Origin of the sequence: Pseudomonas sp. GL-RE-29 (assembly GCF_019947275.1) — a bacterium.
Classification (GTDB): Bacteria; Pseudomonadota; Gammaproteobacteria; order Pseudomonadales; family Pseudomonadaceae; genus Aquipseudomonas; species Aquipseudomonas fluorescens_A.
Map to the genome: position 1 here is coordinate 1 of NZ_JAGYGD010000042.1, position 52,641 is coordinate 52,641.

Annotated in this window: 53 protein-coding genes and 4 tRNA genes; 47 read left to right on the forward strand and 10 right to left on the reverse strand. The window is 59.2% G+C overall.

Annotated features, from left to right (window positions below; genetic code table 11):
- Positions 1–235: 235 nt before the first annotated feature.
- Complete coding sequence (locus tag KGB21_RS25850; RefSeq protein WP_223507129.1) at positions 236–994, reverse strand: hypothetical protein; 759 nt, start codon at positions 992–994, stop codon at positions 236–238.
- Positions 995–1,381: 387 nt separating this feature from the next.
- On the opposite strand from KGB21_RS25850, the gene KGB21_RS25855 reads away from it, so the two are divergent.
- The 4 genes from KGB21_RS25855 (at position 1,382) to KGB21_RS25870 (ending at position 1,794) form a co-directional block, all read left to right on the forward strand.
- Positions 1,382–1,457 (forward strand) — tRNA-Glu (locus KGB21_RS25855).
- 2 nt (positions 1,458–1,459) lie between these two features.
- Positions 1,460–1,535, forward strand: a tRNA-Gly gene (locus KGB21_RS25860).
- Positions 1,536–1,639: 104 nt separating this feature from the next.
- Positions 1,640–1,715 (forward strand) — tRNA-Glu (locus KGB21_RS25865).
- 3 nt (positions 1,716–1,718) lie between these two features.
- Positions 1,719–1,794, forward strand: a tRNA-Gly gene (locus KGB21_RS25870).
- Positions 1,795–1,876: 82 nt separating this feature from the next.
- Here KGB21_RS25870 and cqsA read toward each other — a convergent pair.
- From cqsA to KGB21_RS25885, 3 genes are all read right to left on the reverse strand, one after another.
- Positions 1,877–3,097 carry an alpha-hydroxyketone-type quorum-sensing autoinducer synthase gene (gene cqsA / locus KGB21_RS25875; protein WP_223507130.1) on the reverse strand — a complete coding sequence of 407 codons (1,221 nt, stop codon included), beginning with the start codon at positions 3,095–3,097 and terminating at the stop codon, positions 1,877–1,879.
- Between the two features lie 185 nt (positions 3,098–3,282).
- Positions 3,283–3,921: a LysE family translocator gene (locus tag KGB21_RS25880; RefSeq protein WP_223507131.1), complete on the reverse strand. Its 639-nt coding sequence runs from the start codon at positions 3,919–3,921 to the stop codon at positions 3,283–3,285.
- A 90-nt stretch (positions 3,922–4,011) separates the two neighbouring features.
- On the reverse strand, positions 4,012–4,638 hold the full coding sequence (locus tag KGB21_RS25885; protein ID WP_223507132.1) for an alanyl-tRNA editing protein: 627 nt from the start codon (positions 4,636–4,638) through the stop codon (positions 4,012–4,014).
- Positions 4,639–4,729: 91 nt separating this feature from the next.
- Between KGB21_RS25885 and KGB21_RS25890 the strand changes: the two genes are divergently transcribed.
- Positions 4,730–5,728: a LysR family transcriptional regulator gene (locus KGB21_RS25890; protein ID WP_223507133.1), complete on the forward strand. Its 999-nt coding sequence runs from the start codon at positions 4,730–4,732 to the stop codon at positions 5,726–5,728.
- 60 nt (positions 5,729–5,788) lie between these two features.
- On the opposite strand, the gene KGB21_RS25895 is transcribed toward KGB21_RS25890, so the two are convergent.
- Positions 5,789–6,196, reverse strand: a complete 408-nt coding sequence (locus tag KGB21_RS25895; RefSeq protein WP_007972361.1) for a PA2817 family protein — start codon at positions 6,194–6,196, stop codon at positions 5,789–5,791.
- Between the two features lie 81 nt (positions 6,197–6,277).
- The gene (locus KGB21_RS25900; RefSeq protein ID WP_034149982.1) at positions 6,278–8,725 is read right to left on the reverse strand and encodes an acyl-CoA dehydrogenase; all 2,448 of its coding nucleotides are present in this window, start codon (positions 8,723–8,725) and stop codon (positions 6,278–6,280) included.
- A 248-nt stretch (positions 8,726–8,973) separates the two neighbouring features.
- On the opposite strand from KGB21_RS25900, the gene KGB21_RS25905 reads away from it, so the two are divergent.
- The 4 genes from KGB21_RS25905 to KGB21_RS25920 all read left to right on the forward strand — a co-directional run bounded on the left by KGB21_RS25905 (position 8,974) and on the right by KGB21_RS25920 (position 12,143).
- Positions 8,974–9,633, forward strand: coding sequence for a transglutaminase-like domain-containing protein (locus KGB21_RS25905; protein WP_223507134.1), 660 nt, complete (start codon positions 8,974–8,976; stop codon positions 9,631–9,633).
- 44 nt (positions 9,634–9,677) lie between these two features.
- Complete coding sequence (locus tag KGB21_RS25910) at positions 9,678–10,301, forward strand: glutathione S-transferase family protein (RefSeq protein ID WP_034149980.1); 624 nt, start codon at positions 9,678–9,680, stop codon at positions 10,299–10,301.
- A gap of 133 nt (positions 10,302–10,434) precedes the next feature.
- On the forward strand, positions 10,435–11,367 hold the full coding sequence (locus KGB21_RS25915) for an ABC transporter ATP-binding protein (protein WP_034149979.1): 933 nt from the start codon (positions 10,435–10,437) through the stop codon (positions 11,365–11,367).
- Positions 11,364–12,143 carry an ABC transporter permease gene (locus tag KGB21_RS25920; protein WP_034149978.1) on the forward strand — a complete coding sequence of 260 codons (780 nt, stop codon included), beginning with the start codon at positions 11,364–11,366 and terminating at the stop codon, positions 12,141–12,143. Before KGB21_RS25915 ends, KGB21_RS25920 begins: the two co-directional genes overlap by 4 nt.
- A 201-nt stretch (positions 12,144–12,344) precedes the next feature.
- Here KGB21_RS25920 and KGB21_RS25925 read toward each other — a convergent pair whose 3' ends face one another.
- The gene (locus KGB21_RS25925; RefSeq protein WP_034149977.1) at positions 12,345–12,860 is read right to left on the reverse strand and encodes a DUF2062 domain-containing protein; all 516 of its coding nucleotides are present in this window, start codon (positions 12,858–12,860) and stop codon (positions 12,345–12,347) included.
- Between the two features lie 136 nt (positions 12,861–12,996).
- Here KGB21_RS25925 and KGB21_RS25930 point away from each other — a divergent pair, with 136 nt between their 5' ends.
- The 12 genes from KGB21_RS25930 to KGB21_RS25985 all read left to right on the forward strand — a co-directional run bounded on the left by KGB21_RS25930 (position 12,997) and on the right by KGB21_RS25985 (position 24,592).
- Positions 12,997–15,231 (forward strand): DNA internalization-related competence protein ComEC/Rec2, encoded by a 2,235-nt coding sequence (locus KGB21_RS25930; RefSeq protein WP_223507135.1) that lies wholly within the window; start codon positions 12,997–12,999, stop codon positions 15,229–15,231.
- Positions 15,232–15,329: 98 nt separating this feature from the next.
- Positions 15,330–15,965, forward strand: coding sequence for a MotA/TolQ/ExbB proton channel family protein (locus KGB21_RS25935; RefSeq protein ID WP_223507136.1), 636 nt, complete (start codon positions 15,330–15,332; stop codon positions 15,963–15,965).
- On the forward strand, positions 15,962–16,390 hold the full coding sequence (locus tag KGB21_RS25940) for an ExbD/TolR family protein (protein WP_034149974.1): 429 nt from the start codon (positions 15,962–15,964) through the stop codon (positions 16,388–16,390). Before KGB21_RS25935 ends, KGB21_RS25940 begins: the two co-directional genes overlap by 4 nt.
- Positions 16,390–17,400: a tetraacyldisaccharide 4'-kinase gene (lpxK, locus tag KGB21_RS25945; protein ID WP_223507137.1), complete on the forward strand. Its 1,011-nt coding sequence runs from the start codon at positions 16,390–16,392 to the stop codon at positions 17,398–17,400. Before KGB21_RS25940 ends, lpxK begins: the two co-directional genes overlap by 1 nt.
- A 25-nt stretch (positions 17,401–17,425) precedes the next feature.
- On the forward strand, positions 17,426–17,611 hold the full coding sequence (locus tag KGB21_RS25950) for a Trm112 family protein (RefSeq protein ID WP_003179363.1): 186 nt from the start codon (positions 17,426–17,428) through the stop codon (positions 17,609–17,611).
- Positions 17,608–18,372 (forward strand): 3-deoxy-manno-octulosonate cytidylyltransferase, encoded by a 765-nt coding sequence (gene kdsB, locus KGB21_RS25955; protein WP_034149972.1) that lies wholly within the window; start codon positions 17,608–17,610, stop codon positions 18,370–18,372. Before KGB21_RS25950 ends, kdsB begins: the two co-directional genes overlap by 4 nt.
- The gene (locus KGB21_RS25960) at positions 18,372–18,836 is read left to right on the forward strand and encodes a low molecular weight protein-tyrosine-phosphatase (protein ID WP_034149971.1); all 465 of its coding nucleotides are present in this window, start codon (positions 18,372–18,374) and stop codon (positions 18,834–18,836) included. Before kdsB ends, KGB21_RS25960 begins: the two co-directional genes overlap by 1 nt.
- A complete protein-coding gene (murB, locus tag KGB21_RS25965) occupies positions 18,833–19,852 on the forward strand; it encodes a UDP-N-acetylmuramate dehydrogenase (RefSeq protein WP_223507138.1) in 1,020 nt (339 codons plus the stop codon). The genes KGB21_RS25960 and murB overlap by 4 nt, the downstream gene beginning before the upstream one ends.
- Positions 19,853–20,230: 378 nt before the next feature.
- The gene (locus tag KGB21_RS25970; RefSeq protein WP_034149969.1) at positions 20,231–20,701 is read left to right on the forward strand and encodes a (2Fe-2S)-binding protein; all 471 of its coding nucleotides are present in this window, start codon (positions 20,231–20,233) and stop codon (positions 20,699–20,701) included.
- A complete protein-coding gene (locus KGB21_RS25975) occupies positions 20,698–23,016 on the forward strand; it encodes a xanthine dehydrogenase family protein molybdopterin-binding subunit (RefSeq protein WP_223507139.1) in 2,319 nt (772 codons plus the stop codon). The genes KGB21_RS25970 and KGB21_RS25975 overlap by 4 nt, the downstream gene beginning before the upstream one ends.
- Positions 23,016–23,999: an XdhC family protein gene (locus KGB21_RS25980; RefSeq protein WP_223507140.1), complete on the forward strand. Its 984-nt coding sequence runs from the start codon at positions 23,016–23,018 to the stop codon at positions 23,997–23,999. Before KGB21_RS25975 ends, KGB21_RS25980 begins: the two co-directional genes overlap by 1 nt.
- Positions 23,996–24,592, forward strand: coding sequence for an NTP transferase domain-containing protein (locus KGB21_RS25985; protein ID WP_034149966.1), 597 nt, complete (start codon positions 23,996–23,998; stop codon positions 24,590–24,592). The genes KGB21_RS25980 and KGB21_RS25985 overlap by 4 nt, the downstream gene beginning before the upstream one ends.
- A gap of 149 nt (positions 24,593–24,741) precedes the next feature.
- Here the strand turns inward: KGB21_RS25985 and rne are convergent, their stop codons facing one another.
- The gene (gene rne / locus KGB21_RS25990; RefSeq protein ID WP_223507141.1) at positions 24,742–27,981 is read right to left on the reverse strand and encodes a ribonuclease E; all 3,240 of its coding nucleotides are present in this window, start codon (positions 27,979–27,981) and stop codon (positions 24,742–24,744) included.
- A gap of 701 nt (positions 27,982–28,682) precedes the next feature.
- On the opposite strand from rne, the gene rluC reads away from it, so the two are divergent.
- From rluC to KGB21_RS26005, 3 genes are read left to right on the forward strand one after another with little or no spacing between them, the layout of a single operon-like run.
- Complete coding sequence (gene rluC, locus KGB21_RS25995) at positions 28,683–29,645, forward strand: 23S rRNA pseudouridine(955/2504/2580) synthase RluC (RefSeq protein ID WP_034149964.1); 963 nt, start codon at positions 28,683–28,685, stop codon at positions 29,643–29,645.
- A complete protein-coding gene (locus tag KGB21_RS26000) occupies positions 29,632–30,294 on the forward strand; it encodes an HAD-IA family hydrolase (RefSeq protein WP_034149963.1) in 663 nt (220 codons plus the stop codon). The genes rluC and KGB21_RS26000 overlap by 14 nt, the downstream gene beginning before the upstream one ends.
- A gap of 25 nt (positions 30,295–30,319) precedes the next feature.
- Positions 30,320–31,309, forward strand: coding sequence for a S49 family peptidase (locus KGB21_RS26005; RefSeq protein WP_034149962.1), 990 nt, complete (start codon positions 30,320–30,322; stop codon positions 31,307–31,309).
- 111 nt (positions 31,310–31,420) lie between these two features.
- On the opposite strand, the gene KGB21_RS26010 is transcribed toward KGB21_RS26005, so the two are convergent.
- Positions 31,421–31,999: a Maf family protein gene (locus KGB21_RS26010; RefSeq protein WP_223507142.1), complete on the reverse strand. Its 579-nt coding sequence runs from the start codon at positions 31,997–31,999 to the stop codon at positions 31,421–31,423.
- 105 nt (positions 32,000–32,104) lie between these two features.
- On the opposite strand from KGB21_RS26010, the gene KGB21_RS26015 reads away from it, so the two are divergent.
- The 19 genes from KGB21_RS26015 to KGB21_RS26105 all read left to right on the forward strand — a co-directional run bounded on the left by KGB21_RS26015 (position 32,105) and on the right by KGB21_RS26105 (position 47,669).
- Positions 32,105–32,632: a YceD family protein gene (locus tag KGB21_RS26015; protein ID WP_007942001.1), complete on the forward strand. Its 528-nt coding sequence runs from the start codon at positions 32,105–32,107 to the stop codon at positions 32,630–32,632.
- A 13-nt stretch (positions 32,633–32,645) separates the two neighbouring features.
- Positions 32,646–32,828: a 50S ribosomal protein L32 gene (rpmF, locus tag KGB21_RS26020; RefSeq protein ID WP_003179396.1), complete on the forward strand. Its 183-nt coding sequence runs from the start codon at positions 32,646–32,648 to the stop codon at positions 32,826–32,828.
- A 4-nt stretch (positions 32,829–32,832) separates the two neighbouring features.
- The gene (plsX, locus tag KGB21_RS26025; protein WP_080758050.1) at positions 32,833–33,843 is read left to right on the forward strand and encodes a phosphate acyltransferase PlsX; all 1,011 of its coding nucleotides are present in this window, start codon (positions 32,833–32,835) and stop codon (positions 33,841–33,843) included.
- A 125-nt stretch (positions 33,844–33,968) separates the two neighbouring features.
- Entirely contained in the window at positions 33,969–34,907 is a 939-nt protein-coding gene (gene fabD / locus KGB21_RS26030) for an ACP S-malonyltransferase (RefSeq protein WP_034149958.1), read from the forward strand.
- Positions 34,908–34,923: 16 nt separating this feature from the next.
- Positions 34,924–35,664 carry a 3-oxoacyl-ACP reductase FabG gene (gene fabG / locus KGB21_RS26035; RefSeq protein ID WP_223507143.1) on the forward strand — a complete coding sequence of 247 codons (741 nt, stop codon included), beginning with the start codon at positions 34,924–34,926 and terminating at the stop codon, positions 35,662–35,664.
- Positions 35,665–35,860: 196 nt separating this feature from the next.
- Positions 35,861–36,097 carry an acyl carrier protein gene (acpP, locus tag KGB21_RS26040; protein ID WP_003175607.1) on the forward strand — a complete coding sequence of 79 codons (237 nt, stop codon included), beginning with the start codon at positions 35,861–35,863 and terminating at the stop codon, positions 36,095–36,097.
- A 109-nt stretch (positions 36,098–36,206) separates the two neighbouring features.
- Positions 36,207–37,451 carry a beta-ketoacyl-ACP synthase II gene (gene fabF, locus KGB21_RS26045; RefSeq protein ID WP_034149956.1) on the forward strand — a complete coding sequence of 415 codons (1,245 nt, stop codon included), beginning with the start codon at positions 36,207–36,209 and terminating at the stop codon, positions 37,449–37,451.
- Positions 37,451–38,266, forward strand: coding sequence for an aminodeoxychorismate lyase (pabC, locus tag KGB21_RS26050; protein ID WP_034149955.1), 816 nt, complete (start codon positions 37,451–37,453; stop codon positions 38,264–38,266). Before fabF ends, pabC begins: the two co-directional genes overlap by 1 nt.
- A 3-nt stretch (positions 38,267–38,269) precedes the next feature.
- A complete protein-coding gene (gene mltG, locus KGB21_RS26055; RefSeq protein ID WP_223507144.1) occupies positions 38,270–39,505 on the forward strand; it encodes an endolytic transglycosylase MltG in 1,236 nt (411 codons plus the stop codon).
- Positions 39,506–39,524: 19 nt separating this feature from the next.
- Complete coding sequence (tmk, locus tag KGB21_RS26060) at positions 39,525–40,157, forward strand: dTMP kinase (protein WP_223507145.1); 633 nt, start codon at positions 39,525–39,527, stop codon at positions 40,155–40,157.
- Complete coding sequence (locus KGB21_RS26065; RefSeq protein WP_034149952.1) at positions 40,150–41,136, forward strand: DNA polymerase III subunit delta'; 987 nt, start codon at positions 40,150–40,152, stop codon at positions 41,134–41,136. Before tmk ends, KGB21_RS26065 begins: the two co-directional genes overlap by 8 nt.
- 41 nt (positions 41,137–41,177) lie before the next feature.
- Positions 41,178–41,534 (forward strand): PilZ domain-containing protein, encoded by a 357-nt coding sequence (locus KGB21_RS26070; protein ID WP_034149951.1) that lies wholly within the window; start codon positions 41,178–41,180, stop codon positions 41,532–41,534.
- 15 nt (positions 41,535–41,549) lie between these two features.
- Positions 41,550–42,335 (forward strand): TatD family hydrolase, encoded by a 786-nt coding sequence (locus KGB21_RS26075; RefSeq protein ID WP_034149950.1) that lies wholly within the window; start codon positions 41,550–41,552, stop codon positions 42,333–42,335.
- Positions 42,336–42,677: 342 nt separating this feature from the next.
- Positions 42,678–43,316, forward strand: a complete 639-nt coding sequence (locus tag KGB21_RS26080) for a TetR/AcrR family transcriptional regulator (protein ID WP_034149949.1) — start codon at positions 42,678–42,680, stop codon at positions 43,314–43,316.
- 138 nt (positions 43,317–43,454) lie between these two features.
- Positions 43,455–44,423, forward strand: a complete 969-nt coding sequence (locus tag KGB21_RS26085) for a GTP 3',8-cyclase MoaA (protein WP_223507146.1) — start codon at positions 43,455–43,457, stop codon at positions 44,421–44,423.
- 233 nt (positions 44,424–44,656) lie between these two features.
- A complete protein-coding gene (locus KGB21_RS26090) occupies positions 44,657–45,265 on the forward strand; it encodes a DUF4823 domain-containing protein (protein WP_034149947.1) in 609 nt (202 codons plus the stop codon).
- Between the two features lie 15 nt (positions 45,266–45,280).
- Positions 45,281–45,841, forward strand: coding sequence for a DUF1285 domain-containing protein (locus tag KGB21_RS26095; protein WP_034149946.1), 561 nt, complete (start codon positions 45,281–45,283; stop codon positions 45,839–45,841).
- 119 nt (positions 45,842–45,960) lie between these two features.
- The gene (locus tag KGB21_RS26100; RefSeq protein ID WP_034149945.1) at positions 45,961–46,677 is read left to right on the forward strand and encodes a FadR/GntR family transcriptional regulator; all 717 of its coding nucleotides are present in this window, start codon (positions 45,961–45,963) and stop codon (positions 46,675–46,677) included.
- A 116-nt stretch (positions 46,678–46,793) separates the two neighbouring features.
- Positions 46,794–47,669 (forward strand): SMP-30/gluconolactonase/LRE family protein, encoded by an 876-nt coding sequence (locus KGB21_RS26105; RefSeq protein WP_223507147.1) that lies wholly within the window; start codon positions 46,794–46,796, stop codon positions 47,667–47,669.
- Between the two features lie 88 nt (positions 47,670–47,757).
- Here KGB21_RS26105 and KGB21_RS26110 read toward each other — a convergent pair whose 3' ends face one another.
- Positions 47,758–47,949 carry a hypothetical protein gene (locus KGB21_RS26110; protein ID WP_223507148.1) on the reverse strand — a complete coding sequence of 64 codons (192 nt, stop codon included), beginning with the start codon at positions 47,947–47,949 and terminating at the stop codon, positions 47,758–47,760.
- Here KGB21_RS26110 and KGB21_RS26115 point away from each other — a divergent pair.
- The 4 genes from KGB21_RS26115 (at position 47,948) to araH (ending at position 52,485) form a co-directional block, all read left to right on the forward strand.
- Positions 47,948–48,766 (forward strand): SDR family oxidoreductase, encoded by an 819-nt coding sequence (locus KGB21_RS26115; RefSeq protein ID WP_034149943.1) that lies wholly within the window; start codon positions 47,948–47,950, stop codon positions 48,764–48,766. The genes KGB21_RS26110 and KGB21_RS26115 overlap by 2 nt on opposite strands.
- A gap of 123 nt (positions 48,767–48,889) precedes the next feature.
- Positions 48,890–49,894 carry a substrate-binding domain-containing protein gene (locus KGB21_RS26120; protein WP_223507149.1) on the forward strand — a complete coding sequence of 335 codons (1,005 nt, stop codon included), beginning with the start codon at positions 48,890–48,892 and terminating at the stop codon, positions 49,892–49,894.
- Positions 49,895–49,959: 65 nt separating this feature from the next.
- Entirely contained in the window at positions 49,960–51,504 is a 1,545-nt protein-coding gene (gene araG, locus KGB21_RS26125; RefSeq protein ID WP_034149941.1) for an L-arabinose ABC transporter ATP-binding protein AraG, read from the forward strand.
- Between the two features lie 12 nt (positions 51,505–51,516).
- Positions 51,517–52,485: an L-arabinose ABC transporter permease AraH gene (gene araH / locus KGB21_RS26130; RefSeq protein WP_034150127.1), complete on the forward strand. Its 969-nt coding sequence runs from the start codon at positions 51,517–51,519 to the stop codon at positions 52,483–52,485.
- Positions 52,486–52,641: the final 156 nt, after the last annotated feature.

Sequence of the window (52,641 nt, forward strand, 5' to 3'; positions counted from 1 at the left end):
GAGTTGAAGGGGATGGTGGGGCATTTCAGGCTTTGATTGCGGCCTGATAGAAATGCGTACTTGTGTAGGAGCCGGCTTGCTGGCGATGGTCGTTAACGATTACACGCAGTGACGGGTTGAACGCGGTGTACCAATCGCCAGCAAGCTGGCTCCTACAGGTCATCTTTGTTCCCCGAGATTCCGTGAGCCCAAAGAAAAGCCACCTTCCGGTGGCTTTTCTGTATTCGCTCAATGATCAGTCGTAGATCACTTTCTTCTTCCAGTCCGCATCCGCCTCGACGTCCTTGAGGCCTTCGGTCAACTGGTTGACTTCACCTTCTACCGGGGCAATGCGGTCCATGACTTGCGCGTTGGCGCGGGCCAGGAGTTTTTCCAGGTATTCCAGCTGTTCGGCGTAGACCTGTGGTTCCTGTTGTTTGCGCAGGTATTGCACGCCACGTTCGAACGCCAGGCGTGCCTGACCCGGCTGGTTCTGTTGCAGGGAATGCTGGCCGAGATTGTTGAAGAATTCGATGTGCAGCAGCACCAGGATATGGCGAACCTCACGGATCCAGCGCTTGGCTTCATTGGGTGGCAGGAAACCGTCCTGGGCGGCGCGGGTGATTTGGCCGTGCAAGGCTTCGAGCAGGAAGCGCACGTCCTTGGCCTTGGCTTCGGTCTGGATCGGTGCCGGCGGGTTGTTGACCGGGATCGACTCGCCTTGGCCAACCAGGGTCTCAAGCTCGGTGATTCGTGCTTTAAGGTTGGAGCTGGTCTTTTCCAGGTTCAGCAGGCGTTGGCAGACGTTCAGTTCCAGGCGGGTTATCAGCAGCTTGAGCGCTGGTGTCATTAACTGGCCGGGAAAGGTCTCGGTGATTTCTCCGCAACGACGCAGGCGATCGTTGAGTTCAACCTTGGTGCGGGCCCTTTCCACCTTATTGTTTTCCACCACATGGTTGATGTAGCCAATGGCGATCAAGAGTGCGATCCCGACTACGACGAGCAGGGTGATCATGAGTGGTGTCACCGGTAAGACCTCTCTTATAGGGTTTGTGCGCGAGTGTAGTGGCTTGGCATTTAAGCGCCTAGGGCCGCTCGACGAGTTGGATCAGCGGGCTTCAACTTGTATCGGCCTGGACCTGTTTATATAGATGCTGGCACTCACGGAGCAGATTGCCATCACTCGTGCGTCGACTATAACGTCTTGGCGGGTGTCAGAATATAGGCGCCAAACACCGGATGACGGAAAAACCGGAATGCTGCCGAAAAGCAGGGCGAAGTCATTGATTTAAATAAATTTATAACTGGGGGTTGACGACCTCTCAATCCATCCATAGAATGCGCGCCACTTGCAGCGTAAAGCACACAGCGAAACGAAGCAGGTAGTGAATGTTGTACGTGTGTCCCCTTCGTCTAGTGGCCTAGGACACCGCCCTTTCACGGCGGTAACAGGGGTTCGAGTCCCCTAGGGGACGCCAATGCGGGAATAGCTCAGTTGGTAGAGCACGACCTTGCCAAGGTCGGGGTCGCGAGTTCGAGTCTCGTTTCCCGCTCCAATTTTAAACAGCGTTGCTTTCGGGCAGGGCTGAGTGAAACCAGAACCAAGTCTTCGGATGCGGATCTGGGCACCGAAACACACACCATGTGTTCCGGGCAGCGTGTCCCCTTCGTCTAGTGGCCTAGGACACCGCCCTTTCACGGCGGTAACAGGGGTTCGAGTCCCCTAGGGGACGCCATTTGCGGGAATAGCTCAGTTGGTAGAGCACGACCTTGCCAAGGTCGGGGTCGCGAGTTCGAGTCTCGTTTCCCGCTCCATATTTAACAAAAACGCCGCTCAGCAATGAGCGGCGTTTTTGTTTGTGCGCGATTTGTACCTGTCCTAACAGTCGGCTGATGTCTAACGTCTCCATAGCTTTAGCCTTACATCATTTCTAATGTCAGCGCAGGCTTCGATCAGACGCTCAATATCTTCATCGCTGAGACCAGAGTTCATTGAAAGTCGAATTAATGAGCGATTGAGTCCGGTTGCGGGAGCGCAGAAAACTGAGCCGAATATGCCTCGCGCCTGCAAGGCGTCCCGCAATCGCAAGGTCAGCAATTCAAGCCCCGGTTCCAGGGCAATAATCTGTTCGCTTCCTGCACTCACGTCATAGCCGAGTTGCGTGAGGGCTGTTCTGACTTTACGGGTGATTGCATGCAGCCTGCTGCGCCGGTCATCGGCGTGCTGCAGAAATTCAGCAGCCTGTTCGAACCAGGTCAACTCGTGATCGAGCAGGCTGGAGCTGAAAATGGCGGGATAGGACTCCATGGCAAAATAATCCCTGAAACTGGCAGGGCACGTAATCAGACCGGCGCGCCCGGCAAATGCCTTGGCCAGGCTGACGGTTTGGAAATGAACTTTGTCGTACAGGTGATGGTGAGCGACCAGTCCTGCGCCCTGTGTCCCATGCGTTCCGAGAGAATGGGATTCGTCGACGACCAGCGCGCAATTATGCCGTTGGGCAACATCGGCGAAATCAGTCAATGGGCAGCGACTGCCATTGGTGCTGTAGATCGCATCGACGGCAATGATTCCCTGACCATGTTTCTTGATCTGGCGCTCCGCATGCGTGGCGTCGTTGTGAGCGAAAGCGACTGAGCGCGCACCCGCGGCGTGCGCTCCCTGCCACAAAGACATGTGCGCATGGATATCCAGATAAACAGGGATGGTGGGGCTGGCAATAGCTTGCAGCAGTCCAACATTGGCGGTCCAGCCTGATTGGCAAAGGATACTGGCTTGAGCGCCCATGAAGTGCGCCAACCGTTGCTCCAGCTTGGCCATGGGCGTGTCACCGTGAAGGAACACGGCAGACATCAACAATTGGTGCCGGGTTTGAAGGACGGCGCGGGCCTGGGCTTCGATCAATTGATGCTCGGTTGCCAGGCAAAGATAGTCGTTGCTCGACAGATGCAGTGCGTCGGGACCCGGTTCTGCGCCACGCAACAAATGCTGACCTGCCCAGCGTTGCTGGACCCGCCCAATGGAGTGACTTTCTATTCGTGCCTGAACAAAGTCAGGCAGGTAAGCGTAGTGGGGTTGTTGCGGGGCAGGGTGGTGTATTAAGTGTGATTCCGGCATGGATCAACTCCTTTGCGCAGCGATCAGTAGGTTTGATCGCCGTGCCTCGTTGATCGAACTACACCCCCGAAAGCTCTCCCTGACTACTGTCAGAGTTGACAGTTCTTTAGAGAATTCGACGAATGACCACCAAATAAAAAGGCCCGCCAGTCAGTCTGAGCGGGCCTTTTTAATGCGCGGTGAATTTACATCGACAAAATCAACCGTCCCGCAAAAAGAATAAGGATCACGCCCATCGTGCGTTCGAACCAGTGCCCCATCCGCATAAACAGCAACCTCACCCTGCTGCTTGAAAAGAACACCGCAACAATCACAAACCACAGCGCATTCACAACGCACATCCACACTCCGTACAGCGCCTGAATCTCCAGCGGCGTGCTGGCGCTGATGATGGTGGTGAAGATTGCCAGGAAGAACAGGGTGGCTTTGGGGTTGGTGGCGTTAGTCAAAAAGCCTGTAGTAAACGCCTTCAGCAACGTTTGCTCGACGACGGGTTTATCAGTCGGCTCATCGCCTTCCATAACTGACTTCGGACGACTGCGCAGCAGGTTCACACCCAGATAAAGAATGTAGGCACCGCCCACGACCTTGGCCACCGTCAGCAACCAGGGAATGGTGTGCATCAACGCACCTACGCCCAGTAAGGTGTACAGCACGTGAACGGAAATCCCCGCGCCGATCCCCAAGGCTGTACAGATGCCAACCACGCGGCCGAAACGCACGCTCTGGCGAATCGTCACCGCAAAATCCGGTCCGGGAGCGACCACGGCCAGAAAGTGAATGGTCGCCAGCGCCAGAAACTCACCCAGGTAATTCGAAAGCATCTCAGGTCCATCTATCAGAGCGTCAACGAAGCCTGCGAATGCAGGCTCCCTCGGAGGTATGCGATGTCGCAGGCGACATCGCCTAAAGGCTCAATCCACGTGATAGTGGACGGACAACGTGCCTTTCTTTTGCGAAACGGATTCGATTGTGACCGTGCCCAAATCCTTCAGGCTCCGTACATGGGTGCCACCGCAGCCATAGGCGGGCAGTTCACCGAACCCGATTTCCCGGTCGCCTTCGCGCAACGACGTCAGGCGCGGTAGATCGTGGGCGATCCACTGCTCGATGCCGTGTTGAACGGTCTGGACGTCGACGTCGAGTGCCGATTCTGCAGGCTTGAACTGCACGCGACCTTCGCCAGGCCAGTGATGCGCCTTGATCGGCATCCAGCCCATGGCCTGGACTAAATGGCCAATCAAATGGCCGGTGGAGTGCATGCGTGTATTGAGCTGGCGGCGCGGCTCATCGACCCGGATCTGGGTCATGCCAGGCTTTACCGGATGATCGACGAAATGGACGATCCGATCCGGATCCTGAACCACGCGCAGCACCCGGCTTTCGCCAATCCAGCCGGTGTCAAAGGGTTGCCCGCCGCCCTGAGGGTGAAACAATGTTGCGCGCAACACCACGGCGAACTCGTTCTCATGGGGCGTGCATTCCAGGATTTCCACATTGGCCTTGAGGTCATCACTATGGAAAAAGAGGCGAAGCGTCATATTCCATGCTCGTATGAATGTTTCCATTTTTCATTATATGAAGTGTGGAATTACGTGATAATCCGTTCAAACATCAAAGGACTGTTGCGTCGTGAGCATAAATCTTCCACTGCCGCTGCTCGGAGAAATGGCGATTTTCGTCAAGGTTGTCGAGACCGGCAGCTTCTCCGAAGCGGCTCGTCAATTGGGCTCTTCGCCCTCGGCTGTGAGTCGCAGCATCTCGCGACTGGAGAAGGCGCTGGCCACCCGTTTGCTGCAACGGACCACGCGCAAGTTACGTTTGAGTGACGGTGGCGAGGAGGTATTCAAGCGTTGTCAGGAGATGGTCAACGCGGCTCGCTCAGTCATGGAAATCAGTGGTCAGTTCACAGATGAGCCCGAGGGGGTGGTGCGCCTCAGCGTCCCGAAAGCGGTCGGCCGGATCGTAATTCACCCGCATATACCGGAGTTTTTGCGCCGTTATCCCAAGGTGGATGTAGAGCTATTGCTGGAGGATCGGCAGGTGGACCTGATCGACGATCACGTCGACCTGGCGATTCGTATCACCGACCGGCCGCCAGCGGGATTGGTGGGGCGACAGTTGCTGAGCATCGACCATTTACTCTGCGCCACACCCCAATATCTGGCTGAGCACGGTACGCCGACTCACCCCCATGACTTGCTCAACCACAGTTGCATTTACTTGGGCGAAACCCCGAGCGATGCGCGCTGGAAGTTCAAGAAAGGCAGCAAATCTGTCACCGTCGGCGTGCGCGGGCGATACGCCGCCAATCACACGGGTGTACGTTTTGGCGCGGTGTTGCAGCATATCGGTATTGGCAGCCTGCCGTATTTCACGGCGCGTCGTGCCCTGGAGAAGGGGTTGATGGTGCAAGTGCTGCCAGACTGGACGTTTCTGGCGTCCTACCACGGCGGCGCCTGGTTACTGCATTCGCCTACTCGCTACCTGCCACCCAAGCTACGGGTGTTGATCGATTACCTGGTGGAGTGCATGGAGAATGAACCGACGCTGGGCAAACCAGGCAAGCCCGGCAACTTGAGTACGGCTGTATCGGAGTATGAGTTGCCCGAGAGTGATGGGTTGTTCTGAATCAAAAGCAAAAGATCCAAAAAAATAGGCCTGCATGTTCAACCATGCGGGCCTTTTGCATCAGTGCTTACTGTCCTGATTCGACAACGCCAGCAGCTGCTTTTCCTGGTTCCAGTCAAACGGTTCGTCATTCTGTTCGGCTTCGAAGCGACGTTCTTCCAGCGCCTGATACAGGTCGATTTCATCATCGGGCATGTAGTGCAGGCAGTCACCGGCGAAGTACCACAGCAGGTCGCGCGGCACCAAATGGGCGATTTGCGGATAGCGGGTGATGACCTGGCAAAGGATGTCCTGGCCCAGATATTGGCTTTCGATCGGGTCGACCGGCAGCAGTGCAAGCAGTTCGTCGAAGCGCTCGAGGAACAAGGCATGGCTTTCGTCGGGAACCTGTTCGGCCTCACCCACGGCGACCAGGATGCTGCGCAAATGGTCGAGCAAAACGAGATGGTCGGCAACGATGTTGGACACGAGATAAGTCCTCAAGAGCAAAACGGGCGCGGGAGTATAAAGCTCCCGCGCGCATTTTCCCATGATAGAGAGCCGGATGGGTCAGCGGACCTTACCATCGGTCAGTGCTATTTCCTCTTTATCGAAATCATCGACATCGATCACCTTGCGCTGCGCCGCTTCTGCGTCACGCAGGGTCTGCGCTTCGACCGGTTGCAACACGCCGGCTTCCAGTGCCGCATCGATGACATGTTCGCCAGCGGCCGGTTTGAGTTGGCCGCTCTTGAGCGCGACATGCAGTTTTTTTCGCAAGGGTTGTGCAGCGTTCAACTGATCGTAGGCGTGTTGCAGGACACCTACCGGATCTTCGTTCGATTGCGGGCGATAGCAGCCTAAGAGCAATTCCTCCAGGGCCGGATCGCCCTTGGCACGACCGATCACTGCTGCAACTTCGGCACCGAGCTTGTCCGATGGCCCCTTATGGCGACGACCGAACGGGAACACGATCACCCGCAACAGGCAGCCCAACACCTTGTTCGGGAAGTTGCTCAGCAGCTCATCCATGGCTCGCTCGCCGTGCCCCAGGCTTTCCTCCATGGCCCAGGTGAACAGCGGCGTCATGTATTCCGGCGCGTCGAGGTCGTTGTAGCGCTTGAGCGCGGCGCTCGCCAGGTACATGTTGCTGAGGACATCACCCAGACGTGCCGACAGGCGTTCGCGGCGTTTCAGTTCGCCGCCGAGCAACATCATGCTGAGGTCGGCGAGCAGCGCGAACGCAGCGGCCTGACGGTTGAGTGCGCGGAAGTAACCTTGGCTGAGCTTGTCGCCGGGCACGTGTTCCAGATGCCCGAAACCGAGGTTCAGCACCAACGTGCTGGCCGCGTTGCTCACCGCAAAACCGATGTGTTTGAGCAGCAAACCGTCGAATTCGATCAGTGCCTGATCCTTGTCCTCGCGAGTCGCGAGGGCCATTTCCTTGAGTACGAAAGGATGGCAGCGAATTGCGCCTTGGCCGAAGATCATCAGGTTGCGCGACAGAATGTTCGCGCCTTCCACGGTAATGAAAATCGGCGCGCCGTTCCATTTGCGCCCGAGGTAGTTGTTCGGCCCCATGATGATCGCCTTGCCGCCGTGCACATCCATCGCCTGGCTGATGCACTCGCGACCGCGTTCGGTGAGGTGGTACTTGAGAATCGCCGACAGCACCGATGGTTTCTCGCCGAGGTCCACTGCGTTGGCAGTCAGCATTCGTGCGGCGTCCATCATCCAGGCGTTGCCACCGATACGCGCCATGGCTTCCTGGATGCCTTCGAAAGCGGAGATCGGAACGTTGAACTGCTCGCGAATCTGCGCGTACTGGCCGGTTACCAGGCTAGTGAACTTGGCCATGCCAGTGCCTACCGCCGGCAGGGAGATCGAACGCCCGACCGACAGGCAATTCATCAGCATCATCCAGCCTTTGCCGAGCATTTCCTGGCCGCCGATCAAGAACTCCAGCGGCACGAAAACGTCCTTGCCGGAGTTCGGGCCGTTCATGAACGCCGCACCCAATGGCAGGTGTCGACGGCCGATTTCAACGCCGGGGAGATCGGTCGGAATCAGTGCCAGGCTGATGCCCAGGTCTTCCTCTTCTCCCAGTAAATGGTCCGGATCGTAAGCCTTGAACGCCAGGCCGAGCAGGGTGGCCACCGGGCCCAGGGTGATGTAGCGCTTTTCCCAGTTCAGGCGCAGGCCGAGGGTTTCCTTGCCTTCCCATTCACCTTTGCAAATCACCCCGGTGTCGGGCATGCCGCCCGCGTCGGAACCGGCCAGAGGACCGGTCAGTGCAAAGCAGGGAATCTCGTCGCCGCGCGCCAGACGTGGCAGGTAATGGTTGCGTTGTTCGTCAGTGCCGTAATGCAGCAACAGTTCGGCAGGGCCGAGGGAGTTGGGGACCATCACGGTGGAGGCGAGGTCGCCGCTGTGGCTCGCCAGTTTCATCGCCACCTGGGAGTGGGCGTAAGCGGAGAAACCCTTGCCGCCAAACTCCTTGGGAATGATCAGGGCAAAGAAGCCGTTGTCCTTGATGTAAGCCCAAGCCTCGGCGGGCAAATCCATGGTTTGACCGAGCTGCCAGTCGCTGACCATGCCGCAGAGTTCTTCGGTCGGGCCGTCAATAAAGGCCTGTTCCTCTTCGCTCAGTTGCACTTTGGGATAGGACAGCAGTTTGTTCCAGTCCGGGCGACCACTGAACAGTTCGCCGTCCCACCACACGGTGCCCGCTTCGATGGCATCGCGTTCGGTTTCCGACATCGGCGGCAGGGTTTTCTGGAACCAGTTGAACATCGGTGCGCTGAAGAATTTGCGCCGCAGATCAGGCAATAGCAGGGGCGCCGCCACAGCGGCGGTCAGCACCCAGAAGATAAACAGCAGCCAACCCGGTGCGCGGCTGAACGCGCCCATTGCCAGCAGATAGACAGCCACGATGCCCAAGGCAGGCAGTGGCGCGATGCGACGGTGGGCTAAATAAGCTATCCCGACAACCAGAACCAGTATCCACAACAGCAGCATATTTAATCCTCCGTGAACCCAGGGCGAACCAACCCACAGAGCTTAGACGGCATCCGCGAAACGGGGTGGTCAGAGCGATGTGATTGAAATCGTGGGAAACCCTGGATGATTGTGTAGGCCTTATCCGCGACAGACCGTGAAAGATCGTTCATTGAGCGGGCGGCAAAGCGCCCATGTTTGGCCGAAACGTCGTTATCTCTGTGCTGAACCTCTCGCTAGACTCGGGACTTCCCCAGGAGATTGCCCTCATGCACGAGTATCTGAGTCCCGGTCGCTTCATCGATAGTGACCACCCCTCGGTGGTGGAGTTCGCCGAAAAACATCGTGGCGCCAGTCGCGACTCGCTCGAGCAGGCGATCCATCTCTATTACGCCGTGCGCGAGGCCGTGCGTTACAACCCGTATACCTTCAGCCGTGATCCGCAAACCTTGCGCGGCAGCTATGCGCTGACGACCGGGGAAAGTTACTGCGTGCCCAAAGCCACGTTGCTGGCCGGTGCAGCACGGCATTGCGGGATACCTGCACGGATCGGTCTGGCGGATGTGCGCAATCATTTGTCGACGCCGCGTTTGCTCCAATTGCTCAAGAGCGACGTGTTCGCCATGCACGGCTACACCGAGCTTTATTTGAACGGGCGTTGGGTCAAGGCGACGCCTGCCTTCAACCAGGGTTTGTGCGAGCTGTTCAATGTGGCGCCGCTGGAATTCGACGGGATCAACGACAGCGTTTTTCATCCCTTCAATCGCGACGGCGAGAAGTTGATGGAGTACCTGATTGATCACGGTCAATACACCGACGTACCGGAAACGTTCTTCTTCGAACACCTTGAAAAGTGTTATCCGCACCTGTTTGGCGAGCAGCTACCGCAGCTGCTGGGCGACATGCAGAGCGATTTGAGTCGCGCCTGATCCGGCGTATGCTGCCTGCGCATTCATCAATCGAGAGGGCGGTCATGCTGAAGATCTGGGGTCGGAAAAATTCATCGAATGTCAGAAAACCTTTGTGGGCCGCCGAGGAGCTGGGCCTGGACTACGAGGCCATCGATGCGGGCGGCGCCTATGGTGTCGTCGATACGCCCGAGTACCGCGCCATGAACCCCAATGGCCGTGTGCCGGTGATTGAAGACGACGGTTTCGTATTGTGGGAATCCAACGCCATCGTCCGTTACCTGTTGGCCAAACATGCGGCGAATACCCCGTGGTGTCCGGCAGATCCGCAAGTACGGGCCACCGCGGACAAGTGGATGGACTGGACCACTTCCAATTTGGCCGGACCGTTCCGCACGGTTTTCTGGGGCGTGTTGCGTACCCCGGCCGATCAGCAGGACTGGCCCGCGATCAAGGCTGCGATCAAGGAATGCGAAGCGCTGCTGGCGATGGCCGATCAAGCGCTGGCGACCAAGCCTTACCTGTCCGGTGACGAGATCGGCATGGGCGACATTCCCCTGGGCAGTTTCATTTATGCCTGGTTCGAGATGCCGATCGAGCGTGCGCCAATGCCACATCTAGAGGCTTGGTACGCGCGGTTGCAAGAGCGTCCGGCGTATCGCAAGGCCGTTATGACCGCGTTGACTTAATACCTACTATCGACACACTTGACTGTACTTGTGTGGCGGCGACAAGCACCATTGCGCTCATGCAGCGCGGTTGCATTGCTCGCCGCCCGCCACTATTTATCCTTTTCTTCCCTTCTTGGTGCATAAATCCGATATGAGTTCCGCTCTGTCCATCCGGCAGCTAACCAAAACCTACGGCAACGGTTTCCAGGCCCTGAGTGGTATCGATCTGGATGTCGCCGAAGGTGACTTCTTCGCCTTGCTCGGCCCGAACGGCGCCGGCAAATCCACGACCATCGGCATTCTCTCGACCCTGGTGAACAAGACCAGCGGCACGGTGAATATCTTCGGTCACGACCTGGACAAGAACCCGGCGCAGCTCAAACGCTCCATCGGCGTCGTGCCCCAGGAATTCAATTTCAACCAGTTCGAAAAGACCTTCGACATCGTCGTGACCCAGGCCGGTTACTACGGCATTCCATCGAAAGTCGCCAAGGAGCGCGCCGAGCAGTATCTGACCCAACTCGGTCTGTGGGACAAACGCGATGTGCCGTCGCGTTCGCTGTCCGGCGGCATGAAGCGTCGTTTGATGATCGCCCGTGCGCTGGTTCACGAACCGCGCCTGTTGATCCTCGACGAACCGACTGCCGGCGTGGACATCGAACTGCGACGTTCGATGTGGACCTTCCTCACCGAGCTGAACCAGAAAGGCATCACCATCATCCTCACCACGCACTATCTGGAAGAGGCTGAGCAGCTGTGCCGCAACATCGGCATCATCGACCACGGCGTCATCGTCGAAAACACCAGCATGAAGCAGTTGCTCGGTCAGCTGCATGTCGAGACTTTCCTGCTGGACTTGAAGAACGGTGTCAGCGCGCCGCCGCAACTGATCGGTTATCCGTCACGCTTGCTCGATGGTCACACCCTGGAAGTCCAGGTCGACAAGAGCATGGGCATCACGGCGCTGTTCACTCAGCTGGCGCAGCAAAACATTGAAGTGTTGAGCCTGCGTAACAAAACCAATCGCCTCGAGGAGTTGTTCGTGTCCCTGGTGGAGAAAAATCTGTCGAAGGTGGCGGTATGAGTTCCGAGCTGCAACCCAACCTCGTTGCCCTCAACACCATTGTTTACCGTGAGGTCCGGCGCTTTACCCGGATCTGGCCGCAGACGCTGCTGCCGCCAGCGATCACCATGGTTCTGTATTTCGTGATTTTCGGTAACCTGATCGGTCGGCAAATCGGCGATATGGGTGGCTTCACCTATATGGAATACATCGTGCCGGGGCTGATCATGATGTCGGTGATCACCAACTCCTACGGCAACGTGGTATCGAGTTTCTTCGGCAGCAAGTTCCAGCGCTCCATCGAAGAACTAATGGTATCGCCGGTTTCCCCGCACACCATCCTGATCGGCTACACCCTCGGTGGCGTATTGCGCGGGTTGATGGTCGGGATCATCGTGACGCTGCTGTCGCTGTTCTTCACCGATTTGCAGGTGCATCACCTGGGCGTGACCATTCTGGTGGTGGTGCTGACGGCAACGATCTTCTCGCTGCTGGGTTTCATCAACGCCGTGTTTGCGCGCAACTTCGATGACATCTCGATCATCCCGACGTTTGTGCTGACGCCGTTAACCTACCTGGGCGGGGTGTTCTACTCGATCTCGTTGCTGCCGCCATTCTGGCAGACCGTGTCGCTGGCCAACCCGGTGCTGCACATGGTCAACGCATTCCGTTACGGCATTCTTGGGGTGTCGGATATCCGGATCAGCATTGCGATTACGTTCATGCTGGTGGCAACGGTCGTGTTGTACCTCGGTTGTGCGCGGTTGCTGGTGAGTGGGCGGGGGATGCGTACTTAAGATCTCAGTACACAAATGCCCTGTAGGAGCCGGCTTGCTGGCGATGACGGCAGTTCAGTCGGCATCACCGCGCCTGCCTGCAATCGCCAGCAAGCCGGTTCCTGCAGATTGGGGGTTTGCAAATGCTGTTGCGGTTGTCGCCGCAATGGATAGGGTCCCAATCAAAACAGCGGCCTCCCAATGGGAGGCCGTTTTGCATTCTCACATCCGCCGCTGCTTGCGTCGCCGCCACTGCCGCGCTACCCACCAGCGCCAGTACATCATCACCAGGCAATAAGCCAACGCCCCCAGCACCAGCCCCGTCACCACCGACCCCAACAAGAATGGCTGCCACAAAGTCGATAACTCGCCGCGGATCCATTCCCAGGTCAGCTCATCCGGCAGATGGCGAGCGGGGACGTCCATCAACCAGGCGCCGGTCTGATAAGTGCAGAAGAAAACCGCCGGCATGGTGATCGGGTTGGTCAGCCAGACCAGGCTCACCGCAATAGGCATGTTGCCGCGCACGATGATCGCGAGAATCGCAGCAACCAGCATCTGCAACGGAATCGGCAGGAATGCCGCGAACAGACCGACCGCCATGGCCCGGGCGACGGAATGGCGATTGAGGTGCCAGAGGTTCGGGTCATGCAGCAGAGTGCCGAGAAAGCGTAAGGATTTGTGTTCCTTGATGCTGGTCGGGTCTGGCATGTAGCGTTTGAATAAGCGCCGGGGCATAAGGCTTCTCGGTCGGTTAAGGCGGCAAGTATGTCTGGATTCTGCGGGCCGCCCATTCAGACTTTGTGACAATTAATAACGACGGCCGTGCGATCACTCGTCTATGCCTAGGGACGGGACTCTCAAGGACGGGCTTATGCGCACAGGGATGTTGGCGCTGGCGTTGGGTCTGTTGGCCTTGCGTTTTTTACCGGCATTGCCGCCGGTCGGGTTATGGCTGTTGATGCCGGTTGTAGGTTTGATGTTGTTGCCGTTCAGGACCTATCCGGTAGCGTTTTTCCTGTTCGGTTTGAGTTGGGCCTGTTTGCAGGCGCAATGGGCGCTGGATGATCGCTTGCCCCCGAACCTGGACGGTCAAACGCGCTGGGTCGAAGGGCGGGTGGTGGGCTTGCCCCAGCACAACGACGGCGTGGTGCGTTTCGAACTGGCGGACGCACGCTCGCGACACGGCAAAGTGCCGCCACTGATGCGCCTGGCCTGGTACGACGGACCACCAGTGAACAGCGGCGAACGTTGGCGACTGGCGGTCAAGTTAAAGCGTCCTGCCGGGCTGCTCAATCCCCATGCCTTCGATTACGACGCCTGGCTGCTCGCGCAACGCATCGGCGCGACCGGCACGGTCAAGGACGGCGAACGACTGGCCGAGGCACGCTGGGCCTGGCGCGACGGCATCCGCCAGCGGTTGCTGGCGACAGACGCCCAAGGCCGAGCCGGGGCGCTGGCGGCGTTGGTGCTCGGAGACGGCGCCGGGCTCAGTCGCGAAGACTGGCAGGTGCTGCAAGACACCGGCACCGTGCATTTGTTGGTGATATCCGGGCAACACGTCGGGCTGCTGGCGGGGGTTGTGTATCTGTTGATTGCCGGACTCGCCCGTTATGGCCTGTGGCCAAGCCGCCTGCCCTGGCTGCCCTGGGCCTGTGGCCTGGCATTCGCGGCCGCAATTGGTTATGGGCTGTTGGCCGGCTTCGAGGTGCCGGTGCGTCGAGCCTGTCTGATGATCGGTTTGGTGCTGTTATGGCGTCTTCGCTTCCGCCATCTTGGCGCCTGGTGGCCTTTGCTGCTGGCGCTCAATGGCGTTTTGCTGTTGGACCCGTTGGCGAGTTTGCAACCGGGATTCTGGTTGTCGTTCGCGGCGGTGGCGGTGCTGATCTTCACCTTCGGCGGTCGGCTGGGACCGTGGCGCTGGTGGCAAACCTGGACCCGCGCGCAATGGCTGATCGCAATCGGCCTGGGCCCGTTGCTGCTGGTACTCGGCTTGCCGATCAGCGTTAGCGGACCGCTGGTCAACTTGTTGGCGGTGCCGTGGATCAGTCTGGTGGTGCTGCCACCGGCCTTGCTCGGGACGCTGTTGTTGCCGGTGCCTTATGTGGGCGAAGGGTTGCTGTGGCTAGCGGGTGGTTTGATCGACGGACTGTTCCGCGGCCTGGCCCTGATGGCCGGACAGATTCCAGCATGGGTGCCGACGGCGATTCCGCTGTGGGTCTGGTGCATCGGTGCCTTGGGCGCCGTTTTACTGTTGCTGCCGCGCGGCGTACCGATGCGCCCGTTGGGCTGGCCGATGCTGCTATTGCTGGTTTTTCCGCCACGCCCGATGTTATCGCAAGGCATCGCCGAAGTCTGGCAACTGGATGTCGGCCAGGGCTTGGCCATCCTTGTGCGCACGCGCCATCACACGCTGCTGTATGACACCGGCCCGCGTTTCGGCGATTTCGACCTCGGTGAACGAGTGGTGCTGCCGTCATTGCGCAAACTCGGCGTGAAACAACTTGACCTGATGCTGATCAGTCACGCCGACGCCGATCATGCCGGTGGCGCGCGGGCGGTTGCCAGTGGGCTACCAGTGACAAGGGTGCTCAGTGGCGACCCGCTGGCCCTGCCTGTCGAGTTGCACGCCGAGGCCTGTGAGAGTGGTCACCAGTGGACCTGGGACGCGGTGAAGTTCCAACTTTGGCAATGGCCGTCGGCCAGTGACAGCAATCAGAAATCCTGCGTTTTGCAGATTGAAGCCAATGGCGAACGAATGTTGTTGACCGGCGACATCGACATTGCCGCCGAAAAAGCTCTGCTTGACAGCCCCATGGCCGTCACCACCGAGTGGCTGCAATCACCGCACCATGGCAGTCGCAGTTCGTCATCGATGGCGCTGCTCAACGGCTTGCAGCCCAAAGCCGTGCTGATTTCAAGGGGGCAGGGTAATTCGTTCGGTCATCCGCACCCGACGGTGCTGGCGCGCTATCGAAAGCGCGACATGGCGATTTACGACAGTGCGGAGCAGGGGGCCATTCATCTGCAACTGGGACGTTTTGGATCGCCGCACGCAATGCGTCTGGAACGGCGCTTCTGGCGCGATCCGCCGCCCTTGAATCAATAACCGCGAGTTATGACAGGCCGACCGGATGCGACATCACGGTCTTCGGTGCGCCGACCCCCTATGTTAGAGTGGCGCACTTTTTCGAGGGGATTGTCACTGTGTGGGAATTGGTCAAATCCGGCGGCTGGATGATGCTGCCGATCATCCTGAGTTCCATCGCGGCAATGGCAATCGTTGCCGAGCGTCTGTGGACCCTGCGAGCCAGTCGTGTGACCCCGGAGCATTTGCTCGGGCAGGTCTGGGTCTGGATCAAGGACAAGCAACTCAACAAGGAAAAACTCAAGGAGCTGCGCGCCAACTCGCCACTGGGTGAGATCCTGGCGGCTGGCCTGGCCAACTCCAAACATGGTCGCGAGATCATGAAAGAGTGCATCGAAGAGGCCGCCGCGCGCGTCATCCACGAACTGGAGCGCTACATCAACGCCCTCGGCACCATCGCCGCCATGGCTCCGTTGCTGGGCCTGCTCGGTACGGTGCTGGGCATGATCGACATTTTCAGCGCGTTCATGGGCACGGGCATGACCACCAACGCCTCGGTGCTGGCCGGTGGTATCTCGAAAGCGTTGATCACCACGGCTGCGGGCCTGATGGTCGGTATCCCGTCGGTGTTCTTCCACCGTTTCCTGCAACGCCGGATCGATGAGCTGGTGGTAGGCATGGAGCAGGAAGCGATCAAACTGGTCGAAGTCGTTCAGGGTGATCGTGATGTAGACCTGGCTGGGGGCAAAGCGTGAAATTCCGCCGCAAGCAACGGGAGAACGTGGATATCAACCTCGCGTCGCTGATTGACGTGGTGTTTATCCTGCTGCTGTTTTTCGTCGTGACGACGACTTTTACCCGTGAAACCCAACTGCGCGTCGAGCTGCCGGAAGCCGTTAGCGGTTCGCCCGCCGAGGACCAATCCAAGCAACTGGACATCGCGATCAGTGCCGACGGCGTGTTCTCGGTGAACAACCAGGTCCTGCCGAAAAGCGATTTGGCCACCCTGATGGACGCATTGCAGAAAGAATCCAATGGCGACACCAATCGGCCGCTGTCCATCAGCGCCGACGGCAAATCCCAGCATCAATCCGTCATCACGGCCATGGACGCCGCTGGCAAGCTCGGCTTCAACCACCTGCGCATGACCACAGTCGAAGCGGCGGCGCCCGCGCCCTGATGGCCATGTCCGATCGCCTGCTCGCCGCTTGGTATCAAGGTCATCCGGCCCTCAAGCTGTTGCAGCCGCTGGAGTGGTTGTACCGGCGCGTGGTCATTAACAAGCGCAAGCGCTTCCTGGCCGGCGAGGGTGAGATCTACCAGCCGCCCGTGCCGCTGATCATCGTCGGCAACATCACCGTCGGCGGTACCGGCAAGACGCCGCTGATTCTGTGGATGATCGAGCATTGCCAGCGCAGCGGTTTGCGGGTCGGCGTGGTCAGCCGTGGCTACGGTGCCAAGCCGCCACGGTTGCCGTGGCGGGTCGAAGCCGATCAAAGCGCGGACGTTGCAGGTGATGAACCTCTGCTGATTGTCCAGCGCACGGGCGTACCTTTGATGATCGATCCGAATCGCAGCGCCGCCGTCAAAGCCTTGCTCGCGAGTGAGCCGCTGGACCTGATCCTGTCCGATGACGGTATGCAACATTACCGTTTGGCTCGTGACCTGGAACTGGTGCTGATCGACAATGCCCGAGGCCTGGGTAATCAGCGATGCTTGCCGGCCGGGCCTTTGCGTGAGCCGATGGAGCGTCTGCAAAGCGTCGACGCCGTGCTCTACAACGGTGCCGCGGCTGATCGTGACGGCGGTTTCGCCTTCCAGCTGCAACCGACTGCGCTGATCAATCTGCAAAGCGCTGAGCGTCGTCCCCTCGACCATTTCGCGCCCGGTCAGGCCTTGCACGCGGTGGCCGGGATCGGCAATCCGCAGCGTTTCTTCAATACCCTCGAAACGTTACACTGGCAGCCTGTTCCACATGCGTTTGCCGACCACGCCGAATACAGCGTGCAGGCCTTGAATTTTACCCCGTCATTGCCGTTGGTTATGACCGAAAAGGACGCGGTGAAGTGCCGTGCCTTCGCCGCCGCCGATTGGTGGTACCTGGCGGTTGATGCTGTGCCGTCGCCGGCCTTCGTGGCCTGGTTCGATACACAGCTGATGCGCCTGTTGCCGGCTCGTCTGTTGCCTTAAATCCGTTTTTTTCCAGGGAATGCTCATGGACACCAAATTGCTCGACATCCTCGCTTGCCCGGTCTGCAAAGGCCCGCTCAAGCTCAGCGCCGACAAGACCGAGCTGATCAGCAAGGGCGCCGGCCTGGCGTACCCGATTCGCGACGGTATCCCGGTGATGCTCGAAAGCGAAGCCCGTACCCTGACCACCGACGAGCGCCTGGATAAATGACCACAGCCTTCACCGTCGTCATTCCATCGCGTTACGCCTCCACCCGTTTGCCGGGCAAGCCGCTGCTGCTGATCGGCGGCAAGCCGATGATTCAGCACGTCTGGGAACAGGCGAGCAAAAGCAGCGCCCAGCGCGTGGTGGTCGCCACTGACGATGCGCGCATTGTCGAGGCCTGCAAGGGTTTTGGCGCCGAAGTGGTGCTGACTCGCGAAGACCACAATTCCGGCACTGATCGCCTGGCGGAAGTCGCGGCGAAACTGGGCCTGGCGCCCGACGCCATCGTCGTTAACGTCCAGGGCGACGAACCGCTGATCCCGCCGAGCGTGATCGATCAGGTCGCCGCTAACCTGGCGGCGCACACCGAAGCGCGCATGGCCACCCTGGCCGAGCCGATCGAAGACGTCGAAACCCTGTTCAATCCCAACGTGGTCAAGGTCGTCAGCGACCTCAATGGCCTGGCGCTGACTTTCAGTCGCGCCACATTGCCATGGGCGCGCGATACTTTCGCCCAAAGCCGCGAGCAGCTGCCGGAAGGCGTTCCGTACCGTCGCCACATCGGCATCTATGCCTACCGCGCCGGTTTCTTGCAGGACTTCGTCAACTGGGGTCCATGCTGGCTGGAAAACACCGAGTGCCTGGAACAACTCCGCGCGCTGTGGCACGGCGTACGAATTCACGTCGCCGATGCGCTGATCGCACCGCCGCCCGGCGTCGACACTGTTGAAGACCTTGAGCGCGTTCGTCGCCTGCTGGAGGCCTGATGCGGGTTTTGTTTGTGTGCCTGGGCAACATCTGCCGGTCACCCACGGCCGAAGGCGTGCTGCGGCATAAACTGCGCGAGGCGGGGCTGGCGGATCAAATCGAAGTCGCCTCGGCCGGCACCGGTGACTGGCACGTCGGCAAGGCACCGGACAAGCGCAGTCAGGCAGCGGCGAAACTGCGTGGTTACGACCTGTCCGCCCAGCGCGCCCAGCAAGTGACCCGCGCCGATTTCGCCACGTACGACCTGATCCTCGCGATGGACAACAGCAACCTGCGCAACCTCAAGGCCTTGCAACCGGCGAAGGGCAAGGCCGAGCTGGACCTGTTCCTGCGGCGCTACGAGTCGGACGTCGATGAAGTGCCTGACCCGTACTACGATGGCGATCAGGGCTTCGAGCAAGTGTTGGATTTGATCGAGCGTGCCAGTGATTTGCTGGTGATCGAGTTGAAGGGGCGGTTATGAGTTTGCAGGTGTGTTCGCAGGTTTCGCTCAAGCCGTTCAACAGTTTTGGCGTGGATGTTCAGGCCCGCCTGTTTGCCGAGGCGCATAGCGACGCCGATGTGCGCGAAGCGCTGGCCTATGCGCAGGAACATGATGTGCCGCTGCTGGTGATCGGCGGTGGCAGCAATTTGTTGCTGACTGCCGATATCGATTCGCTGGTGCTGCGCATGGCCACCCGTGGCATTCGGGTGGTGAGCGACGACGGCAACAAAGTGGTGATCGAAGCAGAGGCTGGCGAGCCTTGGCATCCGTTCGTGCAACACACCTTGGTTCAGGGTTTGTCCGGCCTGGAAAACCTTAGCTTGATTCCTGGCACCGTCGGCGCGGCACCGATGCAGAACATCGGCGCATACGGGGTGGAAATCAAGGACGTGTTTGCCGGCCTGACTGCGCTCGATCGTCAAAGCGGCGAACTGCGCGACTTCACCCTGGAAGAATGCAACTTCGCTTACCGCGACAGCCTGTTCAAACAGCAGCCGGGGCGCTGGCTGATTCTGCGGGTGCGTTTCAACCTCGACCGCACCGCGCACCTGCATCTGGAATACGGCCCGGTGCGCCAGCGCTTGACTGAACAAGGCATCGATCATCCGACCGCCACCGATGTCAGCCAGGCCATTTGCAGCATCCGCAACGAAAAACTGCCGGACCCGGTGGTGCTCGGCAATGCCGGCAGTTTCTTCAAGAACCCGTTGGTCTCGGCGGCGCTGGTTGCCCGACTCAAGGTCGAACATCCGGATCTGGTGGCCTACGCGCAACCTGACGGGCAAATGAAACTGGCCGCCGGCTGGTTGATCGAGCGGGCAGGGTGGAAAGGTTTCCGCGAAGCCGACGCGGGCGTGCACAAGTTGCAGGCACTGGTGCTGGTCAACTACGGCGGCGCCACCGGGTTGCAGTTGCTCGACCTGGCACAGCGCATTCAGAAAGACATTTCAGAGCGTTTCCATGTCGAGCTGGAAATGGAACCGAACCGTTATTGAAGCTACGCTTTCAGGATGGATCTCAAGCCCTGCACATCTTTCAATGTGCGGGGCTTTTTTATGACATTCATCCTGTAGGAGCTGCCGAAGGCTGCGATCTTTTGATCTTTTTTTTTAAAATCAAAATCAAAAGATCGCAGCCTTCGGCAGTTCCTACAGGGCTCGCGTTATCTATGCTTTCCGGGAAGAAGTTTTCTGTTAATGCTGGGTTAACTTAGCCGTCTGACGATCCAGCATTTATTCCACCAAAGGCCCAGTGCAGACGTGTTCGTCAGCACAAGAGAGCCCATTAGCCTGAGTCGATCTGTGATAACCAAACCGCTTGGCTAAAGCGGCAGATTGCTCGACCCCATAACCCAATACTATGCGGGCGTGCCCATGATTACCCTGAAGCTCAATGGTCAAGACCATCAACTCGACGTCACCGAGGACATGCCGCTGCTCTGGGCAATCCGCGATGTGGCCGGCTACAACGGCACCAAATTCGGCTGCGGCATGGGCTTGTGCGGTGCTTGCACCATCCATATCGAAGGCGCTCCGGCGCGCAGTTGCATCACGCCGATTGGCTCGGTAGTGGGGCAGAACGTCACCACTATCGACAATCTGCACGCCGACCCGGTCGGCAAAGTCGTGCAGCAAGCCTGGCTCGACACTGCGGTAGCCCAGTGCGGTTACTGCCAGGGCGGGCAAATCATGTCGGCCACTGCGTTGCTCAAGACCAATCCGAACCCGAGCGACGAGCAGATCGAAGAGGCGATGGTCGGCAACATCTGCCGCTGCGGCACCTACAACCGCATCAAGACTGCCATCCGCCAGGCATCCACTCACCTGAAGGAGGCCAAGGCATGAGCCAGTTACCGAATGATTTCGCCCTGAGCAACCTCAGCCGCCGTGGTTTCCTAAAAGGTGTGGGCGCTGCCGGTGCGCTGGTGGTCGCTGCGAGTTGGGGCTGGCAGGACGTGTTTGCCGAAGAAGTGAAGAAATTCGGCGCCGATGGCATGCCCAATGGTTGGGTGGATGATCCCAAGGTTTACGTCAGCATCGCCGCCGATGGCACGGTGACGGTGGTGTGCAACCGTTCAGAAATGGGCCAAGGCGTGCGCACCAGTCTGACCATGGTGGTTGCCGATGAACTAGAAGCTGATTGGGCTCGGGTCAAAGTGCAGCAGGCGCCGGGTGACGAAGTGCGCTTCGGCAACCAGGACACCGACGGTTCGCGCAGCATGCGCCACTGGTACGAGCCGATGCGCCGCTGTGGCGCCGCCGCGCGGACCATGCTCGAACAGGCCGCCGCCGACCAGTGGAAAGTGCCGGTCAGCGAATGCCATGCGCAGCTGCATAAAGTCATCCACAAACCCTCCGGCCGCGAGCTGGGTTATGGCGCCCTGGCCGCTGCTGCCGGTGCGTTGGCCGTGCCGGCGCGTGACAGCCTGAAGCTCAAACAACCTTCGGAATTCCGCTACATCGGCAAGGAGGGCACCAAGGCCATCGACGGTGAGGACATCGTCAACGGTCGCGCGGTCTATGGCGCCGACGTGCATTTCGACGGCATGTTGTTCGCCACCATTGCCCGGCCTGCGGTGTACGGCGGCAAGGTCAAGAGCTTCGATGGCAGCGCCGCGATGAAAGTCCCGGGCGTGGTCAAAGTGATTCAGATCGAAAGCCGTCCGCTGCCTTCGGAGTTTCAGCCGCTGGGTGGTATCGCCGTGGTGGCCAACAACACCTGGGCGGCAATCAAGGGCCGTGAAGCGCTGAAGATCGAGTGGGATGATGGCGCCAACGCCAGTTATGACTCGATTGCCTACCGCAAGGAACTGGAAGCCGCCTCGCTCAAGCCCGGCAAAGTAGTGCGCAATACCGGCAACATCGAGGAGGCCATGAGTAGCGCCGACAGCACCCTTGAAGCCTCCTACTACCTGCCGCATCTGTCGCAATCGCCGATGGAACCGATGGTCGCCATCGCCCGCTATAAGGATGGCGTGTGCGAAGCCTGGGGGCCGAGCCAGGCGCCACAAGTTACCCGTGAACGCATCGGCGAGCGCCTGGGCCTGCCGTTCGATAACGTCACGTTCAATGTCACGTTGCTAGGTGGCGGTTTCGGTCGCAAGTCCAAGCCCGATTTCATTATTGAAGCAGCCATCCTGGCCAAGGAATTCCCCGGTAAAGCCGTGCGGGTGCAATGGACCCGTGAAGACGACATTCATTGTTCCTACTTCCACACCGTATCGGCGGAGTACCTCAAGGCCAGTCTGAACAAGGACGGTCTGCCGTCCGGCTGGTTACACCGCACGGTGGCGCCGAGTATCACCGCGCTATTCGCCCCGGGCATGAACCATGAGGCTGCGTTCGAGTTGGGCATGGGCTTCACCAACATGGCCTATGCGATCCCCAACATCCGTCTGGAAAACCCCGAAGCCACCGTCCACACCCGGGTTGGCTGGTATCGCTCGGTGTCGAACATTCCCCACGGTTTCGCGATCCAGAGTTTCATCGATGAACTGGCGCACAAGGCCGGGGAAGATCCGCTCAAGTATCAGATCAAATTGCTCGGCCCGGATCGTCAGATTGATCCGCTTACCTTGAGTGAAGAGTGGAACTACGGCGAATCGCCCGAGCGTTATCCGATCGACACCGCGCGCCTGCGCACGGTACTGGAAACCGCCGCCAAAGCCGCCGGTTGGGGGCGCGAGTTGCCGAAGGGCCGAGGGTTGGGCCTGGCGGTGCATTACAGCTTCGTGACCTACGTGGCTGCGGTGATTGAGGTCGAAGTCAAAGACGATGGCACCTTGATTGTGCATAAGGCTGACATCGCTGTGGATTGCGGGCCGCAGATCAACCCTGAACGCATTCGCGCGCAATTCGAAGGCGCTTGCGTCATGGGCCTGGGCAACGCGGTACTCGGCGAGATCAGCTTCAAGGACGGCAAGGTGCAGCAGGACAACTTCCACATGTACGAAGTGGCGCGCATGTCCCTGGCGCCGAAGGAAGTCGCTGTGCATCTCGTCACGCCACCGGGCACCGTGCCCTTGGGCGGCGTCGGCGAACCGGGCGTACCACCGATTGCGCCGGCGCTGTGCAATGCGATCTTCGCCGCTACTGGCAAGCGCATCCGCGATCTGCCGGTTCGCTATCAGTTGCAAGGCTGGCAGAAGGCCAAGGCCTGATGGACAGCGTCGATCTGAACGTCTTGCGCAGCGTGCTGGAGTGGCGCCGCGCCGGTCAGCGGGTGGTGTTGTACAGCGTGGTCCAGACCTGGGGCACCGCGCCCCGGGCGCCTGGTGCCATGCTGGCCTTGCGTGAGGACGGTGTGGTGATTGGTTCGGTGTCCGGCGGTTGTGTCGAGGACGACCTGATTGCCCGGCTGCACGATGGTCGTATCCCGACCGACGGGCCGCCGGTGCAACTGATTACCTACGGCGTGACCCGCGAAGAGGCGGCGCGCTTCGGTCTGCCCTGCGGCGGCACCTTGCGTTTGACCGAAGAGCGCGTCGGCGAACCGGGTTGGGTCGCCGAACTGCTGGCGCGCTGCGAAGCCCATGAAATCGTCGCTCGCTCGCTTGATATTTCAAGTGGTGAAGTGCTGTTGCAGCCAGCTGACAAAACCGATGTGCTGGCTTTTGATGGCCAGACGTTGCGGGCCATTTATGGCCCGCGTTGGCGCTTGTTGCTGATCGGTGCGGGGCAGTTATCGCGGTATGTCGCCGAAATGGCGCGGTTGCTGGATTTCGAGGTGTTGATCTGCGATCCGCGCAGCGAGTTCGTCTACGGCTGGGAAGAGCAGCACGGGCGATTCGTCTCGGGCATGCCCGACGAGGCCGTGCTGAACATCCAGACCGACGAACGCACGGCGATTGTCGCCCTTACTCATGACCCGCGACTGGATGACATGGCTTTGCTGACAGCTCTTGATTCCCCGGCGTTCTATGTCGGGGCGCTGGGTTCACGGGTCAACAGTCAGAAACGTCGGGACAACCTGGCTCAACTAGGCTTGTCGCAGCAGGCCATCGATCGATTGCACGGGCCAATCGGCTTGCATATTGGCAGTCACAGCCCGGCGGAAATTGCCTTGTCGCTGATGGCCGAGATTGTGGCGATCAAGAACGGCGTCGAGTTGAAGCAAAAGAAGCCGGTACGGGAGGGCGCATGAGTGAAGCCATTGGTGTGATTGTTCTTGCCGCGGGGCAGGGCAGTCGGTTTCGACAGGTCGCGGGCGATGAAAAGGACAAGTTGCTGGCGGACTGCGCGGGGCGTGATGGCGCAGTCCGATCCGTCATTGAGCAGGTTCTGGTCAATCTGCCGGTCACGTTGGAAAAGCGGGTTCTGGTGACAACGGCTGATCGTCCACAGGTGATCCGCATGGCCAAGGCCTATGGCTGCGAAATCGTGCTGATCGAGTCGACTGGAATGGGAGACAGCATTGCGGCTGGAGTGGCGGCGTGTGCGCAGCTTGATGGTTGGTTGATGGTGTTGGGGGATATGCCGTTTATCCTGCCTTCAAGCATTGAGCAAGTTGTGGATGAAGTGGCCGATGACTGCATCAGTGTGCCGGTTCAGGACGGCGAATACGGGCATCCGGTGGGATTTGGCCGCAGCTTTGGATCGGGGTTGATGGCGTTATCGGGTGATCGCGGGGCCAAGCCGTTGTTTGCGCAGGGGCGGGTGGTTGAAGTGACGGTGGATGATCCGGGTGTGTTGTGGGATGTGGATGTGCCTGAGAAATTGATGTTTGGAGATAGCTGAAAGATCAAAAGATCGCAGCCTTCGGCAGCTCCTACAGGGTTGCGCATTCCATTGTAGGAGCTGCCGAAGGCTGCGATCTTTTGATCTGTTGGGACATAAAAAAGCCCCGCCTGGGATTACCAGGCGGGGCTTTTTAGTGGCCGTTGGAATCAGACGAGAGGTTTAGGCTCGTGCTCTTTTTCCAGGGCTTGCTCGTGTTGCTCTACCGCTTCCTGAACGGAGCGAGGTGCTTCGTGGATCACCGATTCAACTGGCTCGGCAGCGACTTCGGCAGCCGGGGCAGGCGCTGCTTCGACCACGTCAGCAACAACCGGCGCAGACTCAGCGGCAACCACTTCAGCCGGAGCAGCAGCGGCGGCCAGTTCGGCCTCCTTCTGCAGACGCTCTTCTTCACGCTTGCGACGACGCACTTCACGCGGGTCGTTTGGCGCGCGGCCGCTTGGTGTCAGGGCGCTGACTGGAGCGGCTTCGACCACGGGGGCAGGCGCTTCGGCGACAACCGGTGCTTCAACCACTGGGGCTGGCTCGGCAGCAACAACCGGCTCGGAAACCACCGCTTCAGCCACTTCGACTTCAGCGACTGGCGCTGGAGCAGGCGTTTCAGCAACGGCTGGCTCGGCAACCCAGTTGAACGCGGTTTGCTCTTCGCGAACTTCACGAACGGTTTCGGTCACGTTTTCCGCAACGGTTTCAGCAACCGGCTCTGCAACCACGGCAGGCGCTTCAACGACAACAGCAGGCTCGGCAGCAGCTTCAACTTCAGGCTGTGCTTCACGAACCGGAGCTACTTCGATTTCCGGCGATGCAGTGGCTTCGACCGGAGTGATCGCTTCAACGACTGGCGCTTCGACTGGAGCGGATTCCAGGGTGGCGGCAGTGGCGCGTTCGGCTTGCTCGTTGGCTTGGGCTTCGGCCGGAGCGCTGATCACGGTGCTGGCAACGGCTGCGGTAACAGCCAGGCCGGCGGCCAGATCGGCAGTGCTTGGGGCTTCATTGCCTTCGCCGGCTTCGGATTCTTCCGAACCTTCGATCACATTGCCGTTGGCATCGCGTTGACGCTCGCGGCGGTTGCTGCGACGACGCTGGCCACGGGAACGGCGGCGTGGGCGATCGCCTTCGGCGCCGTCCTGACCATCTTCCTGCAGTTGCTCTTCGTTGGTGGTCAGCTCTTCTTCGGCAACGGCAGCAGCGGCTTGCTCGGCACGTGGTTGACGTTCCTCACGCGGTGGGCGTGGAGCGCGTTCTTCGCGTGGCTGACGGGCTGGACGCTCTTCAGCGGTGGCAGCAGCGGCGGCTGGGGCAGCGTCCAGAGGTTCACGCAGTTCACGAACACGCTCTTCACGCTCGCCACGTGGCTTGCGATCTTCACGCGGAGCGCGCGGTGCACGTTCTTCACGTGGCGCGCGTGGTGCGCGTTCCTCACGAGCTACGACCGGAGTCTCTTCGCGGGCTTCGCGTGGTGCGCGCTCTTCGCGTGGTTCACGTGGTGCGCGTTCTTCACGCGGTGCACGCTCTTCACGCGGTGCACGCTCTTCACGAGGCTTACGCTCTTCATCGCGGCGACCGTTACGGTTGCGGCTTTGCTGGCGACCGTTGCGACGCTCTTCGTTGCGGGCCGGACGCTCGGTGGTCGCTGGTTTTTCAACCACAACCGGAGCGGCAGGCTCTTCTTTAATAGCGAACAGGCTGACCAGCGACTTCACCAGGCCTTTGAACAGGCTTGGCTCTGGCACGGCGGCCGGTGCGGCAACCGGAGCAGCAACGACTTCGGTCGGAACCGGAGCATTGGCGCGGGCTGGAGCAGTCTTGACCGCGGCTTCCTGGCGAACCAGGGTGCGGGTCGCAGCGGCTGGCTGGACTTCTTCGACTTCGGCAGCGGCAGCAGCGATTTCGTAGCTGGACTGGTTGATCGCGGCTTCCGGGCTGTCGTCACGCAGACGCTGCACTTCGAAGTGCGGCGTTTCGAGGTGATCGTTCGGCAGAATGACGATGCGGGCACGGGTGCGCAGTTCGATCTTGGTGATCGAGTTGCGTTTTTCGTTGAGCAGGAACGCAGCCACCGGGATCGGCACTTGGGCGCGAACTTCAGCGGTGCGGTCTTTCAGGGCTTCTTCTTCGATCAGGCGCAGGATCGCCAGCGACAGCGATTCAACATCACGAATGATGCCGGTGCCGTTGCAACGCGGGCAAACGATGCCGCTGCTTTCGCCCAGGGATGGACGCAGGCGCTGACGGGACATTTCCAGCAGGCCGAAGCGCGAAATGCGACCGACTTGCACGCGAGCGCGGTCGGCTTCCAGGCATTCGCGGACTTTCTCTTCCACGGCGCGCTGATTCTTGGCAGGAGTCATGTCGATGAAATCGATGACGATCAGGCCGCCGATGTCGCGCAGGCGCAACTGACGGGCGATTTCTTCGGCGGCTTCAAGGTTGGTCTGCAGGGCGGTCTCTTCGATGTCGCTGCCTTTGGTGGCGCGCGCCGAGTTGATGTCGATGGACACCAGGGCTTCGGTCGGATCGATAACGATGGAACCACCGGAAGGCAGTTCGACGACGCGCTGGAAGGCGGTTTCGATCTGGCTTTCGATCTGGAAGCGGTTGAACAGCGGAACGCTGTCTTCGTACAGCTTGATCTTGCTGGCGTACTGCGGCATCACCTGGCGAATGAAGGTCAGGGCTTCGTCCTGGGCTTCAACGCTGTCGATCAGCACTTCGCCGATATCCTGGCGCAGGTAATCGCGGATGGCGCGGATGATCACGTTGCTTTCCTGGTAGATCAGGAAAGGCGCGGAACGATCCAGCGACGCTTCTTTGATGGCGGTCCAGAGTTGCAGCAGGTAGTCGAGGTCCCACTGCATTTCTTCGCTGCTGCGGCCCAGGCCGGCAGTGCGCACGATCAGACCCATGTCAGCCGGGGCAACCAGGCCGTTCAGGGCTTCACGCAGTTCGTTGCGCTCTTCACCTTCGATGCGACGGGAGATACCGCCGGCACGCGGGTTGTTCGGCATCAGAACGAGGTAACGACCGGCCAGGCTGATGAAGGTGGTCAGGGCTGCGCCCTTGTTGCCACGTTCTTCTTTTTCAACCTGAACGATAACTTCCTGGCCTTCGCTCAGGACGTCCTTGATGTTGACGCGGCCTTCAGGGGCTTTCTTGAAGTATTCGCGGGAGATTTCTTTGAGGGGCAGGAAGCCGTGGCGCTCAGAGCCGAAATCGACAAAGGCAGCCTCGAGGCTTGGTTCGATGCGAGTAATCCGGCCTTTATAGATGTTGGCCTTCTTTTGCTCGCGTGCACCGGATTCGATGTCCAGGTCGTAGAGGCGTTGGCCATCTACCAGTGCAACACGCAACTCTTCGGGTTGAGTTGCGTTAATCAGCATTCTTTTCATGTAGTACCGTCGGTTTCCGGGCTGCCGGAAACGGCGTTCGGCACACACGACTTCTCATGGTCGGTGTCAGGTGCGTCGGGAGTGGTTGGCCATTCCCGTGTCCAGCGAAGTCCGGCCAATGTGGGCCTTCATCGCGACGTACGCGTCCTGCTTGCTGTGGCTACTTAAGCACTCAGTCAGGAGGAGGAATCAACCGGCGGCTGTGGACGAGATGAAGCGTCTTGATAAAGCCTATTGCTACACAGTCCAGCGGTTGTGCATCTCCACCCTACACGTATCCCTGATAATTCGGGTGCTGCCGCGCGCAGAATCCGCAGCGGGTTGGCATTTACCGTGAGCTCCGAAAGGGGAGGGTCACGCATCATGGCTAATTTAGGCGATGTTTCCGAAGCGCTCGCTCGGGGTCATTCGCAGCTGACTGCACTTTGTGAACTGGCCGTGAATATGGCTCGCAAAACGAGTGAAAACTCTGCTTTACGGCGTGATTCAGGCCTCATGTCACCTGCGCTCGTTACACCTGCAAACTCCACCGTTACGTAGCGAAAGCCCCGTAGGACGGCCTCGCGTCCTGGTGAATTGCGTTGGTCAGGGCCGGTTTTTGACCGTTGGTCCGCTGTCCAGGCCGCTTTTGGCGGCGTTCGCGACTATAGCAGCAATGATTAAGTGCTTCAATTCCATAAAAAATTGTTATCATCCGCGCCATGACGACTACTGCCCCTTCGACCCCAGGCGTACAACTGCTTGAGGTCTCGCCGGAATATGCCGGCCAACGTATTGATAACTTCCTTCTCGCTCGGCTCAAAGGCGTGCCCAAGACCTTGATTTATCGCATTTTGCGTAAAGGCGAAGTGCGAGTGAACAAAGGTCGGATCAAGCCCGAATACAAGCTGCAGGCGGGCGATATCGTGCGCGTGCCGCCGGTTCGCGTGCCTGAGCGCGACGAGCCGGTGCCGCTGGCTCAAGGCCTGCTGCAGCGACTCGAAGCCTCGATTGTCTACGAAGACAAAGCGCTGCTCGTGATCAACAAGCCGTGCGGCATCGCCGTTCACGGCGGCAGCGGCTTGAATTACGGTGTCATCGAAGCCTTTCGTCAGTTGCGTCCCGATTGCAAGGAGCTCGAGCTGGTTCACCGTCTCGACCGTGACACTTCCGGCCTGCTGATGATCGCCAAGAAACGCAGCATGCTGCGTCACTTGCACACGGCCTTGCGCGGCGATGGCGTCGATAAGCGTTACATGGCGCTGGTTCGCGGTAACTGGGCGTCCTCGATCAAGCAAGTCCGGGCGGCGCTCGGCAAGAGCAATCTGCGCTCCGGCGAGCGTATGGTCGAAGTAGACGAGGAGGAGGGCAAGGAATCTGTGACCGTGTTCAAGGTCCTGCGTCGTTTCGGCGACTTTGCCACCCTGATCGAAGCCAAGCCGATCACCGGTCGCACTCACCAGATCCGCGTCCACACCTTGCACGCCGGGCACTGCATTGCCGGCGACACCAAGTATGGCGACGAAGGTTTCAGCAAGGAAATCCGGGACCTGGGCGGAAAACGCCTGTTCCTGCACGCCTACATGCTGACCGTGCCACTCCCTGATGGCGGTGAACTCAAGTTGCAGGCGCCGGTCGACGAGATGTGGGCCAAAACCGTGGAGCGATTGAGTGCGCCCATCTGATTACAAGCTGCTGATTTTCGATTGGGATGGCACGCTCGCCGATTCCATTGGTCGGATTGTCGAGGCGATGCACGTGGCATCCGAGCGATCCGGGTTTCAGTTGCGCGATGATTTTGCCGTCAAAGGCATCATCGGCCTGGGTCTGCCGGAAGCCATCCGCACCCTGTATCCGGAAATCGGCGATGCCGAACTGGTAGCGTTTCGTCAGCACTATGCGGATCACTACATCGCCTCCGAGGCGGTGCCTTCGCCGTTGTTCGAAGGTGTGGTCGAGTCGATGGAGGCGTTTCGTGCCGAGGGCTATCATTTGGCCGTGGCCACCGGCAAGGCGCGTCGCGGTCTGGATAGAGTGCTCAAGTCCCACGGCTGGGAAGATTATTTCGATATCACCCGTGCTGCCGACGAGACTGCGAGTAAGCCACACCCCCTGATGCTTGAGCAGATTCTTGCCCATTGCGAGGTCCGCCCGGAGCAGGCGTTGATGGTGGGCGATTCGTCCTTCGACTTGCAGATGGCGCGCAACGCCGGCATGGACTCGGTTGCGGTCAGCTATGGTGCTCAATCCATCGAAGCGTTGAAGCTTTATGAGCCGCGGCTGTCGATCGATCGATTTTCTGAATTGCATGCCTGGCTGAGTCAGCAGGCTTAATACGTTTTTTGCTGGGGTAGATGGCATGGCTGACGAATGGAAAGCGCCCGCCAAGGCGAGCGCAGAGAACGGCGACGAAAAGAGCTGGAAGCTGTTGGAAAAGACTTTGCTGGCCGGTGTGCAGGAACAGCGTCGGTCGCGTCGCTGGGGGATTTTCTTCAAGCTGCTGACTTTTGTGTACTTGTTCGTTGCACTGGCATTGTTCTCGCCATTGATGGACATGGAAAAAGCCGCCACTCGCAGTGGTAACTACACCGCACTGATCGACGTGACCGGCATGATCGCCGACAAGGAGCCGGCCAGCGCCGACAATATCGTAGGCAGCCTGCGTGCGGCCTTCGAGGACGACAAGGTCAAGGGTGTCATCCTGCGTATCAATAGTCCGGGCGGCAGTCCGGTGCAGTCAGGCTACGTCTATGACGAGATTCGCCGTCTGCGAGCTCTGCACCCCGATACCAAGCTGTACGCGGTGATTTCCGATCTCGGTGCCTCCGGTGCCTACTACATCGCCAGCGCTGCCGATCAGATCTACGCCGACAAGGCGAGCCTGGTGGGCTCTATCGGTGTAACGGCGGCCGGTTACGGCTTCGTCGGTACCATGGAAAAGCTGGGTGTAGAGCGACGCACCTACACGTCTGGCGAGCACAAATCGTTCCTCGATCCGTTTCAACCACAAAAACCCGAAGAGACTGCGTTCTGGCAGGGTGTGCTCGATACTACGCACAAGCAGTTCATCAACAGCGTCAAGCAGGGCCGTGGCGATCGCCTGAAGGACAAGGAGCATCCGGAGCTGTTCTCCGGGCTGGTCTGGTCTGGCGAGCAGGCACTGCCGTTGGGCTTGATTGATGGCCTGGGTAATGCGAGTTCGGTTGCGCGTGATGTAATCGGCGAAAAAGAGTTGGTGGACTTCACCGTTCAGGAGTCGCCTTTCGATCGCTTCTCGAAAAAGCTTGGTGCCAGCGTGGCTGAGCATTTGGCGATGTGGATGGGGTTTAACGGCCCGTCGCTGCGCTAAGCTGTTTCAAGATCAAAAGATCGCAGCCTGCGGCAGCTCCTACAGATTCGATGTCCGTTGCGGTGACACGAATCCCTGTAGGAGCTGCCGAAGGCTGCGATCTTTTGCTTTTCAGGGGATTTGCACGCCCTCGATCAGCAGCATGTCCACAAGGCGAATCAATGGCAGGCCGACAAGGCTGGTGGCATCAGGACCTTCGGTGCTTTGAAACAAGCTCACCCCCAAGCCTTCGGCCTTGAAGCTGCCAGCGCAATCGTAGGGCTGCTCTGCGTGCAGGTAGCGTTCGATGCGCGCGGCGTCGAGTGTGCGCATGTGTACGGTGAAAGGTACGCAGTCGACCTGGCAATGGCCGGTGTGGCTATTGAGCAGCGCCAGGCCCGTCAGGAAGGTCACGCTGGTGCCGCTTGAGGCTAGCAGTTGTTCGCGGGCCTTTTCGAAAGTGTGGGGTTTGCCAATAATCCTGTCGCCGAGCACGGCGACCTGGTCGGAACCGATGATCAAGTGAGCGCCATGGCTGCCGGCCAGCGCCCGGGCTTTTTCCTCGGCGAGGCGCTTAACCAGATCAATGGCGGATTCGCCAAGGCGATGGCTTTCGTCGATGTCAGGCGAGCTGCAGATGAACGGTAGCTGCAAGCGGGCCAGCAATTCCCGGCGATAAACCGAGCTGGAAGCGAGTAATAAAGGCAGCATGCGTGTCTCCAAATGGCAGGTGAGAATTCTAGCGGGGCTTCCAAGTGACGGACAGGGCTGAATTTCCTTTGACATGGGCGGGTGCATCCCTATAATGCTGCGCCTATGTTGAATGACCCGATTCCACCTCACGTTGACCCGCGCAAATTGGCTGATCGTGGCACCACCCTTCAAGGTGAAATGCTGCTGGCCGATTTGGAGAGACTCTGCGACCCGCTTTCCGACAATGTCGGTACGGTGCAGGCTAAATTCGTTTTTGAACGAGATGAACGTAAATCTGTGGTCATCCACAGCTTTATCGACACTGAAGTCAAAATGGTTTGCCAGCGTTGTCTTGAGCTGGTCACCCTGCCGATCCATAGCGAATGCAGTTACGCTGTGGTGAAGGAGGGTGCGAATACCCAGTCGTTGCCGAAAGGTTATGACGTGCTGGAACTGGGCGAAGATCCATTGGATCTGCAGTCACTGATCGAGGAGGAGCTTCTGCTCGCCTTGCCCATTGTGCCTGCTCATCATCCGGAAGAATGCCAGCAGCCGGCGGGAGCAGATGAGCCCGAACCGAGCGAGGACGAGGTAACGCGGTCCAACCCGTTCAGTGTATTGGCGCAGTTAAAGCGTGACCCAAACGTTTAGGAGTTAATCAATTATGGCTGTTCAGCAGAACAAAAAATCCCGCTCTGCCCGTGACATGCGCCGTTCGCACGACGCTCTCGAGGCTAGCACCCTGTCTGTAGAAAAAACCACTGGTGAAGTTCACCTGCGTCACCACGTATCGCCAGAAGGCGTATACCGTGGCCGTAAAGTGATCGACAAGGGCGCTGACGAGTAATCACTTGTCTGCTCAAGTCATCGCGATTGACGCAATGGGCGGGGACTTCGGTCCCCGCAGCATTGTCCAGGCCAGCCTTGCTTGCCTGTCTGCTACTCCCTCGCTGCACCTGACCCTTGTCGGTCAACCCTCCCTCCTTGAAGAATTGATCGCTGGCCAATCGGCTGTGGATCGCGCGCGCCTGTCGATTGCTCCGGCGTCCGAAGTCATCACCATGGACGAAAAACCTGCCCAGGCCTTGCGTGGCAAACCCGATTCGTCGATGCGCGTAGCGCTTGAGTTGTTGCGTGATGGCAAGGTTCAGGCCTGTGTCAGTGCCGGAAACACCGGTGCGCTGATGGCATTGTCGCGGTTTGTGCTCAAGACCTTGCCGGGCATTGACAGGCCGGCCATGGTGGCGGCGATTCCGACACAAAAGGGTTACTGCCAACTGCTCGACTTGGGTGCCAATGTCGATTGCAGTGCCGAGCATCTGTTGCAGTTCGCAGTGATGGGTTCGGTTGCCGCGGAAACCCTGGGTATCGTGCGTCCGCGTGTGGCGTTACTGAATATCGGCACCGAAGACATCAAGGGTAATCAGCAGGTCAAGCTGGCCGCGACTTTGTTGCAGGCTGCCCGTGGCATCAATTACATCGGTTTTGTCGAGGGCGACGGTTTGTATCGCGGCGAAGCGGATGTGGTGGTGTGCGACGGTTTTGTCGGCAATATCCTGCTCAAATCCAGCGAAGGCCTGGCGACCATGATTGCCGGGCGCATCGAGGCATTGTTCAAGAAAAGCCTGCCGTCGCGTCTGGTGGGTGCTTTGGCGTTGCCGCTGATGAAGCGTCTTCAAGCTGATCTGGCACCCGCAAGGCATAACGGAGCAAGCTTCCTTGGTTTGCAGGGGATTGTGGTGAAGAGCCACGGTTCTGCGGGGGTTCAGGGTTTTCAAAGTGCCATTTCCCGTGCCCTGATCGAGATTCAGGAAAACCTGCCGGAGCGGATTCACGGCCGTCTGGAGGATTTGTTGCTTTAGGCGTTTTCGTCGGACAATGCTTAAATGTGACTGCTCAGTTCATTTGGCCATCCAACTGTCAGTTTCTTGCGTCCCCGAAGCGGGACGTCAATTCTCCGACGACAAGATCATTAGGGGCTTGTTACATGTCTGCTTCCCTCGCATTCGTCTTTCCGGGACAGGGTTCGCAGTCCCTCGGCATGCTGGCCGAGTTGGGCGCGCAACATCCGGTTGTCCTCGAAACATTCAAAGAAGCTTCCGATGCTCTGGGTTATGACCTGTGGGCACTGACCCAGCAAGGGCCGGAAGAACAGCTCAATCAAACCGATAAAACCCAACCGGCCATTCTGACTGCCTCGATCGCCCTATGGCGCTTGTGGCTGGCTGAAGGCGGCGCGCGTCCGGCTTATGTTGCCGGTCACAGCCTGGGTGAATACAGCGCACTGGTCGCGGCGGGCAGTCTGAGCCTGGGCGATGCGGTGAAGCTGGTCGAGCGTCGCGGCCAACTGATGCAGGAAGCGGTTCCGGCCGGGCAGGGCGGTATGGCTGCCATCCTTGGCCTGGAAGACGCTGACGTGCTGGCAGCCTGTGCCGAAGCGGCGCAGGGCGAAGTGGTCAGCGCCGTGAACTTCAACTCCCCGGGCCAAGTGGTTATCGCCGGTGCCAAGGCTGCGGTCGAGCGCGCCATCGAGGGTTGCAAGGCCCGTGGTGCCAAACGCGCCATGCCACTGCCGGTCAGCGTTCCGTCCCATTGTGAGCTGATGCGTCCGGCTGCCGAGCGTTTCGCTGAATCCATCGCCGCTATCGACTGGCAAACACCGCAGATTCCTGTGGTGCAAAACGTCAGCGCCGATGTGCCGGCCGATCTGGAAACCCTCAAGCGCGATCTGCTTGAGCAGCTCTACAAGCCTGTACGCTGGGTTGAATCGGTCCAGGCGCTGGCCGCCAAGGGCGCGACCAATCTGGTCGAATGCGGCCCAGGCAAAGTGCTGGCCGGTCTGAACAAACGTTGCGCCGAAGGCGTATCGACATCCAACCTCAATACCCCAGACGCTTTCGCTGCCGCCCGTGCAGCGTTGGCCTGAATCAGGAGAAGCTTGCATGAGTCTGCAAGGTAAAGTTGCACTGGTCACCGGTGCGAGCCGCGGTATCGGCCAGGCTATCGCCCTGGAGCTGGGTCGTCAGGGTGCCATCGTTGTGGGTACCGCGACCTCCGCCTCGGGTGCCGAACGCATTGCCGCCACCCTGAAGGAAAACGGTATTCAAGGCACAGGCCTGGAACTCAACGTCACCAGCGACGAGTCCGTGGCAGCTGTCCTGGCGGCCATTCAGGAGCAGTTCGGTGCGCCGGCGATTCTGGTCAACAATGCCGGCATCACCCGCGATAACCTGATGATGCGCATGAAAGACGACGAATGGCATGACGTTGTCGATACCAACCTGAACAGTCTGTTCCGCCTGTCCAAGGGCGTTTTGCGCGGCATGACCAAGGCCCGTTGGGGACGAATTATCAGTATTGGCTCTGTTGTGGGTGCCATGGGCAACGCAGGCCAAGTAAACTACGCAGCCGCCAAGGCCGGTCTGGAAGGTTTCAGCCGTGCACTGGCGCGTGAAGTCGGTTCGCGTTCGATTACGGTAAACTCGGTGACCCCAGGGTTCATCGACACCGATATGACCCGCGAACTGCCTGAGGCACAGCGTGAAGCCTTGCAGACGCAGATTCCGCTGGGTCGTCTGGGGCAAGCTCAAGAGATCGCGTCTGTGGTCGCTTTTCTTGCATCCGACGGTGCGGCTTACGTTACTGGGGCTACAATCCCGGTGAACGGCGGGATGTACATGTAATTCAAATGTGACGGATTGCTTCAAAAAAATGTCATACGAGCTGTCTAAAATCCGTTATAAAGCTGCAATCTATTTATAGGCAGCGGGTCGCAGGGTTTGAGGAGTGAAGCTTTCAGTTGAAAAGCTGAAAAGTCTTTCTATACACTTACCCACTGGCCAGCTGCCTGAATTTGTCCATTAGGAGTGAAAACAAGGTATGAGCACCATCGAAGAGCGCGTCAAGAAAATCGTTGCCGAGCAACTGGGCGTTAAAGAAGAAGAAGTGGTCAACACTGCTTCCTTCGTTGAAGACCTGGGTGCTGACTCCCTTGACACCGTTGAGCTGGTGATGGCTCTGGAAGAGGAATTCGAGACCGAAATCCCTGACGAAGAAGCTGAGAAGATCACTACTGTACAAGCTGCAATCGACTACGTTACTAGCCACCAGGCGTAATAGTTTGTAATCGTTGCTTGCTGTCATGGAAAAACCGCACTGCCATCATGGCGTGCGGTTTTTTCTTTAGGCCTGATGCAAAGTCGTCATTTGAAAAAAGGAGAGTGCTGTGTCGCGTAGACGCGTCGTAGTCACCGGTATGGGTATGTTGTCGCCACTGGGCACGGATGTGCCGAGCAGTTGGCAGGGCATTCTGGCTGGCCGCAGTGGCATTGGTCTGATCGAACACACCGACCTTTCTGCCTATTCCACCCGTTTTGGCGGCTCGGTAAAGGGCTTCAATGTCGAGGAATACCTTTCGGTCAAGGAAGCTCGCAAACTCGACCTGTTCATTCAATACGGCCTGGCCGCTGGTTTTCAGGCAGTACGCAATGCTGGCCTCGAAGTCACCGACGCCAACCGTGAGCGCATCGGCGTGGCCATGGGTTCGGGTATTGGCGGTCTGACCAATATCGAAGAAACCAGCCGCACGTTGCACGAGACCGGCCCACGACGGATTTCTCCTTTCTTCGTGCCTGGCTCGATCATCAATATGATTTCCGGTTTCCTGTCCATCCACTTGGGCGCACAGGGACCTAACTACGCCATCGCCACTGCTTGCACCACCGGTACGCACTGTATCGGCATGGCGGCTCGCAACATCATGTACGACGAAGCCGATGTGATGATCGCCGGCGGCGCCGAGATGGCGGCCTGTGGTCTGGGCATGGGCGGCTTCGGTGCCTCTCGCGCGCTATCGACCCGCAACGACGAGCCGACCCGTGCCAGCCGTCCATGGGACAAGGGCCGTGATGGCTTCGTTCTGTCCGACGGTGCCGGTGCGTTGGTCCTCGAAGAGCTCGAGCACGCCAAGGCGCGCGGCGCGACGATTTATGCCGAGCTGATCGGCTTTGGTACCAGCGGCGATGCCTACCACATGACTTCGCCGCCAGCCGATGGCGCGGGTGCTGCGCGTTGCATCACCAATGCCCTGCGCGACGCGAAGATCAATGGCGATCAGGTGCAGTACGTCAACGCCCACGGCACCTCGACTCCTGCAGGCGACCTCGCGGAAGCCAATGCGATCAAGTCGGTGTTCGGCGATCACGCCTACAAATTGGCCGTCAGTTCGACCAAGTCCATGACCGGTCACCTGCTGGGTGCGGCGGGCGCGGTCGAGGCGATTTTCAGCGTGCTGGCGATCAACAGTCAGGTGGCGCCTCCGACCATCAACCTCGATGAGCCGGACGAAGGCTGCGATCTTGATTTCGTGCCGCACACTGCGCGCAACATGGATATCGATGTGGTCCTGTCCAACTCCTTTGGGTTTGGCGGCACCAACGGCTCGCTGGTGTTCCGCCGGTTCGCAGGCTGATGGAGAGCTGGGTCGACGGTCAGCCGGCTGACGCTCTGTCGCTGAAGGATCGCGGCCTGGCTTACGGCGATGGTCTGTTTGAGACCATCGCCGTGCGTGATGGGCGGCCTCTGTTGCTGGAGCGGCACTTGTCGCGCCTCGCCGATGGCTGCAAGCGCCTGGCGATTGCAGTCGATCACGAGCTGATCCGCAACGAACTGCTGGCCTATGCCACCGCGCTGGGTGACGGGGTGCTCAAGCTCATCCTTACCCGCGGCGACAGCTTGCGGGGTTACGCTCCTGATCCAACGGCCCAGGCCCGACGTATCCTGCAAGGTAATCCGCCTGCGGCGTATCCTGCGGTTCATGGCGAGCAGGGTGTTCGTCTGTTCCCCTGTACGACACGACTTTCCATTCAGCCTCTGCTGGCCGGTCTCAAGCACTTGAACCGACTTGAGCAAGTGATCGCCCGCTCCGAATGGCAAGACACCGATCATGCTGAAGGTTTGATGCTCGATCAGGCGGGTCGCGTCATCGAAGGTGTGTTCAGTAATCTGTTCCTGGTGCGCGATGGCGTGCTCATGACTGCTGATCTCAAGCGCTGCGGCGTCGAAGGCGTGATGCGCGCCGAATTATTGTTTCAAGCCGAGTCATCGGGCATTCCCACGCAAATCACCGATATCACCCTCGACCAGCTGCAATGGGCTGACGAAGTCTTTGTCTGCAATAGCGTGTATGGCGTTTGGCCGGTGCATGCCTATGCCGCTCTGAGCTGGCCGGTTGGGCCGCTCACCCGTAAACTCCAAACCATTGCCCGCGCGCTACTGGATGCTTGATACGTGAGACGTAAATTCTTGCTGCTGCTGGAAACCGGACTGGTTCTGGCGGGGCTGATGTTGGGCGCTTCTGCCTGGAAAATTCATTCGGCGCTGGTGCAGCCGCTGAATATCGCTCAGGAAGAACTGCTGGAGGTGCCGAAGGGCACCACACCGAACCGCACTTTCCTGCGACTTGAAGCCGATGGTCTCATCAAGGACGCTTTCTGGCTGCGCGTGTATTGGCGCTTCAATCTCCCCAAACAACCCCTGCACAGCGGCGAGTACCGCATGCTTCCCGGCATGACCGTCGAAGGTCTGATCGACTTGTGGAAGCGTGGGGAAATGGTGCAATACAGCGTGACGCTGGTGGAGGGCTGGAATTTCCATCAGGTCCGTGCAGCATTGGCCAAAGAGGAAAAACTCGATCACACCCTGGAAGGGTTGAGCGATAGCCAGGTCATGGAAAAACTCGGTCATGCCGGGCTTTTCCCGGAAGGGCGTTTCTTCCCCGATACCTACCGTTTTGTGCGTGGCATGACCGATGTCGAGCTGCTGAAAACCGCCTACGATCGCCTCGATGAGGTACTCGCCAAGGAGTGGAACCAGCGCGCGACCGACCTGCCGTACAGTGACCCCTACCAGGCGCTGATCATGGCCTCGCTGGTGGAAAAGGAAACCGGTGTGCCACAGGAGCGCGGGCAGATTGCCGGTGTGTTTGTGCGGCGCATGGCGATCGGCATGTTGTTGCAAACCGATCCGACGGTAATCTACGGCCTTGGTGACCGTTACAGCGGCAAGTTGACCCGCGCCCATCTCAAGGAGCCGACGCCATACAACACCTATGTGATCGCCGGCCTGCCGCCGACCCCGATTGCCATGGTCGGGCGTGAGGCGATCCACGCAGCGCTGAATCCGGTGGCGGGCAACAGTCTTTATTTTGTGGCGCGCGGTGATGGCAGCCACGTGTTCTCCGATGACCTGGACGCCCATAACAACGCGGTGCGGGAGTACCAGCTCAAGCGCCGCGCAGATTACCGTTCCAGCCCTGCACCGGTCACCGCGCCCGAGACGTCGCCAGCCCCGGCGCTGGAATCTCAGGCTGAGCCAGGTCAGGCCGAGCAAGAGCAGGAGCCGACCCCGGCCGCTTCACCTGATAACGCTCCCGAGGCTCTGCCGCCAGTTTCGCCGCAAGAGCCAGCGCCTGAACCTGCACCCGTGCCTGAGCCGGAAGCAGATGCACCGAAAAGCCCGCAATGACTCTGACTAAGGACTGCCTGTGACTGGCTTGTTTATTACTCTGGAAGGCCCGGAAGGCGCCGGCAAAAGCACCAATCGCGAATACCTGGCAGAGCGCCTGCGCGGCGCCGGTATCGAGGTCGTGCTGACCCGTGAACCGGGCGGCACGCCGTTGGCCGAGCGCATCCGCGAAGTGCTGTTGGCGCCAGTCGACGAAGTCATGAACTCGGACACCGAGCTGCTGCTGGTATTCGCTGCGCGAGCCCAGCACCTGGCCGAGGTGATTCGCCCGGCATTGGCCCGCGGTGCCGTGGTGTTGTGTGATCGTTTTACCGACTCGACGTACGCCTACCAGGGTGGTGGTCGCGGCTTGTCACTGGAGCGTATCGCTACCCTGGAAACCTTTGTACAGGGTGATTTGCGCCCTGATCTGACGCTGATCTTTGATCTGCCGGTGGAAGTGGGTCTGGCTCGCGCCAGTGCTCGTGGTCGTCTGGATCGTTTCGAGCTGGAAGGCCGGACCTTTTTCGACGCCGTGCGCAGTGCCTTCCTCAAGCGCGCCGCCGCGGAGCCTGCGCGCTACGTACTGGTCGACGCCGCGCAACCATTGGCACAGGTTCAGCAATCCCTGGATGCCTTGCTGCCTCGTTTGCTGGAGCTGACTCGTGGCTGAAGCCTATCCGTGGCAGGACAGTCTCTGGCAGCAGCTAGCCGGTCGTACGCAGCACGCTCACGCTTACCTGCTGCATGGTCCGGCCGGAATCGGCAAACGCGCGCTGGCCGAACGCTTGATGGCCAGCCTGTTGTGCCAGCGTCCGACCGCACAGGGCGCCTGCGGAGAATGCAAGTCCTGCCTGTTGCTCAAGGCCGGCAGTCACCCCGATAACTACATTCTGGAACCGGAAGAGGCCGACAAGGCTATCAAGGTCGATCAAGTTCGCGATCTGGTCAGCTTCGTGGTTCAGACCGCGCAGTTGGGCGGGCGCAAAGTGGTGCTGATCGAGCCGGTCGAGTCGATGAACATCAATGCCGCCAACGCCCTGCTCAAAAGTCTTGAAGAGCCGTCCGGCGATACCGTGTTGCTGTTGGTCAGCCATCAGCCGAGCCGTTTGCTGCCGACCATCAAGAGTCGCTGCGTGCAGCAGGCTTGCCCACTGCCGAGTGAGGCCATGAGTCGGGAATGGTTGGCCAAGGCACTGCCGGACTGTTCGGAAGAAGAACGCATCGAATTGCTGACATTGGCTGCCGGGTCGCCATTGGCCGCGGTCAACCTTCAGGCCCAGGGCGTGCGCGAGCAGCGCGCGCAAGTGGTCGAAGGGGTGAAGAAACTGCTCAAGCAGCAGCAATCGCCGACACAACTGGCCGAAGGCTGGAATGCGATTCCGTTGTTGCTGCTGTTCGACTGGTTCTGCGATTGGTCGAGCCTGATCCTGCGTTATCAATTGACCCAGGACGAAGCCGGGCTGGGACTGACGGATATGCGCAAAGTCATTCAGTACCTGGCGCAGAAAACCGGTCAGGAGAAGGTCCTGAGTATTCAGGACTGGATCCTCGCCCAGCGTCAGAAAGTGTTGAGCAAGGCCAACCTCAATCGGGTGTTGTTGCTGGAAGCGCTGCTGGTGCAATGGGCTTCTTTGCCTACCCAGAGGTGATCGCGCGGCCTAAACTCTGTCAATCAGCAGTGGAGGTCAGCATGAATGAACCTGTCAGCCCGGGGCCGCGTAACGGAATCTTGTCCCTGACCATCAAGGACAAGTCGGTGCTTTACGCGGCCTACATGCCCTTCATCAAGAACGGCGGCCTGTTTATCCCGACCAACAAGAGCTACAAGTTGGGCGACGAGGTATTCATGTTGCTGCATTTGATGGATGAACCGGAAAAGATCCCGGTGGCCGGCAAGGTCGCCTGGGTCACCCCCAAAGGCGCTCAGGGAAACCGCGCGGCCGGGGTTGGCGTGCAGTTCAATGAAGCCGACCACACCGCGCGCAGTCGCATCGAAACCCATCTGGCCGGAGTCATCAAATCCGACCGTCCCACTCATACGATGTAAGTTGCAGCCCTTTTTATGCTCGTAGATTCCCATTGTCACCTTGATCGCCTCGACCTCGCCGCCCACGACGGCTCCCTGGATGCTGCCCTTGAGGCGGCCCGTCAGCGTGGGGTAGGGCACTTTCTGTGTATCGGTGTCAGCGCGGACAACGCCGCTGATGTCAAAGCCCTGGCCGACCGGTATGACGACGTTGACTGCTCGGTCGGCGTGCATCCACTGGATGTTCAGCCCGGTGCAGCGCCCGCACTGGACTGGTTGCTACATGAACTCAATCACCCACGTGTGGTGGCGATCGGTGAAACCGGTCTGGACTATCACTACGAGCCCGAAGCGGCAGAGTTGCAGCAGGAATCTTTCCGCCTGCACCTGCAAGCTGCACAGCAAACCGGCAAGCCCGTGATCATCCACACCCGTGGCGCCCGCGCAGATACCCTGAACTTGCTGCGTGAAGCGGCGCTGCCCCAGGCGGGCGTGCTGCATTGCTTCACCGAAGACTGGGACATGGCCAAAGCCGCGCTCGACATGGGTTATTACATTTCCCTGTCCGGTATTGTCACTTTCCGCAATGCCGACGCGTTGCGTGATGTGGCGAGCAAGGTGCCTGCTGACCGATTGCTGGTGGAAACCGACTCACCGTACCTGGCGCCGATCCCCCATCGCGGCAAGCCGAACTTGCCGCAGTATGTGCGGGAAGTGGCAGAGTTCCTGGCGATGTTGCGGGGGGAGTCCTACGAGCGATTTGCCGAGCAGACCACCGAAAATTTCAAGCGCCTGTTTCCGCTGGCGCATGTGAAAGGTTAAATCGCAGGCAAAAAAAACCCGGGTTCTGGGGGGTGAATCCGGGTTAAGACCATTAGGAGTAAAACAATGGCACGCGGTCCGTTGGTACCAATATCGGCGCGACACTTGGGGGAGATGCCCCGCCGACAGTTCAAGTATTGATCACTATTGCGCCGTTGCCAGTTTACTAGCCCCGGTTTTTAAACAATTTTGGAATACGCCCGCTTCGGAAGCGTTCTCATCAACTGAAGACCTTGTACGAAATCATCAAGAAACACTGACATGGTCGGATGATCCGTGCATTTTTGCGTAATTTAGGCATAATACGCGGCTTCGAATTTTGACCCCTACAGACCTTTTCTTATGCATAAAGAACCTCGTAAGGTCCGTGAGTTTCGTCGCCGCGAGCAAGAAATTCTCGATACCGCGCTCAAGCTGTTCCTCGAACAAGGTGAAGACAGTGTCACCGTCGAGATGATTGCTGATGCCGTCGGTATCGGCAAAGGCACGATCTACAAGCACTTCAAATCCAAAGCCGAGATTTATCTGCGCCTGATGCTCGACTACGAGCGCGATTTGAACGAGCTGCTGCATTCCGCCGACGTCGACAAGGACAAGGAAGCCCTGTCCCGCGCTTACTTCGAATTCCGCATGCGTGATCCACAGCGTTATCGCTTGTTCGATCGCCTGGAAGAAAAGGTAGTCAAGGGCAACCAGGTGCCGGAGATGATCGAGGAGCTGCACAAGATTCGCGCCTCGAACTTCGAACGCCTGACCCTGTTGATCAAGGGCCGCATCAGCGAAGGCAAGTTAGAAGACGTGCCGCCGTATTTCCACTATTGCGCGTCCTGGGCGCTGGTGCACGGTGCCGTGGCGCTGTATCACTCGCCGTTCTGGAGCAATGTGCTGGAAGATCAGGAAGGCTTCTTCCAGTTCCTGATGGACATCGGCGTGCGCATGGGCAACAAGCGCAAGCGCGACACCGACACCCCGAGCAGCTGAGCCATTCAGCTGCCTTATTGCGTTGTGATTTCCCTACATGGCGCAATGCCGCAGGAATATACTCAGGCATGGGACTTGCTAAAACTTGATTTGTGAGTCAAGTTTTAGCGGTTCGATTTTCTTTCGCCGGAGTGATCCATGATCGTTGACCGTCAAGGCAGGCATTTTCGCAATTTGCGGATCAGCCTGACCTCAGCCTGCAATTACGCTTGTACCTACTGCGTGCCCAACGGCAAGCGGCTGGTGGCTGCGCAGGATGAATTGTCGGCCGAGGCCATGGCACGCGGCGTGGCTTATCTGATTGAAGCGGCAGGCATCGAGCGTTTGCGCATCACCGGTGGCGAGCCGTTGGTCAGCCCGAAACTCGAAGCCTTCATGACCGCTGTCGGCAAAATGGGCTTGGAAGACATCAGCCTGACCACTAACGGTCAATTGCTGGCGAAGAAGCTTCCTTTGTTGGTGGATGCCGGCATTCGGCGGATCAACGTTTCCCTCGATACCCTGGATGCCAGCGCATTCCGCACAATCGCACGTGGTGGTGACCTGGCTACCGTGCTCGACGGCATGGATCAGGCCAGTGCCGCTGGCATCAAGATCAAGGTCAACATGGTGCCATTGCGCGGGCAGAACCTCGATCAAGTGATGCCATTGCTCGATTACTGCCTGGAACGCGGTTATGAATTGCGCTTCATCGAGCTGATGCGCATGGGCCACCTGGCCAGCGATTCCAACGCCTTTCTTCAGCAGTTTGTCAGTCTTCAGCAGTTGCTGAGTCTGATCGGCGAGCATTACGAATACCTCCAGGCTGACGCTCCCGTCGATGCCACGGCGGTGCGCTACGAGATTCCGGGCATGGGCCATTTCGGCGTGATTGCCAACGAAAGCGTGCCGTTCTGCCGAACCTGTTCGCGACTGCGCCTTTCGTCTACTGGATGGCTGCATGGCTGCCTGTCGTCGAGTAACCGACACTATGTCGGCGATCTGCTGGACAAGCCGCGTCATCAAGCTTTGCCGGGCTTACAGCGGCTTTTAGTGAAAGCCTTGGGCGATAAGCAGGAAGTGGCGTTTTCCGGTGGGGCGACGGTCATGAAGATTATCGGCGGCTGATCTGGCCCTGTGGCAAGGGAGCTTGCTCCCGTTGGGGTGCGAAGCAGCTCTAAATTATCAAACACACAGTATTCCTCACTATTTACGACGGCTGCGCAGCCGAGCGGGAGCAAGCTCCCTCGTCACAGGTCCGCATTATCAATCTGGAAATATCCGTGGTCGCAAGGAATGGCGCAAAATCTGCATCCCACCGCCATTCGCCGGTTTTCCGTCACCGGCCTCTGGAGGATAGGATGCGTAGCCTGGTTTTGCTGCTGGCCGTTTTGGCGCTTGGTGGCTGCATGAATGTCAGCGATATGGCCGAAGGGACTCGCTACCACATGAGCGACGCGGGCCTGCTGGACCATAGCGACAGCCGCCGTGTGAACAACCTGCGCATTCAGCCGGACTCGTTCGTCTACATCGCCCAAGGCGCGTTCATGCCGCCGGGCAGTGCCGTTTATCCACGACCCAATGTCATTGCCGAAGTGGCCTTCGACGGTTTTGTCGATTATTTCCCGATGGTCCGGCGCGCCCGCGCACCGGAAGGCCTTGACCAGGCCATGAGCGAAGCCCGTTCCGTCGGTGCCCATTACCTGCTCTATACCCGTTTCGCCAAGTCTGACGACCGCATCGGCAACTCGGATGAATGGCTGGATCAGGAAGCGCTGGATCGCCTCGGTGTCGACAGTGGTGTGATTCAGATCATGTTGATCGAGACCAGCACCCAGTATTTGATTGATACTGCACGTATCAAGAGTCGTGGCGGTTTGCTGACGTTCCACGACAAGAAGCCAGAAGACCTGATGGGCCCGCCGCTGGAGCAATACGCTCGTAGCTTGCTGGGGCTCAGCGACCAGTAATCCAAGGAGATCGCCATGAGTGGCCCGCAAAAAGCCAACGACCTGTTGGGGCAAATCCCCAAAACCAAAGGCTTGCCGCCGGTCCACCTGTGGAACCCCGACTTCTGCGGCGACATCGACATGCGCATCGCCCGCGACGGCACCTGGTATTACCTGGGTACACCGATCGGGCGCAAGCCGATGGTCAAGTTGTTCTCCACCATCATTCGTCGCGACGGCGATGATTACTTCCTCATCACCCCGGTCGAGAAGGTCGGCATAAAGGTCGATGACGCGCCTTTCGTGGCGATTGCCGTGGACGTAGAAGGCGAGGGCGAGGTGCAGATCTTGCGTTTCACCACCAACGTCGACGAAACCACCGACGCCGGTGCGGAGCACCCGATTCGCGTGGTGATCGATCCGGTCACCCAGGAGCCGGCGCCGTACGTACATGTGCGCACTAACCTTGAGGCGTTGATCCATCGCAATGTGTTCTACCAACTGGTGGAGCTGGCGGTCAGCCGAGAGATCGACGGGCAGCGCTGGTTGGGTGTGTGGAGTGGCGGGGAGTTTTTCCGTATCGGTCTGGAGCCTTGAAAAGATCGCAGCCTTCGGCGGTTCCTGTTGGAGCTGCCGAAGGCTGCGATCTTTTTATTTGACAGCCAATCATATGATGATTAGCGTGGGCACCCATCGCAAACGGCTTTGAGGTGTCCATGTCCAGCAGCTTTCATGCTACGACCGTCGATTGGCTGGGGTGCTGGATCGCAACCGGTCAAGTGAAGCCTGGCGAAACCCTCAAGGTCGAAGCCGACCTCGGCGAACAACTCGGCGTCAGCCGCACGGTTATTCGCGAGGCCATCAAGACCCTGGTTGCCAAAGGCATGCTCGAAGTCGGGCCGAAAGTCGGCACGCGGGTGTTGCCGGTGCGGCGCTGGAATCTGTTTGATCCGCAAGTCGTCGGCTGGCTGTCGCGCAGCGGCTTGCCGGAAAACTTCGTCGATGACTTGCTCGACCTGCGCCGAACCATCGAACCAATGGCCGTACGCTGGGCCTGCGAACGAGCGACCGTCGAGCAGGTGGAGGCGGTTTTGCTGGCCTACAACGCGCTGGAGCGGGCAGTCGACAGCGGCATCGATTACAACCGCGCCGACCAGTTTTTCCACGAGTGCATCCTCGCCGCCAGCCACAATCAATTCATCGAACAGATGGTCCCGGCCCTCGGCGCGCTGCTGGCGGTGTGTTTTGAAGTGTCCGCCGCCGACCCGGATGAGCTGCGCCGCACCTTGCCAATTCACAAAGACATGGCCGACGCCATCGCCGCCCGGGATGCCGCGCGGGGTGTCTGGGCCTGCATGACCCTGATCGACAACGCCGACCTGGCCATCAAACGCTATTACCCGCAATTCATGGCCGACAAAAAAGCCAGCTGACAACGAAGACCCTGTGTAGGAGCCGGCTTGCTGGCGATAGCGATTGTGATCTTGGAAAACGCCATCGCCAGCAAGCCGGCTCCTACACAAAAAACAATAAGAAAGCAGGAGGTTTCATGACGTGGACTGCGGTTACCGAACACCGGGCGCAGCTTGGCGAAGGCCCGTTCTGGGATGTGCCGACCCAGGCGTTGTACTGGGTGGACATCGCCGGCAAGCAAGCGCTGCGGTTGATCGGCGCCAACGTGCAGATCTGGCAGTTGCCGGAGCATGTGTCGGCCTTCATTCCCTGCGAAAGCGGCGACGCGCTGGTGACCTTGAGCAGCGGTGTGTATCGCCTTGATCTGGATTCGCCAGGCCTGGATCCTCATCTGACATTGCTCTGCGTCGCCGACCCGCAACCCGGCAACCGCGCCAATGAAGCCCGCTGCGACGCCCAAGGCCGACTCTGGCTCGGCACCATGCAAAACAACATTGGCGAACAGGGCGAAGACTTGCCCATTGAACGGCGTTCCGGCGGTCTGTTCCGCATTGATCGCGATGCGCGGGTGACGCCGCTGCTCCGTGGGCTTGGCATTCCCAATACGCTGCTGTGGAGCGATGACGCTACCACCGTGTATTTCGGCGACAGCCTCGACGGCGCGCTGTATCAGCATTTCATTCGCACCGATGGCAGCCTCGAACCGGCTCAGCCCTGGTTCGGTGCTCATGGGCGCGGCGGTCCGGACGGCTCGGCGATGGATGCTGAAGGTTTCATCTGGAACGCCCGTTGGGACGGCAGCTGCCTGCTGAGGTTGAGCCCGGAAGGCAAAGTCGATCGGGTGATCGAGCTGCCGGTCAGCCGCCCGACCAGTTGCGTGTTCGGCGATGACGACTTGAAAACCCTGTACATCACCAGCGCCGCGAGCCCGCTTGAGCATCCGCTGGATGGGGCGGTGTTGTCGATACGTGTCGATGTGCCCGGAAAGCGCTGTACGCGATTTGCCGGGTAAATCCCAAAATATGGGATGTTAAATTATATATTGAGATTATTTGGTGGTCGGGTTTATAGTCGGCGCCATCAGTTACACGCACTCACACTTAAAAAAACAAAACAGGTGAAGTGATGCAGCGATATTCCACCGCATTCCCTTGCGGAGTCAGTGCCTCAGAACGTCTCTTCGATGAAACGTTTTTGCGTTCGCCTGTTTCTTTCCAACGTTTAACGTCTTTTGACCGGACATCCACGGATGCCCGGTTTTCGTCGTGCTTTCGAAAGGAGTCCTGATTCATGACTGAATCTCTTTCCTTGCCGCCGGTTCCCGAACCGCCGAAAGGTGAGCGCCTGAAAAACAAAGTCGTGCTGCTGACCGGCGCCGCTCAGGGTATTGGCGAGGCGATTGTCGCGACCTTCGCTTCCCAGCAAGCGAAGTTGGTCATCAGCGATATCCAGGGCGAGAAAGTCGAAACAGTCGCGGCGTACTGGCGGGATAAAGGCGCCGACGTCGTGGCGATCAAGGCCGACGTTTCGCAGCAGCAGGATCTGCACGCCATGGCCAGACTGGCGGTCGAACGCCACGGTCGGATCGACGTGCTGGTCAACTGCGCCGGAGTCAACGTATTCCGCGATCCGCTGGAAATGACCGAAGAAGATTGGCGCCGCTGCTTCGCCATCGATCTTGATGGCGCCTGGTTCGGGTGCAAGGCTGTGTTGCCGCAAATGATTGAGCAGGGCATCGGCAGCATCATCAACATTGCCTCGACCCATTCCTCCCACATTATTCCGGGCTGCTTTCCGTACCCGGTGGCCAAGCATGGTTTGCTCGGCCTGACCCGCGCCTTGGGCATCGAGTACGCGCCCAAGGGCATTCGCGTCAACGCCATCGCGCCGGGCTACATCGAAACCCAACTGAACGTCGACTACTGGAACGGCTTTGCCGACCCTCACGCCGAGCGTCAGCGTGCCTTTGATCTGCATCCGCCCAAGCGTATCGGCCAGCCTGTTGAAGTGGCCATGACCGCTGTATTCCTGGCCAGTGATGAAGCGCCGTTCATCAATGCCTCATGCATCACCATCGATGGCGGGCGCTCGGTGATGTACCACGACTGAGTAACCGGGATTTCAGGCACACAACTACGCTTGAAATCCAATCATCATACGATATGACTATTGGCAGTACGGTTTCACCGCTTTCAAAATAACGCTCAAAAAAAAATAACAAGGAGTCAGCTTATGAATCGTCGTCATGCAATCCGTTCCCTGTGCTGTGCCGCTCTGGCGGTCACTGCGGTCAGCCTGAGCAGCACGCTGCTGGCGGCCGAGGAAGTGAAAATCGGTTTCCTGGTCAAGCAAGCGGAAGAGCCCTGGTTCCAGACCGAATGGGCGTTTGCCGAAAAAGCCGGGAAAGAGAAGGGCTTCACTCTGATCAAGATCGCCGTGCCTGATGGCGAGAAAACCCTGTCGGCCATCGACAGCCTTGCGGCCAACGGCGCCAAGGGCTTCGTGATCTGCCCGCCAGACGTATCCCTCGGCCCGGCGATCATGGCCAAGGCCAAACTCAACGGGTTGAAAGTGATCGCCGTCGATGACCGCTTCGTCGATGCCAGCGGCAAGTTCATGGAAGACGTGCCGTACCTCGGCATGGCGGCGTACGAAGTCGGCCAGAAACAAGGTGCCGCCATGGCCACCGAAGCGAAAAAACGTGGCTGGGACTGGAAAGACACCTACGCGGTGATCAACACCTACAACGAACTCGACACCGGCAAGAAACGCACCGACGGTTCGGTCAAGGCGCTGGAAGATGCCGGCATGCCGAAAGACCACATCCTGTTCTCCGCCCTGAAAACCCTCGACGTACCGGGCAGCATGGACGCCACCAACTCCGCGCTGGTGAAACTGCCGGGTGCGGCGAAGAACCTGATCATCGGCGGCATGAACGACAACACCGTACTGGGCGGCGTGCGCGCCACCGAGAGCGCCGGTTTTGCCGCGGCGAACGTGATCGGCATCGGCATCAACGGCACCGACGCCATCGGCGAACTGAAGAAACCCAACAGCGGCTTCTACGGCTCGATGCTGCCAAGCCCGCACATCGAGGGCTACAACACCGCCGCGATGATGTACGAGTGGGTCACCACCGGCAAAGAACCGGCGAAGTACACCGCGATGGACGACGTGACGCTGATCACCCGCGACAACTTCAAGCAGGAACTGGAAAAGATCGGCCTGTGGAACTGAGGCTCGGTTGATTTCATCGGCAGCCCCGGCAACGGGGTTGCCTGATCGGTGTGATGAGGTGGTTTATGCACGCGCAAACACAAGTACAACAACACACTGCCGGTGGCAGCTTGCGCTTCAACGGGATCGGCAAGACCTTTCCCGGGGTGAAGGCGCTGGATGGCATCAGCTTCGTCGCCCATCCGGGGCAGGTTCATGCCTTGATGGGCGAGAACGGCGCTGGCAAGTCGACTCTGCTGAAAATCCTCGGTGGCGCCTACATTCCGAGCAGCGGTGATTTGCAGATCGGCGAGCGGACGATGGCTTTCAAGTCCACCGCCGACAGCATCGGCAGCGGCGTCGCGGTGATCCACCAGGAACTGCACCTGGTGCCGGAAATGACCGTGGCGGAGAACCTGTTTCTCGGTCACCTGCCGGCCAGCTTCGGCCTGATCAATCGCGGCACCCTGCGTCAGCAAGCGCTGGCCTGCCTCAAGGGGCTGGCTGACGAAATCGACCCGCAAGAGAAAGTCGGGCGTCTGTCCCTCGGTCAGCGGCAACTGGTGGAAATCGCCAAGGCCCTGTCCCGTGGCGCACACGTGATCGCCTTTGATGAACCCACCAGCAGCCTTTCGGCGCGGGAGATCGATCGCTTGATGGCGATCATCGGTCGCCTGCGCGACGAAGGAAAAGTGGTGTTGTATGTCTCCCATCGCATGGAGGAAGTGTTCCGCATCTGCAACGCGGTGACCGTGTTCAAGGACGGTCGCTACGTGCGTACCTTCGAAGACATGAGCGAGCTGACCCACGATCAACTGGTTACCTGCATGGTCGGTCGCGATATCCAGGACATCTACGATTATCGCTCCCGCCCCCGTGGTGCGGTGGCGTTGAAGGTCGATGGCCTGCTTGGGCCTGGCCTGCGTGAACCGGTGAGTTTCGAGGCGCACAAAGGCGAGATTCTCGGCTTGTTCGGCCTGGTCGGAGCCGGTCGCACCGAGCTGTTTCGCATGCTCAGCGGTCTGGAGCGCAACACCGCCGGACGCCTTGAACTGCGCGGCCATGAGTTGAAACTGCGCTCGCCTCGCGACGCTATCGCCGCGGGCATTTTGCTCTGTCCGGAGGACCGCAAGAAGGAGGGCATCATGCCGCTCTCCAGCGTCGCCGAGAACATCAACATCAGCGCCCGCGGTGCCCATTCCACCTTCGGCTGCCTGTTGCGCGGCCTGTGGGAAAAGGGCAACGCCGACAAGCAGATCAAGGCGTTGAAAGTGAAGACGCCCAACGCGGCGCAAAAAATCATGTACCTGTCCGGCGGCAATCAGCAGAAGGCGATTCTCGGTCGCTGGCTGTCGATGCCGATGAAAGTCCTGCTGCTCGACGAGCCCACTCGCGGCATCGACATCGGCGCCAAAGCCGAGATCTACCAGATCATCCACAACCTGGCGGCTGACGGTATTGCGGTGATCGTAGTGTCCAGCGACCTGATGGAAGTGATGGGCATTTCCGACCGCATCCTGGTGTTGTGCGAAGGCGCCATGCGCGGCGAACTGAGCCGCGAACAGGCCAATGAATCCAACCTGCTGCAACTGGCTTTGCCGCGCCATCGCGCTGACGGCGTGGCGAACTGAGAGGTGACTATGATGACAACCCAAAACGAAACCCTGCCGACCGTGCGCAAACCCCTGGACCTTCGGCGTTTTCTCGATGACTGGGTCATGTTGCTGGCGGCCGTCGGGATCTTCGTGCTCTGCACCTTGCTGATCGACAACTTCCTCTCGCCGCTGAACATGCGTGGCCTGGGCCTGGCGATTTCCACCACCGGGATTGCCGCGTGCACCATGTTGTATTGCCTGGCGTCCGGGCATTTCGACTTGTCGGTGGGCTCGGTGATTGCCTGTGCCGGGGTGGTCGCGGCGGTGGTGATGCGCGACACCGACAGCGTGTTTCTCGGCGTTGGCGCGGCGTTGGTGATGGGCCTGATCGTCGGGCTGATCAACGGGATCGTGATTGCCAAGCTGCGGGTCAACGCGTTGATCACCACGCTGGCGACCATGCAGATCGTGCGCGGCCTTGCTTACATTTTCGCCAACGGCAAAGCGGTGGGCGTGTCACAGGAATCGTTTTTCGTGTTCGGCAATGGCCAGTTGTTCGGCGTGCCGGTGCCGATCCTGATCACCATCGTCTGCTTCCTGTTCTTCGGTTGGTTGTTGAATTACACCACCTACGGGCGCAACACCATGGCCATCGGCGGCAACCAGGAAGCGGCGTTGCTGGCGGGCGTCAACGTTGACCGGACCAAGATCATCATCTTCGCCGTGCATGGCGTGATCGGCGCGTTGGCGGGTGTGATTCTGGCTTCGCGCATGACGTCGGGTCAGCCGATGATCGGCCAGGGTTTTGAGCTGACGGTGATCTCGGCTTGCGTCTTGGGCGGCGTTTCGCTGAGTGGCGGGATTGGCATGATCCGGCATGTGATTGCCGGGGTGTTGATTCTGGCGATCATCGAGAATGCGATGAACCTGAAGAACATCGACACGTTTTACCAGTATGTGATTCGCGGTTCGATTCTGTTGTTGGCCGTGGTGATTGACCGCCTCAAACAACGCTGAACCCGGTTACCTGTGGGAGCGATCCTGCTCGCTTGTATGTTTAGACTTGAAGGGGTGGGCGGGACTAAAAGCTCGATTCCGACTCTAGCCAGTACGGACCGTGGGAGACTTCTCGTCCCGCCCTTTCTACCCGAAGCGCCGATAAGGAATTCATCG

Bases quoted from the DNA above. Each gene is read 5' to 3' on its own strand.
- KGB21_RS26005 (WP_034149962.1), top strand. From the start codon at position 30,320: ATGGCTGACGAATGGAAAGCGCCCGCCAAGGCGAGCGCAGAGAACGGC.
- KGB21_RS26110 (WP_223507148.1), bottom strand. From the start codon at position 47,949: ATGAATCAGGACTCCTTTCGAAAGCACGACGAAAACCGGGCATCCGTG.
- murB (WP_223507138.1), top strand. From the start codon at position 18,833: ATGAGTTTGCAGGTGTGTTCGCAGGTTTCGCTCAAGCCGTTCAACAGT.
- lpxK (WP_223507137.1), top strand. From the start codon at position 16,390: ATGGCCATGTCCGATCGCCTGCTCGCCGCTTGGTATCAAGGTCATCCG.
- pabC (WP_034149955.1), top strand. From the start codon at position 37,451: ATGGAGAGCTGGGTCGACGGTCAGCCGGCTGACGCTCTGTCGCTGAAG.
- KGB21_RS26100 (WP_034149945.1), top strand. From the start codon at position 45,961: ATGTCCAGCAGCTTTCATGCTACGACCGTCGATTGGCTGGGGTGCTGG.
- KGB21_RS25960 (WP_034149971.1), top strand. From the start codon at position 18,372: ATGCGGGTTTTGTTTGTGTGCCTGGGCAACATCTGCCGGTCACCCACG.
- KGB21_RS25910 (WP_034149980.1), top strand. From the start codon at position 9,678: ATGCTGAAGATCTGGGGTCGGAAAAATTCATCGAATGTCAGAAAACCT.
- KGB21_RS26010 (WP_223507142.1), bottom strand. From the start codon at position 31,999: ATGCTGCCTTTATTACTCGCTTCCAGCTCGGTTTATCGCCGGGAATTG.
- KGB21_RS25980 (WP_223507140.1), top strand. From the start codon at position 23,016: ATGGACAGCGTCGATCTGAACGTCTTGCGCAGCGTGCTGGAGTGGCGC.
- KGB21_RS25920 (WP_034149978.1), top strand. From the start codon at position 11,364: ATGAGTTCCGAGCTGCAACCCAACCTCGTTGCCCTCAACACCATTGTT.
- KGB21_RS26075 (WP_034149950.1), top strand. From the start codon at position 41,550: ATGCTCGTAGATTCCCATTGTCACCTTGATCGCCTCGACCTCGCCGCC.
- KGB21_RS25985 (WP_034149966.1), top strand. From the start codon at position 23,996: ATGAGTGAAGCCATTGGTGTGATTGTTCTTGCCGCGGGGCAGGGCAGT.
- rpmF (WP_003179396.1), top strand. From the start codon at position 32,646: ATGGCTGTTCAGCAGAACAAAAAATCCCGCTCTGCCCGTGACATGCGC.
- KGB21_RS26095 (WP_034149946.1), top strand. From the start codon at position 45,281: ATGAGTGGCCCGCAAAAAGCCAACGACCTGTTGGGGCAAATCCCCAAA.
- KGB21_RS25850 (WP_223507129.1), bottom strand. From the start codon at position 994: ATGATCACCCTGCTCGTCGTAGTCGGGATCGCACTCTTGATCGCCATT.
- KGB21_RS26115 (WP_034149943.1), top strand. From the start codon at position 47,948: ATGACTGAATCTCTTTCCTTGCCGCCGGTTCCCGAACCGCCGAAAGGT.
- KGB21_RS25970 (WP_034149969.1), top strand. From the start codon at position 20,231: ATGATTACCCTGAAGCTCAATGGTCAAGACCATCAACTCGACGTCACC.
- KGB21_RS25975 (WP_223507139.1), top strand. From the start codon at position 20,698: ATGAGCCAGTTACCGAATGATTTCGCCCTGAGCAACCTCAGCCGCCGT.
- KGB21_RS25885 (WP_223507132.1), bottom strand. From the start codon at position 4,638: ATGACGCTTCGCCTCTTTTTCCATAGTGATGACCTCAAGGCCAATGTG.
- KGB21_RS26085 (WP_223507146.1), top strand. From the start codon at position 43,455: ATGATCGTTGACCGTCAAGGCAGGCATTTTCGCAATTTGCGGATCAGC.
- cqsA (WP_223507130.1), bottom strand. From the start codon at position 3,097: ATGCCGGAATCACACTTAATACACCACCCTGCCCCGCAACAACCCCAC.
- acpP (WP_003175607.1), top strand. From the start codon at position 35,861: ATGAGCACCATCGAAGAGCGCGTCAAGAAAATCGTTGCCGAGCAACTG.
- KGB21_RS26070 (WP_034149951.1), top strand. From the start codon at position 41,178: ATGAATGAACCTGTCAGCCCGGGGCCGCGTAACGGAATCTTGTCCCTG.
- KGB21_RS26120 (WP_223507149.1), top strand. From the start codon at position 48,890: ATGAATCGTCGTCATGCAATCCGTTCCCTGTGCTGTGCCGCTCTGGCG.
- KGB21_RS26090 (WP_034149947.1), top strand. From the start codon at position 44,657: ATGCGTAGCCTGGTTTTGCTGCTGGCCGTTTTGGCGCTTGGTGGCTGC.
- araH (WP_034150127.1), top strand. From the start codon at position 51,517: ATGACAACCCAAAACGAAACCCTGCCGACCGTGCGCAAACCCCTGGAC.
- araG (WP_034149941.1), top strand. From the start codon at position 49,960: ATGCACGCGCAAACACAAGTACAACAACACACTGCCGGTGGCAGCTTG.
- KGB21_RS25900 (WP_034149982.1), bottom strand. From the start codon at position 8,725: ATGCTGCTGTTGTGGATACTGGTTCTGGTTGTCGGGATAGCTTATTTA.
- kdsB (WP_034149972.1), top strand. From the start codon at position 17,608: ATGACCACAGCCTTCACCGTCGTCATTCCATCGCGTTACGCCTCCACC.
- KGB21_RS25930 (WP_223507135.1), top strand. From the start codon at position 12,997: ATGCGCACAGGGATGTTGGCGCTGGCGTTGGGTCTGTTGGCCTTGCGT.
- KGB21_RS25905 (WP_223507134.1), top strand. From the start codon at position 8,974: ATGCACGAGTATCTGAGTCCCGGTCGCTTCATCGATAGTGACCACCCC.
- rluC (WP_034149964.1), top strand. From the start codon at position 28,683: ATGACGACTACTGCCCCTTCGACCCCAGGCGTACAACTGCTTGAGGTC.
- fabG (WP_223507143.1), top strand. From the start codon at position 34,924: ATGAGTCTGCAAGGTAAAGTTGCACTGGTCACCGGTGCGAGCCGCGGT.
- rne (WP_223507141.1), bottom strand. From the start codon at position 27,981: ATGAAAAGAATGCTGATTAACGCAACTCAACCCGAAGAGTTGCGTGTT.
- KGB21_RS25915 (WP_034149979.1), top strand. From the start codon at position 10,435: ATGAGTTCCGCTCTGTCCATCCGGCAGCTAACCAAAACCTACGGCAAC.
- KGB21_RS25925 (WP_034149977.1), bottom strand. From the start codon at position 12,860: ATGCCCCGGCGCTTATTCAAACGCTACATGCCAGACCCGACCAGCATC.
- KGB21_RS26105 (WP_223507147.1), top strand. From the start codon at position 46,794: ATGACGTGGACTGCGGTTACCGAACACCGGGCGCAGCTTGGCGAAGGC.
- fabD (WP_034149958.1), top strand. From the start codon at position 33,969: ATGTCTGCTTCCCTCGCATTCGTCTTTCCGGGACAGGGTTCGCAGTCC.
- KGB21_RS25880 (WP_223507131.1), bottom strand. From the start codon at position 3,921: ATGCTTTCGAATTACCTGGGTGAGTTTCTGGCGCTGGCGACCATTCAC.
- KGB21_RS25950 (WP_003179363.1), top strand. From the start codon at position 17,426: ATGGACACCAAATTGCTCGACATCCTCGCTTGCCCGGTCTGCAAAGGC.
- KGB21_RS26080 (WP_034149949.1), top strand. From the start codon at position 42,678: ATGCATAAAGAACCTCGTAAGGTCCGTGAGTTTCGTCGCCGCGAGCAA.
- KGB21_RS26015 (WP_007942001.1), top strand. From the start codon at position 32,105: ATGTTGAATGACCCGATTCCACCTCACGTTGACCCGCGCAAATTGGCT.